The 57,671-nt window shown below is 38.3% G+C and carries 25 protein-coding genes (1 of these 25 running past the window's edge); 9 read left to right on the top strand and 16 right to left on the bottom strand.

What is annotated here, in order from left to right:
• From ACP6PL_RS20765 to ACP6PL_RS20755, 3 genes are all read left to right on the top strand, one after another.
• Positions 1-312 carry the 3' end of an FAD-binding oxidoreductase gene (locus ACP6PL_RS20765; RefSeq protein WP_426547177.1) on the top strand. Its footprint begins 1,023 nt before the window's first position, so the window shows 312 of its 1,335 coding nt (coding positions 1,024-1,335); the start codon falls outside the window, past its left edge; the stop codon is at positions 310-312.
• A 145-nt stretch (positions 313-457) separates the two neighbouring features.
• On the top strand, positions 458-2,332 hold the full coding sequence (locus tag ACP6PL_RS20760) for a bifunctional serine/threonine-protein kinase/formylglycine-generating enzyme family protein (RefSeq protein WP_426547176.1): 1,875 nt from the start codon (positions 458-460) through the stop codon (positions 2,330-2,332).
• Between the two features lie 201 nt (positions 2,333-2,533).
• Positions 2,534-2,683 carry a hypothetical protein gene (locus ACP6PL_RS20755; RefSeq protein ID WP_426547175.1) on the top strand — a complete coding sequence of 50 codons (150 nt, stop codon included), beginning with the start codon at positions 2,534-2,536 and terminating at the stop codon, positions 2,681-2,683.
• Positions 2,684-2,706: 23 nt separating this feature from the next.
• Here the strand turns inward: ACP6PL_RS20755 and ACP6PL_RS20750 are convergent, their stop codons facing one another.
• Both ACP6PL_RS20750 and ACP6PL_RS20745 read right to left on the bottom strand, forming a co-directional pair.
• Positions 2,707-2,910 (bottom strand): hypothetical protein, encoded by a 204-nt coding sequence (locus ACP6PL_RS20750; protein WP_426547174.1) that lies wholly within the window; start codon positions 2,908-2,910, stop codon positions 2,707-2,709.
• A 464-nt stretch (positions 2,911-3,374) separates the two neighbouring features.
• Positions 3,375-5,354 (bottom strand): CHRD domain-containing protein, encoded by a 1,980-nt coding sequence (locus tag ACP6PL_RS20745; RefSeq protein WP_426547173.1) that lies wholly within the window; start codon positions 5,352-5,354, stop codon positions 3,375-3,377.
• Between the two features lie 283 nt (positions 5,355-5,637).
• Here ACP6PL_RS20745 and ACP6PL_RS20740 point away from each other — a divergent pair, with 283 nt between their 5' ends.
• On the top strand, positions 5,638-7,050 hold the full coding sequence (locus ACP6PL_RS20740) for a (Fe-S)-binding protein (protein ID WP_426547172.1): 1,413 nt from the start codon (positions 5,638-5,640) through the stop codon (positions 7,048-7,050).
• Between the two features lie 136 nt (positions 7,051-7,186).
• On the opposite strand, the gene ACP6PL_RS20735 is transcribed toward ACP6PL_RS20740, so the two are convergent.
• Both ACP6PL_RS20735 and ACP6PL_RS20730 read right to left on the bottom strand, forming a co-directional pair.
• Complete coding sequence (locus tag ACP6PL_RS20735) at positions 7,187-7,840, bottom strand: PEP-CTERM sorting domain-containing protein (RefSeq protein WP_426547171.1); 654 nt, start codon at positions 7,838-7,840, stop codon at positions 7,187-7,189.
• Positions 7,841-9,312: 1,472 nt separating this feature from the next.
• Positions 9,313-9,726 (bottom strand): hypothetical protein, encoded by a 414-nt coding sequence (locus ACP6PL_RS20730; protein ID WP_426547170.1) that lies wholly within the window; start codon positions 9,724-9,726, stop codon positions 9,313-9,315.
• 634 nt (positions 9,727-10,360) lie between these two features.
• Between ACP6PL_RS20730 and ACP6PL_RS20725 the strand changes: the two genes are divergently transcribed.
• From ACP6PL_RS20725 to ACP6PL_RS20715, 3 genes are all read left to right on the top strand, one after another.
• On the top strand, positions 10,361-11,422 hold the full coding sequence (locus tag ACP6PL_RS20725; protein ID WP_426547169.1) for a WG repeat-containing protein: 1,062 nt from the start codon (positions 10,361-10,363) through the stop codon (positions 11,420-11,422).
• Positions 11,423-11,871: 449 nt separating this feature from the next.
• Positions 11,872-17,280 carry a trifunctional serine/threonine-protein kinase/ATP-binding protein/sensor histidine kinase gene (locus ACP6PL_RS20720; protein ID WP_426547168.1) on the top strand — a complete coding sequence of 1,803 codons (5,409 nt, stop codon included), beginning with the start codon at positions 11,872-11,874 and terminating at the stop codon, positions 17,278-17,280.
• Between the two features lie 533 nt (positions 17,281-17,813).
• Complete coding sequence (locus ACP6PL_RS20715; protein ID WP_426547167.1) at positions 17,814-19,175, top strand: NAD(P)/FAD-dependent oxidoreductase; 1,362 nt, start codon at positions 17,814-17,816, stop codon at positions 19,173-19,175.
• A gap of 745 nt (positions 19,176-19,920) precedes the next feature.
• Here ACP6PL_RS20715 and ACP6PL_RS20710 read toward each other — a convergent pair.
• The 7 genes from ACP6PL_RS20710 to ACP6PL_RS20680 form a co-directional block, all read right to left on the bottom strand.
• The gene (locus ACP6PL_RS20710) at positions 19,921-25,455 is read right to left on the bottom strand and encodes a trifunctional serine/threonine-protein kinase/ATP-binding protein/sensor histidine kinase (RefSeq protein WP_426547166.1); all 5,535 of its coding nucleotides are present in this window, start codon (positions 25,453-25,455) and stop codon (positions 19,921-19,923) included.
• A 621-nt stretch (positions 25,456-26,076) separates the two neighbouring features.
• Positions 26,077-31,488 (bottom strand): trifunctional serine/threonine-protein kinase/ATP-binding protein/sensor histidine kinase, encoded by a 5,412-nt coding sequence (locus tag ACP6PL_RS20705; protein WP_426547165.1) that lies wholly within the window; start codon positions 31,486-31,488, stop codon positions 26,077-26,079.
• 254 nt (positions 31,489-31,742) lie between these two features.
• Positions 31,743-37,289: a trifunctional serine/threonine-protein kinase/ATP-binding protein/sensor histidine kinase gene (locus ACP6PL_RS20700; RefSeq protein WP_426547164.1), complete on the bottom strand. Its 5,547-nt coding sequence runs from the start codon at positions 37,287-37,289 to the stop codon at positions 31,743-31,745.
• 295 nt (positions 37,290-37,584) lie between these two features.
• Positions 37,585-37,869: a hypothetical protein gene (locus ACP6PL_RS20695; protein WP_426547163.1), complete on the bottom strand. Its 285-nt coding sequence runs from the start codon at positions 37,867-37,869 to the stop codon at positions 37,585-37,587.
• 183 nt (positions 37,870-38,052) lie between these two features.
• Positions 38,053-40,773 carry an ATP-binding protein gene (locus ACP6PL_RS20690; RefSeq protein ID WP_426547162.1) on the bottom strand — a complete coding sequence of 907 codons (2,721 nt, stop codon included), beginning with the start codon at positions 40,771-40,773 and terminating at the stop codon, positions 38,053-38,055.
• An 84-nt stretch (positions 40,774-40,857) separates the two neighbouring features.
• Positions 40,858-42,312, bottom strand: a complete 1,455-nt coding sequence (locus ACP6PL_RS20685; RefSeq protein ID WP_426547161.1) for an extracellular solute-binding protein — start codon at positions 42,310-42,312, stop codon at positions 40,858-40,860.
• Between the two features lie 194 nt (positions 42,313-42,506).
• Positions 42,507-43,163 carry a response regulator gene (locus ACP6PL_RS20680; RefSeq protein ID WP_426547160.1) on the bottom strand — a complete coding sequence of 219 codons (657 nt, stop codon included), beginning with the start codon at positions 43,161-43,163 and terminating at the stop codon, positions 42,507-42,509.
• A gap of 356 nt (positions 43,164-43,519) precedes the next feature.
• On the opposite strand from ACP6PL_RS20680, the gene ACP6PL_RS20675 reads away from it, so the two are divergent.
• Positions 43,520-46,036, top strand: coding sequence for a calcium-binding protein (locus tag ACP6PL_RS20675; RefSeq protein ID WP_426547159.1), 2,517 nt, complete (start codon positions 43,520-43,522; stop codon positions 46,034-46,036).
• A gap of 1,079 nt (positions 46,037-47,115) precedes the next feature.
• On the top strand, positions 47,116-49,464 hold the full coding sequence (locus ACP6PL_RS20670; protein ID WP_426547158.1) for a calcium-binding protein: 2,349 nt from the start codon (positions 47,116-47,118) through the stop codon (positions 49,462-49,464).
• Between the two features lie 536 nt (positions 49,465-50,000).
• Here the strand turns inward: ACP6PL_RS20670 and purL are convergent.
• The 5 genes from purL to ACP6PL_RS20645 form a co-directional block, all read right to left on the bottom strand.
• Positions 50,001-52,328: a phosphoribosylformylglycinamidine synthase subunit PurL gene (gene purL, locus ACP6PL_RS20665; protein WP_426547157.1), complete on the bottom strand. Its 2,328-nt coding sequence runs from the start codon at positions 52,326-52,328 to the stop codon at positions 50,001-50,003.
• A gap of 397 nt (positions 52,329-52,725) precedes the next feature.
• Positions 52,726-52,923, bottom strand: coding sequence for a hypothetical protein (locus tag ACP6PL_RS20660; protein WP_426547156.1), 198 nt, complete (start codon positions 52,921-52,923; stop codon positions 52,726-52,728).
• Between the two features lie 120 nt (positions 52,924-53,043).
• Positions 53,044-53,694, bottom strand: coding sequence for a hypothetical protein (locus ACP6PL_RS20655; protein WP_426547155.1), 651 nt, complete (start codon positions 53,692-53,694; stop codon positions 53,044-53,046).
• 748 nt (positions 53,695-54,442) lie between these two features.
• A complete protein-coding gene (locus ACP6PL_RS20650) occupies positions 54,443-54,859 on the bottom strand; it encodes a secondary thiamine-phosphate synthase enzyme YjbQ (protein WP_426547154.1) in 417 nt (138 codons plus the stop codon).
• A 180-nt stretch (positions 54,860-55,039) separates the two neighbouring features.
• Positions 55,040-56,656 carry a mechanosensitive ion channel family protein gene (locus tag ACP6PL_RS20645; protein ID WP_426547153.1) on the bottom strand — a complete coding sequence of 539 codons (1,617 nt, stop codon included), beginning with the start codon at positions 56,654-56,656 and terminating at the stop codon, positions 55,040-55,042.
• Positions 56,657-57,671: the final 1,015 nt, after the last annotated feature.

Genomic DNA, 57,671 nt, shown 5'->3' with positions numbered 1-57,671 from the left:
GTAATGCCTAACAAAGCTGTAGAAATTTTCAATCAACCAGCTCTAGAAAAAGGTTTGGGATTAATTCATGCAGGTATTGGTTTAGGAGAATTACACTTTAATTCAGTTAGTCCTGAAAATATTTTAGAATTACGGCGGTGGTGTGAATCTGTAGGTGGGTTTCTAACAGTTTTAGCAGCGCCATTAGAGATGAAAGAAAAACTTGATGTTTGGGGTTATCATCAAAACGGTCTTGATTTAATGCGTGGAATTAAACAAAAATTTGACCCTCAAAATATTCTCAATCCTCATTCTTTTGTTGGTGGAATTTAAAAGAAGATCTCTCCCCCGACCCCTCTCCTGCAAGGAGAGGGGAGAATATTCCCCCCCTTCCCTTGCAGGGAAGGGGGTTGGGGGGTTAGGTCTTAGTTGAGATGCCCTACTACGATCTAATAACTGAAAAAGCTGATAACTGAAAATGACCCAATGTTTAAATCCTGACTGTTTAAAACTTAACCCACCAGAAACAATATTCTGTCAAAACTGTGGTGAAAAATTAGTTTTAGCCGAACGTTATTGTCCTATAAAAATTATCGGGCAAGGAGGTTTCGGCAGAACTTTTCAAGCAGTCGATAAATACAAACCTTCTAAGCCTTTTTGTGTAATTAAACAATTTTTTTCTCAAGCACAAGAAACTCAAACTTTATCAAAAGCTGCTGAATTATTTGCTCAAGAAGCTGAACGTTTGGATGGTTTAGGTAGACATCCACAAATTCCTGAACTTTTAGCATATTTTACTCAGGATAATCGACAGTATTTAGTACAAGAGTTTATCGACGGGCAAAATTTACAACAGGAATTAGAAGAGTCGGGAGCTTTTGATGAAGGTCAAATTTTGGAGTTATTAAAAAGTTTATTGCCTGTGTTGGAATTTATTCATTCTCAACAGGTAATTCATCGAGATATTAAACCAGAGAATATTATTAGGAGAAAGAATAATAATCAATATCCAGTGCGAGCTTCTAGCTCGCCAGAAAATATTATATTGGTAGATTTTGGGGCTGCAAAATATGCCACAATGACTGCTTTAGCTGTGACGGGAACTGTTATAGGTTCTGCCGGATATGTTGCACCAGAACAGGCAGTAGGAAAAGCAAGTTTTTCTAGCGATATTTATAGTTTGGGTGTGACTTGTATTCATTTATTAACTGGAGTGGAACCTTTTGATTTATTTGATGTGAGTGAAAGTGATTGGGTATGGCGAGATTATTTACAGTCGAGTGTGAGTGATGAACTTGGAAAAATATTGGATAAAATGATTGTCGGAGCGACTAAGAAAAGGTTTAAAAATGTAGGGGAAATTTTGTCTCTTATTCAGCCTCCTCGTAAAATGCAAATATCTCAACCACCAATTATTCAACCTACATTTCAACTACAAAAACAATTTACTTCTCCACCACAAATATCTCCACCATCAAAAGCAGAATCAGAAAAAGGAGAGCTATTTACTTTTGAAGTTGTGACTGTCGATAACTCTGGCTATATTATTAACCGCACTCAGAGAAGTGCTAGGCAAAAAATAGAAGATTTAGGTAATGGAATTAAGTTAGAAATGGTTTATATTCCTGGGGGAAGTTTTCTCATGGGTTCGCCAGACAATGAAGAGAGAAGAAATAAAAATGAAAGTCCTCAACATGAAGTTACTCTCCAACCTTTTTATATGAGTAAATATCCTATTACTCAAGAACAATATTTAGTTATTATGAGAAATAATCCTTCTAGGTTTAAAGGAGGAAACCGCCCAGTAGAAAATGTGAGCTGGCATAAAGCTAGAGAGTTTTGCCAAAACTTATCTTTGAAAACTAAGAAAACTTACACCTTGCCAAGTGAAAGTCAGTGGGAATATGCTTGTCGTGCAGGAACAACAACACCTTTTTATTTTGGAGAAACTATAACGTCTGAGTTAGTTAACTACAACGGCAACTATCCTTACGGCAATGCTCCTAAAGGAAGATATCGGCAAGAAACAACTGAAGTCGGAATTTTCCGACCCAATGCTTTTGGTTTATACGATATGCACGGCAATGTCTGGGAATGGTGTCAGGATACTTGGCATAGTAACTATAATGGAGCGCCTAATGATGGTAGTGCTTGGGAAACCCAAGAAAAGGGGTTTTTCAAACAGATAATTAGTGGAAGAGGACTCAAGGTGCTCCGTGGCGGTAGCTGGTACGGCTATTCTAGGCATAGCCGTTGCGCCAGGCGTAGCCTCTACCTTGCCGTCTACTTCTACGACGATAGGGGTTTTCGGATTGTCTCGTCTGTGTCGGTGGTTTCTGCTTTTGGTTCCTAGGATTCTTCCCCTTTATTCTTTTGCTCTTTTCCCCTTTACCCTTCTTTCCTCTTTCCTCTTTCCACTCGCGCTAAAGCTGGTCGAATTTTTTTTCAGATATAATATCAAATCCGAATAATTACTATACCCAGGTCATTGCAACGGTAACACCGTGGAAGGAAGCAATCTCAGGGTTCTAGGAGATTGCTTCCTATCGTCGCAATGACGAGTGTTCAATCAGACGCTGCTCTGGGAGAAGCGCGGGATTCCCATCCATCAATCGAACAGACTGTAGGGGCGATTCGCGAATCGCCCCTACACGGAATGACTCAGGGCGCTGCTAACCTTGCTTTTTCTGGATCGATAGGTTGATTCTTATTTTTTTCTATTTCCTCTCAATACTTTTTCACCTTTTCCTTTAATAACTTTTTGGCAGATTCAGTACCTTGAAAATAAGATGGTAATTTAATATCATCATCCTCTTCTGCTAATAACTGAAATGCTCTAGCGATCGCCACTTGAGCTGTGTTATATTTGCCAGTATTTAGTAACTTTTCTAACAACTTTTCTGGTGCGGGGGTTAAAGTAATTTGTTTCATAACTCAGTCTTCTTCTAGACAAACAATAATCATTTATAAATAATCTGATGTTCGGATAATCAGTGAGAAAAAAGTTTTTGTTTGTAGTAGGGCTTTAGCCATATCTAAAGTTCGGGCTAAAGCCCTACTACAAGCTTTAATTATAACTATTCAACCGGACATCATATAAATCATAGAACAAAGAAACCGAAACAATAACTGTTTATAGAATTAATTCCTGTTTCCGATTTATCATCAGCTACCGCAGCAGACACTAAAATATTTGTGTCAATAATAACCCAAAAACTACTTGTTCCTGTTCCATTGATATAGGGACTTAATCCTCATTCTTTTGTTGCTGGAATTTAAATGTAAGCCAGAACGAAGTGATACCAAATCCGGGTAAAAAAAGGTGTATATATGTATATGTAGGTTAACACCTTTTATTATATTCTGACCACTTCTTTAAATAGCGGTGTTAATTTCTACCTAACTTGAAAATCACTAGCTACTAAATCTGTACTACCACCTAAATTGACAAATTCACCCCCAATACCAAAACCATCTTCAGTACCGTTGGGATTATAATATAACGCTCCACTCACAGAGTTGTAAACAATCTCAGCTTCAGCAGTTGCAGCATCATCCTCACTGGAGACAATTTCAAAATCATCTTCAGATAAACCAATACCAGGAGAACTATCTAGAGCAGTAAAAGTATCCAAATCAAGTAAAATTAAATCTTGTCCACTATTAAAATCAGTAATTACGTCTGTACCTAGATCCTCAGAATCAAACTCTTCATTGGTGTTAAAGATAAATCGGTCTATACTTGCTCCACCAGTCAATTCATCGTCTCCAGAGCCACCATTGAGGCGATCGCGACCTTGACCACCGCTGAGAGTATCATTACCGCTTCCTCCAAGTAATATATCGAACCCTAGACGACCTTGTAAAACATCATTACCATTCTGACCTAATAAAGTATCATTTCCCCTACCACCAATCAGGTTATCATTACCATCACCACCAATCAGATTATCATTACCACCAGCACCAATAACCCGGTCATTACCTGCGAGTCCATTTAATTGATCGTCTCCAGCAAAACCAACTATTTCATCGTTACCAAAACCACCGAAAATATTGTTATCCCGGTTATCTCCGTTAAAAACTACATCTTCTTGAGGAATGACAGTATCAAAATTTTCCAACACAACCTGTCCGCGCAACTCACCACTCGGATTATTTTCTGTGTGCAGGTTAATATAAACTCCTCCTGATTCTACTGCGGCAACTTCAGTATCATCCAAAGTAAAATTACCAGTGAAGAAACCAGAACTATCATCAATTTCAACTACAGTCAAGTTGCGTAAAATATCACCATTCTCACCAAGTCCGCCTACATGAAGGTGAACGGAACTTTGAGGATTTCCTTCTGAGTCTTCTGGTCCAACATTAAATAAATCGCTCGACAGATCTAAAAAACCGCCAGATATATTGAGATTATTGCCAGAGAGAACTGCATAAAAAGTTCCGTCAGCGTCAGTATCTAGTACTGGATCGACTTCTTGAGCTTCTGATATTGGTAAGAATGTTACTAAAGTATCATCAGTTGGATCTGTCTCATTGAGGAGAACTTGGGTGCGCAACTCACCACTCGGATTATTTTCTGTGTGCAGGTTAACATAAAAATTACCTGACTCCGCAGCTACCACTTCATCATCACTCAAAGTAAAGCTGCCAATAAATCCCCCCGATCCATCACCATTATCAATGACGTTAAAGTTGCGAACAATTCCACCAGTAGAATTAGCTAATCCCTGATGCAGATGAACAGAACTTTGAGGATTTCCTTCTGAGTCTGTATCTCCCACCGAAAACAAATCGCTCGATAAATCTGAAAAAGTTCCTTGTATTGTTAGGTTATTACCAGTCAGAATCGCATTTACTATTCCTTCAGCAGGGGTATCTACTACTGGCGGTACTTCAAACAGTTCTGACATGGGCAACCCAATGCCAAGTGATGCTTGTACATCATCTAAAAAAATTACCTGTCCCCGTAGTTCTCCACTTTGATTATTTTCTGTGTGGAGGTTTATATACAACTCATCTGCTTCTGCTGCTTCTGTTTCTGCATCCGTGAGAGTAAAAGCACCATTAAATGTACCAGAATTATCGTCAATTTCAAATACACTTAAGTTACGAATAATGCCTCCATTTTCACCTGCTGGAGCTTGATGAATATGAATCGGACTTTGAGGATTTCCCTCTGAGTCTGCTTCTCCTAAAGGAATTAGAGGACTTGATAGTTGCTCAAAATCTCCTTCTACCAGTAATATATTACCAGGTAAAAAAGCATCGAAACTTCCTGTAGCTGGACCATCTGCTATAGGTGGAACTTCCTGTAATTCTGAGATTGGTAAAGAAAGTCCCAAGAAGTTATCAAATGAATAAGTAGCCATTATAAACCTCTGCAATTTCTGTATTAGTTCAATATTAGGCTAGCATAATTAAACTATAGCAAAAACTTATGTAAGTCCTGCTTAAGTTATGGAGCAAGATTATTTCAGGGAACTTTAAGTTATCAATTTATTAATCTTATTTTATTTATTAACTCTTTAGTATGACAATATGTCAAACTTTAGTGGTTGAGATTCTTTCCTACTTCAATTATTGATTGATAGAGAAATTAATGTATAATATTATCTATGAAATTTAGGTTTGAAAAATTTTCAATATAAAAATATGCAGCTCAAAGACATAAATTCCCAAAATAATCCCACAATTCCAGCCAAAGATAGCAACTTTTTACAGCAAAATCCACATTTAAACTCTTTGGTAGACAACCCTAGTTTTGACTCTCAAAATCCACCCGATCAAGAATTAATTGATACCTGTGTTCACTGTGGATTTTGTTTATCAACTTGTCCTAGTTATCGGGTAATAGGTAAAGAAATGGATTCTCCCAGGGGTAGAATTTATGCTATGGATGCTATTAAGAAAGGAGAAGCATCTTTAAATGAAACAACTTCTGAACATTTTGATACTTGCTTAGGTTGTCTTGCCTGTGTAACTACTTGCCCATCTGGAGTTCAATATGACAAATTAATCGCTGCAACTCGTCCGCAAGTAGAACGAAATATTGACCGTTCATTACCTGACAAATTGATTCGTAATCTCATATTTAATTTGTTTCCTTATCCTAATAGATTACGACCTTTACTTATTCCTCTATTCGTTTATCAAAAATTAGGATTTAACAAACTTATTCGTAGTAGTAAATTGCTCGAAAAAATCTCTCCTAGATTAGCAGCAATGGAGTCTATTCTTCCAGAAATTAATGTTGATTCTTTCGAGAGTAATTATCCAACAATTATTCCTGCTCAAGGAGAAAAACGTTATCGAGTAGGTTTAATTTTAGGTTGTGTTCAAAGAATATTTTTCTCCCCTGTTAATATGGCAACAATTCGAGTTTTAACCGCCAATGGTTGCGAAGTTGTGATTCCTCAAAGTCAAGGTTGTTGTGCTGCTTTGCCAGAACATCAAGGACAAACAGAACAAGCTCATACTTTAGCAAAACAAATGATAGATAGTTTTGCCAATACTGGGGTTGATGCAGTTATTATTAACGCTGCTGGTTGTGGTCATACTCTGAAAGAATACGGCCATATTCTCCAAGATGATTCTGAATATTGTGAGAAGGCAAAAGAATTTTCTAGTCAAGTTAAAGACGTGCAAGAATTCTTAGCAAATGTGGGATTAATAACTAAACTTTCTCCTTTAACTGAAGATGAAGAATTGACTATAGTTTATCAAGATGCTTGTCATTTATTGCACGGTCAAAAAATTAGTTTGGAACCAAGAAAATTATTACAACAAATTCCTGGAGTAAAGTTGCGCGAACCGATAGATGCAGCTTTATGTTGTGGAAGTGCGGGAATTTATAATATGTTGCAACCGGAAGTAGCTGAAGAATTAGGGCAACAAAAAGTAGAAAATTTATTGAATACAGGTGCAGAATTAATTGCTTCTGCTAATCCTGGATGCTCTTTGCAAATTAAAAAGCATTTAGAGTTGCAAGGTAAGAAAATGACTTTAATGCACCCAATGGAATTATTAGATTATTCTATTCGGGGAGTGAAGTTACAAAGAAAATAGCAGATTTTATCTAAGTATGAAGAGTAAGGAAAGCGATCGCTCTATTTCTTTTGAAAAATAAAGTAGCGGATATTATCGGATGTACTATCAGCTTATATCAATATTGCGATCGCTTTTCTTTGTTGTTGGATAAATTTTATTGACGTTTGAGAGAAAAAGCACCCAAACCGCTGATTGCAAATAAACCTAAAACTGTAGTAGGTTCAGGAACAGGTTGAGGATCAGCAATATATAGAATTGCTACAGATTTTAAGGGATCTTTTTTGTCAAAAAATCCCTTACCCTTAGTACCATTGCTTAACGTTACTCTGAAAGCAATATCTGCAATACCAAAATCACCTCCGTCATCAACTTTTCCACCTCCAGCAATTCCGTCTGTATCAACTCCAAACTTTAATACCTCACTGACAGAAAATGCTCCATCTTTAAACTTAACAGTTAATTGTTGTAGATCATCGCTAAGGAAGTAATTCTTAATATCATCATCAGTAATATCACTATTTTGACTGACTTGAAAAGGAAATCCCGATCCTCCAGGATTTCCATTGCTAAAGTCAAATATAGCATTGGGATCTGGTGACAAATCAAAAACAAATTTCTCAATATAAACGTTATCAGGACCTTCTTGATAGTTTAATTTAAAGAATTTGTTTCGTTCCTTTGCGTTTTCAATTCCTGAATCCTCTCCTTGTGCAGTAAATATAAGTTTAGCAGCTTCTGCTTTTCCTGGGGAAAAGACAACAAGAGCAGTTCCAACTGCAGTCATAAGTAATTTTTTTGCTGTTTTCATGGAAGTATTTCTCCTAAATTAAGGGGTTTTATAGGCGAGCAATACCAGTTCAATCAAAAAATGTTACAAATGAGTGCCTGTAAATCCTTGCCAGGTAAGGATTATGCTATAGCAGCCATTTTTCAAATTGGTATAATACTGTTGACGAAACTTAAAAACAAAGATCAATAAAATTCTTAGGTATCAACCTATTTCATTGTTTCAATGTTAAGTATACGGTTGTTTAAATAGCTATCAGCTTTTAGCAGCTAGGGCTAAAAATTCCCTACAACTATTGCGTAGGATGGTTTAGGAGGGGTTGAAATCCCCTTCTTGCAGGTTAAAAAAATAATCAGACTGATTGCTGATTGCTAATCGCTTTTAATTAAGCCACCAATAAGATGACAGAAGTTCAATGGGTTTGTCTAGAGGATTGAGGTCAACTTTACTGAATCTTCATAAATTACAACCGAATAAATACAGTTATAAAACGGTTGTATTGATTTTGTAGTAAGATTTACAACAAATTGTCAGCGATCGCCAGTTTATGAAGAATTAGTAAAGATTAAAGATAAAATATAAAGATTTTATAAAATTTTAAGACATATATTCAAGATTAATTCTTTCGATCTTTTTGTCATTCGACTGGTTAATAAAAACTTTTGGTAGACAATGCCCATCTGGAGTTATGTTGTGGTGAAGGGTGAGAATTCATAATACAATGCTTCCCGTTGCCCGTGATATTATGTCCGGTAGCATCGGTATTGTAAGCACGAAGTTCAAGAATTAAGAATTTAGAATTAAGAATTTAGAATTACCTCTCCTTGAAAAGAAGAGGATTGACGAAGAGGAAAATTTTTATTTATTATCCCCTATCCAAGGGGAGGCTTTAAACCACAATATTTCGGTAAGGAAGAAGGAAGAAGCTTTAAGAGAAGGAAAAACCTTAAAGATGGTAGATATTTCCCCAGCTTTTACACAAACGATACCAGCGGACATGATATCAGGAGTCAGGAGGGAAGAGAATTTAGAAACATTCGCTCTTGGATGAAGATGAAAATTTTTTTTATACCGAATTAACCGGACATGATATGAGGTACAGTAACAGCCCTGACAGTAGTAACTAATACCAATTGATTTTAAGGATGTCAAAAATAGTTTCAAACTTTAAATGTCAAAGAATTGCCTGAAACTGTTGTGCATGTCAAAGTTTTTAGCCTATCAAATATGGCATTCTAAATTCAGAATTCAGTGAAACGGTATAATGACTTTAATGCACCCAATGGAATTATCAGATTATTCTATTTGGGCAGTAAAGTTACAAAGAAAATAAAATAGTAGATGCTACCCAAGTATGAAGAGAAGGAGGGCGATCGCTTTCCTTTTTTTCAGATAAATCTTAACGATATACCTACCTACGAGAAAAAGTATTGAAACTACTTGTTATAAATTAGCCTAAACAGGGGATTTCAAAACCCACACACTTATTTGCATCAATTTGACCACTCTTGATCAACAATTAACAATACCTCCAACACACAAAGTGTTATCACTATCAAACAATTAAATACCAAAAAGCTATTAATAATTTTGTCTGTATCAATTCTAAAATTTAATATGTTATTGATACTCGATGGTTTTGAGGCTAAAGTAATAATTAATTGATTTATACTATTGTTAAAGACAAAATTGCTGTGATCAGGATCACTAATATTATAATTTTTACTTTGCTCAGGAAAAAATCCTAACCCTTCAGGCAATCCATTATTAAAGTCACAGAAAGTATAAGCTTCTGAATGAGTTTCAATAGGCTGAAATTTGGTTTGAGCTACTGTTGGTGTTCCTACAGATAAGGCAACAAGAGCAGTTCCAAAAGTGATTAAAAGTAGTTTGTTAACAATTTTCACGAAAGTATTTTTTTAATATCTAAGGGTTGGTATTAAATATTTATAAATTGACACAACTGTGATAGGTTTGTCTATAGATTTAGGTCAACTTTACCAAATCTTGATAATTTCCAACCGAATAAATACAATTGTAAACGTTTGTATCAATCTTCAGATAAGACTTACAAGAAATTGTCAGCGATTGCCGATTTATGAAGTTTTGATAAAAATCAAGAGTTAGAAATGTTAAAGACCAAAAAAGTTGGCTAGCTGTCATCTAGGAAGAAAATCAAGACTTTTGACTAATAAAGTCCAATTTTCCTGGAAGATTTGCTTATTCTCTGGCAATAGATATAAAGAATAATAAATGGCCCAAAGATGAGAAGATTTAACCTAGTCGAACTAATAAGACATGAGAAGACTCAGGCAATATAGTGCTACGAGCAAGTCAGAAGTATTCCCTCACTGGGTTTGAGCATTTATAAATGTCCGCCCCCTATTTGGGTAGTGCTATATAACATATTTCTGTTATTACGAGGGATAGTGTTTCCATAGCATTCCGTCAGGAAAGTAATCTCAAGCCAATTTTTTGGGTTTCTTATAGCTAAGTCCTGAGATAATTTGTTAGTTGGAAATTTGAGGAAAATTTTACAAAATGAAGCACTGTCTATTTTTATTGATAAGTCTAACTGTTTTAGGTACAACATCCTGTAACACTGTCAAGGAAATTCAGGAATTAATTGACCCACCCCCATCACCAACATCCACTGCATCTCCCGTCAAAAAAAAAGAACAAAGAAAATTATTTCCGATCAAGCAAAACGGAAAATATGGGTATATCAATAAGACGGGCAAAATCTTGATTCGACCAAGATTTGATCAGGTAAAAGATTTCTCAGAAGGATTAGCGGCGGTAAAAATTGGAGAAAGGTGGGGTTATATTAACGAAAAAGGAGAAATAGTTATCAAAGTAGAATTTGATTCTGTTACACCTTTTTCCCAAGGATTAGCATCAGCCAAAAAGGTAGGTCAGAGATGGGGTTATATTAACAAGAATGGAGAAATGGTAATTCAACCGCAGTTTGAAGATGCGGTCTATTTTTCCGAAGGGTTAGCACGAGTGACAATTGATGGTAAGTGGGGTTATATCGATCAAACTGGCAAAATAGTAATTAAGCCAGAATATGGCGGGCAAACTGGTCGTGGTTTCTTTGTTGACGGATTAGCTGCTGTAAGGATTGGTGCTGCTTATGAATATGGATATATAGATCGTAGTGGAGATGTAGTAATTGAGACCAAATATGATTTTGCTGGAGATTTTATTAATGGTTTAGCGAGAATTAAAATTGGCGATCGCTGGGGGTATATTGACAAAACTGGTAGGGAAGTTATTACAGCAAAGTTTGAATTTAGTCAAAATTTTTCTGAAGGTTTAGCAGCAGTTAAAATTGATGATAAGTATGGCTATATAGATGTTTCAGGCAAGAGAGTTATTCAACCGGAGTATGATTTTGCTGGCAACTTCTCTGAAGGTCTAGCAGAAGTTAGGATCGATGACAAATATGGCTATATTAATGCTGCCAATGAGATGATTATTGAGCCTGAGTTTGATAATGCTTTTGCCTTTTCTAATGGTATTGCAGAAGCGTGGGTAGAAGACAAAAAGGGTTACATAGATCAAATTGGTAGGTTTGTCTGGAACGGAAGTAAAAAGTAAAAAGTCAGATTATATGTACTGACAACTTTACTTTAAATAGGGGAAATAGGTTTGATTTACACATTATAAATTTACGAATTTCATAGCTAAAATCAACAACACCCTAATTTCTATTGCCTATTCCCTAAAGTTCTCAAACTTTGTACCTCATTAACTCTAACTTGCCCATATATAGAACCGATTTGGAATCTATTTAAAATATAGATGGGGAGTAGGGGAGATGACGAGATGGTGAATATGGGGGCATTTTTCTACTCTCGATCTCCTGAATTCTGACTCCTGACTCCTTTGCCAAAAACCCCCATCTTTGCAAAGATACCAAATTGGTTCTATATATTGATACTGCCTAAATCCTGATTGTTAATTTGAGCCAATACTTAACAATTGTTTCAGATTTTAGCCTTATAATGGAAAATAAAATTATTCCAAAGTGTTTGGAGCAACTGACCATGAGCTTAACTATAACATCCTTAAGCCATTACGAAATCGGCGAGCTGATCCATGAGAGCGAACGCACTGTTGTCTATTGCGGACAAACTCAAGCAGATGCTCAACCAGTCATCATTAAACTGATGCGCAATAAGCTTCCTTCCTTTCACGAATTAGTCCAGTTTCGTAATCAATATACCATTGCCAGAAATCTCCAGCTCGAAGGTATTGTCAGACCATTAGCTCTAGAACGTTATCAGAATGGTTATGCCTTGATTATGGAAGACTTTGGTGGCATTTCTTTAGGTGAATATTATCAACATAACCAACCTCAGACAAAAGACATTCCCCAATTTCTTGATATCGCCATTCAAATCACCGAAATTCTCTACCAATTGCACCAGCATCAAATTATTCATAAAGATATTAAACCCGCAAATATACTGATTAATCCTGAAACTCAAGAAGTCAAACTGATTGATTTCAGTATTTCTACCCTATTACCGAAAGAAATGGCAAGCATTCAAACTCCGAATGTTTTGGAAGGGACTCTCGCTTATTTATCCCCCGAACAAACCGGAAGGATGAATCGAGGGATAGACTATCGCAGCGATTTTTATTCCCTCGGAGTCACATTTTACGAACTTCTCACGAGAGAACTGCCGTTTACCAGTGACGATCCTTTAGAACTGGTTCACTGTCACCTGACAAAAGCCCCTTCCTTCCCACCCCCTTCCCAACTCCCGACTCCTCTGGTCGATATTGTTATGAAACTGATGGCAAAAAATGCGGAAGACCGCTACCAGAGTGCTTTGGGTCTAAAACGTGACTTAGAAAAATGCCTCGCGCAATGGCAAGAAACCGGAAAGATTAAGCCGTTCGCGTTGGGAGAGCAGGATTTGTGCAATCGCTTCCTGATCCCCGAAAAACTCTACGGCAGAGAAGCAGAAGTGCAACAGTTATTAGCAGCATTTCTTCGCGTAGCGTCTCCGCAGGAGAAACGAGTGGTAGAGGGTAAAACTGAGCTAATGTTGGTAGCAGGTTTCTCTGGGATTGGAAAAACCGCCATTGTCAACGAAGTTCACAAACCCATTGTGAGGCAAAGGGGTTATTTCATCAAAGGGAAATTTGACCAGTTTAATCGCAACATCCCTTTTTCTGCATTAGTGCAATCTCTGCGGGATTTAATGCGGCAAATATTAACTGAAAGCGATACTCAGCTACAGCAATGGAAAAGTAAAATACTTGATGCAGTGGGAGAAAATGGACAAGTCATTATTGAAGTCATTCCAGAATTAGAGAAAATCATTGGCAAGCAAGCTTCTGTAGCAGAATTATCAGGGAGTGCTGCCCAAAATCGTTTTAATTTGCTGTTTGGCAAGTTTATTCAAGTTTTCACCACAAAAGACCATCCTTTAGTAATTTTCCTTGATGATTTACAGTGGGCAGATTCGGCTTCTCTAAATTTGATGAAACTGTTGATGAGTGAAGCCTCCAATTCCTATTTGCTGATGATTGGGGCATATCGGGATAATGAGGTATTTCCTGCCCATCCGTTAATGTTAACCCTTGATGAAATGGCGAAAGCACAAGCCACGATTAACACTATTACTTTAGTGCCTTTGTCTGAGAGAAATATTAATCGTTTAGTGGCGGATACCCTGAGCTGTAATAGAGAAGTGGCTCAACCGTTAACAGAGTTGGTGTATCAGAAGACCAAGGGAAATCCCTTTTTCACTACTCAGTTTCTGCTGGGTTTGTATGGGGATGAATTGATTCAGTTTAATTTTGAAATTGGGCATTGGGAGTGTGATATTTCCCAAGTGAGGCAACGGGCGCTTACAGATGATGTGGTGGAGTTTATGGCCGGGCGGTTGCAAAAGTTACCTCAAGAGACTCAACAGGTGTTGAAACTGGCTGCTTGTATTGGTAATCAGTTTGATTTACAAACTTTGGCAGTAGTTTATGAGCAGTCGGAAGAAGATACAGCAGATAGTTTGTGGAAAGCTTTACACTCAGGATTAATTTTGCCACAAAATGAGATTTATAAATTCTATCTGAGCCTGGACAAAGTAAGCGATAATACTAAAGTTAATAAAAATGTACAATATCGTTTTTTACATGACCGAGTTCAACAAGCTGCCTATTCATTGATTCCAGAAAATCAAAAGCAATTAACACACTTGAAAATTGGGCAATTGTTATTACAAGAATTATCACCTCATCAACAATCAGAGCGAATTTTTGCCTTAGTCAACCAGTTGAATCTTGGGAAAGCAGTCATATCTAGTCCAGAAGAAAAACAACAATTGGCTTATTTAAATCTGCAAGCGGGAAAAAAGGCAAAGCTCTCCGCAGCTTACCAAGTAGCTCAAGATTATTGTACTATTGGTATTGATTTATTATCCACAACCGCTTGGGACAGTTACTATGAATTAATTTACAGTTTGCACCGTTATGGCTCAGAGGCGGCATATCTTTGTGGAAATTTTGCTCAAGCTGAAATCCTCTATGCCGAAGCACTAAACCATGCTCAAACTGCTTTGGATAAAGCGGTAATTTATCGGGTACAAATGACTCAGTATCAGCTTCAGGGGAGAAATGCTGAAGCGATCGCTATTCAACGCCAAAGTCTACTCCTACTTGGCTGGAAAATTCCGACAGATCAAAAACTAATTCAAGCTAGTCTAGATGCGGAAATTGCTAAAGTTACCAGATTTCTAGAGCAGCAGACAGTGGAATCCATTCTCAATCTTCTTAAAATGGAAGATGAAAACATCGCAGAAATGCTGCGGATTTTACAAATTCTCTTATACGCTGCATGGTTTGATGGTCAAACTACCTTAGCATTTCTAGCCATGGCGAAGATGACAACTTTGTCTTTAGAACATGGTAACAGTGATATGTCTCCCTTTGGTTATGTGGGTTATGGTTTAATTGCCAATGCCATGCTCAAAGATGCTACTACAGCTTATCAATTTGGAGATATGGCTGTACAACTGTGCGAACAATTTGATAGTGCTGATGTGCGGGGTATGACTAATTTTCTGTTTGCTGCGGATGTCCATAGCTGGAGTCGCCCGATTCGAGAAGCAGATGCTTACTACGAAAATGCCTATAAGTATAGTATGGAAGCAGGAAACTGGCTCACAGTAGGCTTTATGATGATGTTAAGTGGTTCAGATCGCCTTACCTATGGTAAAAATTTAAGTGATTTGTATGCTATCGTTCAAACCCATGCAGATTTTCTTCGTTACATTAAAAGCTTAGAAAATTTGGATGCTTTAATTGTTGGAGTTGTTCAACCAATTCGTAATCTTCTGGGTTTAACCAAAACAATTTTCACCTTTGATGACGATGATTTCAGCGAATCTGAGTATTTACAGAAATATAGCAATACTCCTTACCATCTCGCTTGGTTTTATTCTGTTAAAATTCGCCATGCTTACTTATTTAATGATACAGTTTCTTATCCTAACTTAACTACTAAACTAGACATAATTGAAAATACTATTTCTAGCCATGCAAAAGTTCCTTCCAGTGTGTTTTATGTAGCATTAATGCATATAAGTTTAGCTGAAATGAGCAAGGAGGAAAAAGACTATCAATTCCATTTAGAAAAACTTATTCCTCTGGAAGAAAAGTTAAATACTTGGCAAAATTATTGTCCTGAAAATATTCTCCATAAATGTCTAATCATACAAGCAGAAAAAGCGCGATTAAACGGACAAAAAATTGAAGCAATTGATTTATATGAACAAGCCATAACTACAGCTCAAACTAACCAGTATGAATATGAAGAAGCCCTCGCTAACGAACTAGCTGCTAAATTCTACCTTGACTGGGGCAAACCCAAAATCGCTTGCACCTATATGCAGGAAGCCTATTACGGTTATGCTCACTGGGGAGCCAAAGCCAAAATTGACGACCTGGAAAAACGCTATCCCCAACTCCTGAAACCCAGTTGGGAACGACATCAAATCAGTCTCAGTTCCAGTACCACCATGACAAGTCTGAGTAGGGGGACGCTCACCAACACCACCACTGGTTCAGGAGAAATGTTAGATTTAGCCTCTTTAATGAAAGCCTCGCGCACTCTCTCACAAGAAATCGACCTTGACTGCGCCATTGCTAATTTAATCCAAACAGTCATGGAAAACGCCGGAGCTGAAACCGTAGCTTTGATGCTCTTGCATGAGCAAACATTAATGTTAGAAGCGAAAATGACTCAGGGAGAGCTGGAAACGATGAAGACAATTTCTGTGGAAGAAAGCCCAGATATTCCTCTCACCATCATTAACACAGTTCAACGGACTTATCAATCTTTAGTTCTCGATCACGCCAGTAACAATCCTACTTATGCAGGGGATGCTTATATCCAACAACACCAACCACAGTCAATTTGGTGCGCTCCACTTATAGATCGCGGTCAACTCATCGGCATACTATACCTCGAAAACAATCAAGTAGCGGGAGCCTTTACCAGTTATCGCCTGGAAATCCTCAACTTCCTCTGTTCTCAAGCTGCCATTTCCCTGGAAAATGCTCGCTTGTATCAACAGGCACAACGAGCACTCACAGAACTACAACAAGCACAATTGCAATTGGTGCAAACAGAAAAAATGGCGACATTAGGAAATCTGATGGCGGGAGTCGCTCACGAAATTAATAACCCCCTCGGTTTTATGGGTGGCAATGTCAATATGCTCCAAGAGTATCTAGGGGATATCTTTGCCATTATCGAGCGGTATCAGGCCGAACTGCCGCACCCCAGTCGCGAACTCACTGAGGAAATAGAGGAACTAGAACTTGATTTTCTAAGGGAGGATTTACCCAAAACTATTGTCTCCATGAAAGAAGGAGTCAAGCGCATCGGTGAGATTAGTATCTCCTTGCGCACCTTTTCCCGCACCGATACCGAGACTAAAACTGAATTTAACTTGCAGGATGGTATTGATAGCACTCTCTTAATCTTGAAATATCGCCTCAAAGCCAACGAACACCGCCCTGGGATTGACGTGATTAAAGAGTATGGGGACTTACCCAAGATAAAGTGTTATCCAGGACAGTTAAACCAAGTCTTGATGAATATTTTGGCGAATGCAATAGATGTCTTAGATGAAACCAGTGAAGGAAAAACCTATGCGGAAATAGAAGCCAATAACAATCGCATTAATATTAGTACGGAATTCAACCCTGAGCAAAACATTGCCTTTGTGGGAATTACTGACAATGGTAAGGGAATGAGTCCCGAGGTGAGTTCTCGAATATTCGAGCAGGGATTTACAACTAAAGTAGTTGGTAAAGGAACAGGTTTGGGGATGGCAATCTCCCAGCAAATTATCGAAGAAAAACACCAAGGCAAAATCAATTGTATCTCCGAATTAGGCAAAGGCACAAAATTTCTCATTTCTTTACCCTTAAGTTAAGGCTGAGAACTTGCTCCCCATCTCCCCCTCTCTTTTTCAATAGATCTCAAATGAGTTCTATAGTTGTGCTAACCGCGCCCCAAATAATCATAGATCCCAAATGGGTTCTATAAGCGTAGTTAGTACAACAACGAGACTGAATATACTTAGTATTTTTTTCTACCATAGGAGCAAAAACTCAAGACTAGAGTTATTGTATATTTAACTTGCAAGTTATCAACAGAATAAACCTTGATTAGTAACAACTTTTGAAAACTTTATCTAGCAATAAGAGGGTTTTAAAAGAAAAAACATATCTCAATTTCCAATCAATTTAATTTGATTTTATGTTTATAATTATATATAAATCATTAATTTCTATCAATAGTTTATTAGCTTTATTTTTAATTAACAACTGGTAACAGTTGATACTAAAACCCTTTTAAAAATTGTGATACCTTAAAAACTAAGGTCGAAAAATTACGGCCATTAATGGCTCAAAAAAGCCACTATATTAGCAATAGCAATTACTCAGTTGAAAGGGGGAAATAACTATGAGTCTAAACCAAGAAAAGCATCAATTTCCTCATCATGTTGTCATCGTTGGAGGTGGATTTGCAGGACTGGAGGCTGCCAAGCAGCTTGGAAAAGCACCTGTAAAAGTAACCTTGGTTGACAAAAGAAATTTCCATCTATTTCAGCCATTACTTTATCAGGTAGCTACAGGAAGTCTTTCTCCTGGAGATATTGCTTCTCCTCTTCGCGGTGTAGTTGCCGAACAGAAAAATACCCATGTTATTATGGGAGAAGTCGTGGATGTCGATCCCGAACAGAAAAAACTCATTTTACGCGACCAAGAATTAGATTACGATACATTAGTTCTAGCTACTGGTGTAAGCCATAACTATTTCGGAAATGATTGGTCAGAAAAAGCTCCCGGACTAAAAACAGTAGAAGACGCATTAGAAATGCGTCGGAGAATATTCGCCTCCTTTGAAGCTGCAGAAAAAGAACCAGACTCAGAAAAACGGAAAGCACTCTTAACCTTTGCGATTATTGGCGCAGGTCCAACAGGTGTTGAATTAGCAGGTGCTCTAGCAGAATTAGCTCACACGAAATTAAAAGAAGAATACCGTTCCATTAATACTACCGAAGCTCAAATTCATCTGATCCAAAGTGGAGAGAGAATTTTACCTTCTTTCAAACCTGCTTTGTCAGAGAAAGCAAGAATAGAGCTGGAGAAGTTGGGAGTCACAGTGATGACCAAAACACGGGTGACTAATATCGAAAACGATATAGTTACTGTTAGTTCTGGAGAGACAACAAAAGATATTCCAGCTCATACCATATTGTGGGGAGCAGGAGTCAAAGCATCAGCAGTGTCTGAAGCAATATCTAATCGCACAGGTGCAGAATTAGACCGTGCAGGTCGTGTTTTTGTCAATGAAGACCTAACAATACCTGGTCATCCTGATATTTTTGTGATTGGAGACTTAGCTAACTTCTCTCATCAGGGAGACTCTCCAGTGCCTGGAGTTGCTCCAGCAGCAATGCAGGAAGGAGTTTATGTCGCCAAGCTAATTAGAAAGCGGTTGAAAGGTCAGACCTTAAAACCATTCCACTATATTGACTACGGTAGTTTGGCTGTTATCGGTCGTCACCAAGCGGTTGTACAGTATAAAGCCATTCGTTTCTCTGGACCTCTAGCTTGGTTTTCTTGGTTATTTATTCATATCTACTATATGATTGAATTTGATAACCAACTAATTGTTATGATTCAGTGGGCCTGGAGCTACTTTACTGGTCAAGGTGGCGCTCGTCTAATTACTGAAAAGGCAACAAAAACACCTACCTATGAAGAATGCCAGGCTCGCTATACTCCATTAGTGACAAGTGAATCATCTGTTGAAGCTTAATTAACAGGTTGATATAATTGAGCGATCGCCCTTCTCCTAATATGGGAAAGTGGCGATCGCTTTTGATATAATAATTAGGGCTTAGGCATCAATAAATCAGGACTTACGCATGAGGTAGGAAAAACTAGGGTTTGAGATTGCTTATCTATTGGTCGCAATGACGAAAATGCCTTGTATTGCCTAAGTCCTAATTATTATTGTGACTTACATAATATAAGGTTTTTCCGTCACTATATTCCCGTAGCTTGTCTGTTAGGACAAATAAAAGCAAAGTTATTTCAAGATAATTTTTGCCTTTCTTATGAATATACTGAGAGCTAACTAGATTATGATTTATATTATGTTCGGTTAAATAGTTATATATAATTAAAGTTCGTAGTAGGGCTTCAGCCCGAACTGTAGATAGGGCTGAAGCCCTACTACAAACTACTGGACATGATCAAGGTTAAGGCAACAGGCAAGAACGGTAGAGAGGATTTGGAAAAAGTTCCTCAGATTCGGGATCAAATAGGTTCTATAGAACCCATTTGAGATCTATATAATTATGCAAGTTAAGTCTTTTCGTGCATCAAGAATGAGGAAAAATTATCTCAAGGAGTGTTGAATTTTTTTTATTATTTCTCCCCACATCTTCCCTCTTTCCTCTTACCTCCTATCTCCTAACTCCTAGCTAACGCGCATATTTATAAAGATACGCTTAGGGGAAAGCAACAGTATTAAAATAATTAGACAAAGTTTAACACAATTAGATATTTATTGTGATATACTCTATAGGAATATCTATAATAAACTCCGTGCCTTTTCCTAGTTGAGAAATACAATATAACTCTCCATGATGTTGCTCAGTAATAATTTGATAACTTGTTGATAACCCTAGTCCTGTTCCTTGACCAACTGGTTTAGTAGTAAAAAAGGGATCGAATATTTTTTGGCGCACTTGTTCACTCATTCCTGGGCCATTGTCTGCAATAAAAATTCTTACGGTTTTGTCGTTCTGTGTCTGAGTAGTTATCCTGATTTCAGGAATATCAGCAATTTCTGCACTTGTTAAAACATCAATTGCATTGGTAATAATCTGCAAAAATACTTGATTGAGTTGACTAGGGTAGCAGTGAACTAGGGGAAGTTTTCCGTAGTTTTTAACAATAGCAATCTCTCGACGATTTCCTTTTCCTTTAAAACGATGTTGCAAAATCATCAAGGTATTATCCAATCCTTCGTGAATATCTACCTGCTTACTCTCTGATTCGTCAAGGCGAGAGAAGTTACGCAAACCCAGAATAATCTTATGAATCCGATCGCTCCCGTTTTTCATCGAAGCCAGCATTTTAGGCAAGTCATTACACAAGAATTCTAGGTCAATCTCTGCCAATTTGTCTTGTATTGCTGGAGTTGACTGGGGAAAGTTCTGTTTGTAAAGCTCTATCAGATCAATTAAATCTTGGAAATCTTGTTGAGCATGAGTAATATTCCCAGCAATAAAAGTGATGGGGTTGTTAATTTCGTGAGCAATTCCCGCCACCATTTGCCCCAAAGAAGACATTTTTTCAGTTTGAATTAATTGAGCTTGAGTTTGCTGCAATTGTTGGAGGGTGCTTTGTAATTGTTGGTTATTTTCTTGGAGTTCCTGAGTTCTGATTTCTACTTGGGTTTCCAGATTACGACTGTAGTCTTCTAAACGACGATACAGTAAAGCATTTTGAATGGAAATTGCTGCTTTTGAACTCAGAAGATTCAAAACTTCTATCCGCTCTGGGGTAAAAGCTCCTGTACTTAGATGATTTTCCAGGTAAAGAATACCAATTAGTTTTCCTTGGTTCACCATTGGGGTGCAGCAGAGACTTTGGGGTGTTTGTTTGAAAAAATAAGGATCGCTAATGTTGATATTCTCTTTGTCAAAATAATTAATCAATATCCTTTGTCGAGTTCGTTTGACTCTGTTGATGATACTCTTCGGTAGGGTATGGGTTTGCTGTAGAGGGGTATTCAATAAACGACAATTATCGCGATCGCAGTAGGCAGCAATTTCCCAGCTATCAAAGTTGTTTAAAATGAGAGCGCCTCCGCCAGCCCCAGCATTTTCAATAATTATCTGCATCAATTTAGATAGCAAGGCATCAAGTTCTATTTCCTCAGAAAGAGCCTGGGAAGCTTTGAGGGCGGATGTGAGGTCGAGTAAGGAAGTTGTGGTGCTAACTGTAACAAGATTTGTCTGGGAGATACTGCGAGTAGTGGTAATATGGGAACTACTAGGTTCTACTTGTTGCAGGATAGGGGTAAGCAGTTGAGGATAGCTTTGTTCCAGTTGCTCTGTTTTAGCTTTGCTACCCCAACGAGCATAAGCATAATAAGCTTCTTGCATATAACCAGTAGCAATTTTCTCTTTGCCCCAATTAAGATAGAACTTAGCTGCCAGTTCGTTGGCTAAAGCTTCTTCTTGGACATATTCATTTTGTCTAGCTCCAGCAATAGCGCGGTCGTAAAAATCTCCTGCTTCATACTTTTTACCCACAACCCGATACTTTTCAGCTTCTACCAATTGCCATTTATGCAAATAATTCATCGGTGCATATTCTGACCACAGGTGTAAATTATTCTGATTTTCTTCTACTTGCTGCAGTTGACTCCCAATATCTGAGACATACTCCGGAACAGTAGCTAAGGCAATTAAAGAATCATAAAAATAAAAGCCAGCTTCACAAACCGTTGCAAATCCTCCATTTACATACTTTTTAGCTGCTAAAATATCAGCTTTTGCTAAAGTGAGATTCCCTAAGATAAATCTTAAAATTCCGCGATGTAGATAATAATGGAAAATCTGAGTCGCGTCATGGGATTTCAACATTTTAGTCATCCAAGGTCTTCCATCGTCACTCTCCTCAAGTTGCAGATGAATATTGTCTGGGTTCCCTAACAGCAATACTGTCACTTCCCAAAAAATCAAACAATATTTTTCCAGGATCGACAGCTTGAATTTAACTGTTACCTCAAGATATGCTCGAATTTGCACTACTAATTCTTTCAAGGGTTGACCACACCAGAAAGAATTGAGACAAAATCCATAACTATGATGACCGAGATATTCAACTTTACCTGTTTCGAGAGCAGCTTGATAACCTGCTTGAATAATTGGTACTGTTTCCCGGAGATGATTTTGGTGATGATGCAAAAATAATCCAACGGGGACAAAGGTGACAGCGGGAATATTTTTATCCTTTGCGCCAGAAGCTAAATGATAAGCTAATTGACCAAATTGATTACTCGTGGGAATATCTTTCTTAAAGTGCAGCATAAACATTCCATAATCTGCATATCCAGTTGATGAAAAGATACCATTACCATACTGAATTGATAACTTAGTTTGTAGACTACCCAACAAAGGAAACAGAGGAGAACCTGCCATATAACAAGCCGGAATCATTCTGGCAGCTATTTTTAGAATCGCCAATTTTTCAGGATTTACCATAACTGGCAGGTGCAATAAATCTTCTATAGAGCGATCGCCTATCAAAGTTTGAATTTCTTCTATTTCTTGCTGCAATTCAACAGGGGTAACAGGATTGGGAAATTTGACACCCAATTTTTCTAAAATCGACTGACCACAAGCGATAGCATCTACAAGATTATTTTGGGTGGTCAAAGCTTGCATTTTAATCATATAACTTTCTACTTTATCCAAGAAAGTTTCCCCATTTTCCATAACTGCTTCTATCCATCGATCTATCGCTTCAATATCGCCTGAGATTGCTGATGCTTCTGCTGCCAGTTCATGCAATTGTAACGTTGTCTTATATTTTCTTTGCCAAGCTTCACTACCAAGTAAGTCGATGCCAATTTTTGCATATTCCCTAGCAGCTTTGTAGGCAGATCCTCCTCTAGCTTTACAACAAGCAACTAGATTGAGTTCTGCCAGTTCATCCCGTGCAATTTGTTTGGTAATTAAATTAACTCCATAATTGAGTTGATTCACAATTTCAAAAATGCGCCGCTCTCTGATTTCTGGAGATATCTGTTCTAGGAGTAGTTGCCCAATGTGATAATGATTCGCCTGCTTTTGATGATCAGGAATTAGAGAATAGGCAGCTTGTTGGACGCGATCGTGTAAAAAGCGATACCCCAGATTTTCCAGAGACTCAAAATCTGCCTCTGTTTCATCATTGCTGATATAGAATTTATATACTTTACCTTGTACCAGAATTAACCCTTCCTCTAAAGCTTTCCACAGAGCAGTCACAACATCTGATTTTAATTTTTCTGCTACAATTGCTAATGTTTCCAAGTCAAACTGGTTGCCAATACAAGCGGCCAATTTGAGTACCTGTTGGGTTTCCTTGGGTAACTTCAGCAACTTTTGGGACATAAACTCTACCACATCATCGGTGAGAGAAAGGTCATTAATTTGGATAATATCGCATTGCCAATACCCTTGGTTTTGATTAAAAGTAATGTATCCATCCTCATGTAATCCTTTGAGAAACTGAGTTGTAAAAAAAGGATTCCCTTTAGTTTTCCGATTAATCAATTCAGTAAGTGGTTCCGATCGCTCAGTCGCACAATGTAAAGTATCAGCTACTAATTGATTCATGTCTGGAAAAGCGAGAGGCTTCAGGGTAATAGTATTAACTGTTTTGCCCAATTGTTTCAACTCTTCCACCGCAACAATAAATGGGTGTACTGGTGAAACTTCATTATCTCGATAAGCTCCCAACAGTAGCAGATAACTCTTATCCTCCATCAACACCTTAATCAGCTTGAGAGAAGCTGCATCTGCCCACTGTAGATCGTCCAAGAAAATTACTAGGGGATGTGTTTGATCGGTAAAGACTTCAATAAATTTTTGGAATAATAAGTTAAAACGATTTTGTACTGCCATTCCTGAGAGTTCTGGTGCAGTAGGTTGTTTACCAATTACCTGCTCTAGTTCTGGAATTACCTCAATTAATACTTGTCCGTTCTCTCCAACGGCTGCCAAAATCTTGGTTCTCCATGTAGCAAGTTGGGCATCAGATTCAGACAAGAGTTGTTCCATTAAATCTCGCAGTGCTTGCACAAATGCCGAAAAGGGAAGGTTGCGATTAAATTGGTCAAATTTACCTTTGATAAAGTAACCATGTTGATGAGTAATTGGTTTGTGAACTTCATTAACAACAGCAGTTTTACCAATCCCGGAAAAGCCTGCCACTAGCATCATTTCTGCGTTAAAATTCTTTTCCTCTCCTGCTTGAGAGACTCGCTCAAAAGCAGCTAACAACTGTTCAACTTCCTTTCCCCGTCCGTATAGCTTTTCCGGGATGAGGAAGCGATCACTCAAATCTCGTTCTCCCAATTCAAACTGAGCAATTTCCCCTTTGGTTTCCCATTGTTCCAGACATTTTTCTAGATCGTGCTTTAAACCTAATGCACTTTGATAACGCTCTTCTGCATTTTTCGCCATCAACTTCATTACAATATCGATTAGCATCTGAGGTATTTGTCTTCCAGAAACCCCATTCCTTGGTCCACTATTCCCTGTTACCTGTTGCCTGTTGCCTATTCCCTGTTCCCTACTCCCTACTCCCCGCTCCCTACTCTCTAAAATTGGCATTTTAGCAATATGACAATGCACTAACTCCATTGCATCATCGGTGGTAAAGGGCAGCTCACCTATCAGTAGTTCAAAAAATGTCACTCCCAAAGAATAAAAGTCGCTACGATAATCAATTCCCCGGTTCATCCTTCCTGTTTGTTCTGGGGAGATATAGGCCAGAGTTCCCTCCAGCACATTGGGGTTGGTAAGTTCCTGTTGTTCTTTTGGCAACAAACTAGCGATGCTAAAATCAATTAATTGAACTTGTTTAGTTTCCGTATTAATCAGGATATTGGCTGGTTTAATATCTTTGTGGATGATACGCTTTTGGTTGAGATAATGCAGAGATTCTGCTAGTTGAATGGCAATTTTGAGAAATTTGCTGAGGCTTTGCTCTGAGTCTGATTCCAGAATTTTCACCCCCCTATACCAATAATCCGGGAGGGCGATAGCTCCATCATCGGGCATGACTAAGGCATACGCATTACCATAACGTTCCAGAGCCAGAGGTTGCACAATAGTGGGGTGTTCTAGATGGCGAGTTAGTATATATTGGTTATGAAATTGTAGCAGTTCATTAAATTTGGGGGATTGATTGCGCAAGACTTTGATAATTACAGGTTGGTTGTCACTGTTGCGTATCCCTCGGTACACTTCAGTTCTTGTCCCTTGGTAGAGTATTTCAGTTATGTAGTAGCCGCTTAGAGTTATCATAATCGTTTTTGTTATAATTATAATTTATAGTTTAATATTGTGTGTTTAGTTTTTAACTCTCCATGCTACCGGACATAATATAAACCCCTAATATCAAATCCGCTTGCTTCGGAGTAATAAGAAACCGGGTTTGTGTAAGGTAAATGTTAATATTGTAGGGCATTTGATACAAACCCTGTTTCTCTACTTTTTTAACCGATACTACCGGATTTGATATAATCTAGCAACACGGGAATTTCAATCGCGAACTCGGTACTTTTTCCTGGTTGAGAAATACAATATAACTTTCCATGATGTTGCTCAGTAATATCATATCCGGTTGAACAGTGATAATTAAAGCTCGTAGTAGGGCTTTAGCCCTAAGATAGGTATTTATCGGGTTAAAGCCCTACTACAAACAAAAACTTTTTTATCACTAATTATCCGGACATTATATAATAATTTAATAACCCTAGTGCAGGATGACGGAAATAAGTGACCAGTGGCAAAATACTCAAAGCCTTACCAATCAAAACTTCTGACTTCCCCTCCTGGGAGGGGCAGGGGTGGGTTTAATTCTGAATTCTGACTTCCGCGTAGCGTTACTAGTCCTGTTCCTTAACCAACTGGTAATAAGGTTGTTCAAGTAATTATTGGCAATTGGATATAAAAGGACGTACCTTTACCCAACTCCGACTCTACTTCTAGGCAACCTTCATGTTTTTCTTCAATAATTTGTTTAGCGATCGCTAATCCCAAACCAGTACCTTTACCGACTTCTTTAGTAGTAAATAAATGGTCAAAAATTCGTGTTTTCACCTCTGGACTAATCCCTTTTCCATTATCACTAATTGATATTTTCACTTGCTCATTTTCAGTTATTGTTTTAATAATAATTTTATTGGGATTTGCTTTAATCTCCTGGAAGCTACGCCCGTCATTAGAATCATCTAAAGCATCAATGGCATTTGCTAAAATATTCATAAATACTTGATTTAACTGACCAGGAAAACAATCAACTTGTGGTAAATCACCATAATCAGTGATAACTTCAATTGCTGGACGTTGTGTGTTAGCTTTAAGACGATGTTTAAGAATTAAAATAGTACTATCTAGCCCATTATGAATGTTGAACTTGACTTTATGATATTTATCAGCACGGGAGAAAGTTCTTAAACTGACACTAATATTTTTCAATCTGTTGGCAGCCATGATCATTGAATCTATCATCTTAGGTAAATCTTCTAGGTTATAATCCAACTCGATTTCTTCTGCGTGTGTAATAATTTCTTTACTGGGTTGGGATAAAGTTTTTTGATATAGTTGTAGGTGTTCGATAATGTCTATAAGGGCGGGTTTAGTTTGCTCGAGAGTAGCTAAAATGAAGCCGAGAGGATTATTCATTTCATGTGCTACACCAGCAACTAAATTACCCAATGCTGACATTTTTTCGCTTTGAACAATTTTTAATTGTGCTTGTTGTAAATCTTTTAATGCTTGTTGAGCTTGTTGATAAAGTCGAGCATTTTCTAGAGAGATTGCCGCTTGGGAAGAAAGTAGATTGATAACTTGTAGGCGTTGTTTGGTAAATACACCGCTTGTGAGTTGATTTTCTAAATAGAAAATAGCTACTAAATGGCCTTGATTAATAATTGGCGTACATAAAATACTCTGGGGTTGATATTCGAGCATATATTTCCCAATCATTCCAGGAATATCTGTTTGACAATTATCTATGACTATTCTTTCTTGGGTATTCTTGACGTAGTTAATAATTTTTATCGGAATATCTTCGCAAGTATCTATTGATTGTGATGTAAGGATCGTTTGTATTTGTTCTGGGGAAGTTTCTTGATGATTAATAAAAGTAATTGCTTTAACTTGCCAAGTTTCATTTTCAGGAAGAATTAGTGCACATTTTTTTGCACCAGAGTTTTCCAGAATAATTTTGGTCAGACTGGTAATGAGTCGATCTAATTCGATGTTACTGGAAATAGTTTGAGCAGCTTTAAGAATAGAAGCAAAATCTAAGGCATCGGAAATACTGGTAGTGGTAGTAGAACTGTGAAGAGATGCAAATGTATCAAGAAAAGTGTTTTCTTCTATAGTTTCTAAGGGATTGAGAGTAAATTGTTGCTGTTGCAGAATGGGTTTGAGTAATTGAGGATAGCATTTTTCTAAGTCCGAATTTTTAGCTTTGGCTCCCCAATGGGCGTAGCAGTAGTAAGCTTCCTGCATATAACCAGCAGCAACTTTTTCTTTGCCCCAGTTAAGATAGAATTTGCCTGCTAGTTCATTAGCAATAGCTTCTTCTTGAATATAGTCATTTTCCTTAGCTTTACCTATGGCAAGGTCGTAAAAATCTCCTGCTTCATAATTATTACCTAAAACCCGACATTTTTCCGCTTCTACTAAATAGTAGAGGTGTAAAACATTCATGGGACAATGTTGTGCCCATTTTTGCATTTTTTCTTGGTTATCTGTAACTTGATTGAGAAGTTGTGTTTGTCTTTCTTTATCCACCTCTAAAAATATACCAAGGTTTACCAGAGACTTGTAAAAATTGCATTGTCGAGAAATCACCATTGATAGACCACCAGAAGCGTAACGATCTACTTGGCCTGCGTATTCCTGAGCCAGTTCATATTTGCCAAACAAATAATTGAGTTGAAGCTTAGTAAAATAAAATTCGATCAGTGCAAATCCATCATTAATAATTAGGGGTAGTAAGGTCTCTTCATCACAGGCTTCACCTTTCAAGCAACAGACATCATCAACTTCTCCCAATAAATTTAAAGCTCTCTGCATTTGAATTTGATTGTGTTGAACATACCTGTATTGCTTGATTTGCTCAAATGCTTGGGTATGGGTGGCCATCTCTGCTACTAAGCTCTTCAGATCTCGACCTAAGAAATATAGATGAGTACTGTAGTAACGGAGGTTCATACCTGCAAATTCTAAATCTCCTGTTTCTAACCCAATTGAATAAGACTTCCACAGCGATTCTACAGTTTCTTGAGTATGTTTCTTCCAATGCCGAACGAGACAGTCAAATCCGTTCATCACTTTTGAAGTCATTTCTTGGCTGTCAAATTGACTTAAAACCTCAAGGGCTAATTGACCGAATCTATAGCCAGAATCAATATCTTCCACTAATGCGCCGAGAATAATTCCATAGCCCATATAACCAAATGGTGACTGCTCAGAATTACCATATTTAATCGACAGACTCACTTGCGTCGGTGGCAGTAAAATGTATAGGTTGGGATCTGCTTGAAATGCAAAAGTCGTAATGTTCGATAAAATTTTCATTGCTGCCAAAACTTTTTGATCCGTCATCACAGGCAGATTCACTAAACCTTCAATAGATCTATCTATATAAAGAGAGGCAGTTTGCTCTAGTTCAGCCTGTATATCAGAATTGCTAACATTTTCAGGGAATTCGATCCCCAATAATTTCAAAACTTCTCTTCCCAGTTTAACTGCCTCTAATGCTTGATTTTGTGAACCATAGGCTTGAATTTGTACTTCATAAACTTTGATTTTATCCAAGGGATTTTCCACCCTATCTAATACTTTTTGAATAAATTCCCCCATCAATTCAAAATTTCCACCCAAATAAGCTGCTTCTGCTCCCAGGTTGTGCAATTCTACTACCAACTGATACTGACTCTGCCAACAATCTGCTTTTAATAATTGAATTCCAATAGCCACATATTCGGTTGCAGCAGTGTAAGCATTAGATAATCTTGCTTTTGAGCCTGCAGATAAATTCAACCTAGCAAGTTCTTCCCGTTCTGTAGATTCTGTAATTAGTTGAATACCATAATTTAATTGGTTAACAATATCAAAGATTTTTTGTTCTTGCTCTGTTGCTGGTATTTTCTGGAGTAATAGTTGACCTATTTTCAGATGAGTTGCTTGTTTTTGGTTATCAGGAATCAGAGAATAGGCGGCTTGTTGGACGCGATCGTGCAGAAACCGATAGCCGACATTTTTTCCCTTGCTAGTATTTCTATCTTGGTCTATATAAAATTTATACACTTGAGTTTGTGGCAGAATTAATCCTTCCTGTAAAGCTGACCACAAAGCTGTCGCCGTATCTATTTGTGATTGTTCTGAAACTATGGCCAGAGTACCTAAATCAAATTGGTTACCAATACAAGCCGCTAATTTTAAAACCCCTTGCGTCTCCAACGACAGTTTCTGCAACTGCAATGCCATGAATTCTACCACATCATCTGTCAGAGCTAACTGCTGCACTGCTCCCAGATCGCATTGCCAGTAACCTTGTTCTGGCTGAAACTCAATCCAACCATCCTCATGTAAGGCTTTGAAAAACTGGGTAGTAAAAAAGGGATTACCTTTAGTTTTTTGATACACTAACCTAGTCAGAGGTTGAGCTAGTTCCTTGCTACAATTCAAGGTATCTGCCAGTAAGTGATTCACCGTTACTTGCTCCAAAGGTTTCAAAGTAATTGTATAGAATACTGCTCCTATTTTGTGAATCTGTTCCAAGGTCAACATTAATGGATGTGCTGGAAATACCTCATTGTCTCTATATGCTCCCAAAATCAGTAAATATTTAGAACCCACTTCACTCATCAATAATTGCAGCAAGTTCAAGGAAGCTGAATCTGCCCATTGTAAGTCATCTAGAAATATCACCAAGGGGTGTTCTTTTGTGGTGAACACTTGGATGAATTTTTCAAATAGTAATTTAAAGCGATTTTGGGCTGCACTTCCAGACAGTTCCGGCACTGGCGGTTGTTGTCCAATGATTTGCTCTAGTTCCGGTATCACCTCCACCATTACTTGCCCGTTTTCCCCCACTGCAGCCATAATTTTGGTTCGCCATCTTTCTAGTTGGACATCGCTTTCACTCAGCAATTGTCCCATCAAATCCCGAAAAGCTTGCACAAAAGCAGACAGGGGAATATTGCGATTAAACTGGTCAAATTTGCCTTTGATGAAATATCCTTGCTGACGAGTAATTGGCTTGTGGACTTCATTTACTATCGCTGTTTTCCCAATTCCTGAAAAACCTGCCACTAACATCATTTCTGATGTGCCATTGGCGACACAATCAAAAGCTGCTAGCAATGTGGCAACTTCTGTTTCTCGTCCATAGAGTTTTTCGGGTATCAGGAAGCGATCGCTCACATCTCTCTCTCCTAACGAGAAGTTAGCTATTTCTCCTGAATTTTCCCATTTTTGTAAACATTTTTCTAAATCATGCTTCAAACCCAATGCACTTTGATAACGCTCTTCTGCATTTTTCGCCATCAACTTCATTATAATATCAATTACTATCTGGGGTATTTGTGTTCCCTGCTCCCTATTTCCTAACATTGGCATTTTGGCAATATGACAATGCACTAACTCCATTGGATCATCGGTGGTAAAGGGTAACTCACCTGTGAGTAGTTCAAAAAAGGTCACACCCAGAGAATAAAAGTCGGTGCGATAATCAATTCCCCTATTCATCCTTCCTGTTTGTTCTGGAGAGATGTAGGCCAGAGTTCCCTCCAGCACATTGGGGTTGAGCAATGCCTGTTGTTCTTTTGGCAATAAACTAGCGATACTAAAATCAATTAATTGAACTTGTTTAGTTTCCGTATTAATCAGGATATTGGCTGGTTTAATATCTTTGTGGATAATACGCTTTTGGTTAAGATAATGGAGAGATTCTGCTAGTTGAATGGCAATTTTGATCAATTGACTGAGATTTTGCTCTGAATGGGATTCCAGAATTTTCACACCCCCATGCCAATAATCCGGGAGGGCGATCGCTCCATCATCGGGCATGACTAAAGCATAACCATTACCGTAACGTTCCAGAGCCAGAGGTGGCACAATAGTGGGGTGTTCTAAATGGCGAGTTAGTATATATTGGTTATGAAATTGTACCAATTCATTAAATTTCGGGGATTGATTGCGCAAGACTTTGATAATTACAGGTTGGTTGTCACTGTTGCGTGTCCCTCGGTACACTTCAGTTCTTGCCCCTTGGTAGAGTATTTCAGTTATGTAATAGCCACTTAGAGTTATCATAATCGTGTTTGTTATAATTATAATTTATAGTTTAATATTGTGTGTTTAGTTTTTAAATTTCCATGCTACAGGATATACAGCAGTTTTGGAGTTGATGAGGTACAAAATTTTAGGACTTTAGGCAACAGGCAACAAACAACAGGCAACAAGCAACAAGTAACAGGCAACAGGCAACAAGTAACAAGCAACAGGCAACAGGCAACAGAGAATTAATAAACTGTACCTCACCATCCTAAAAAGTGCTGTAATATAGACTAATCTAGCAAAACGGGAATTTCAATCGCGAACTCGGTACTTTTTCCTAGTTGAGAAATACAATATAACTTTCCATGATGTTGTTTAGTAATAATTTGATAACTTGTTGATAACCCTAGTCCTGTTCCTTCACCAACTGGTTTAGTAGTGAAAAAGGGATCAAATATTTTTTGGCGCACTTGTTCGCTCATTCCTGGCCCGTTATCAGCAATAGAAATCCTCACGGTTTTGTCGTTTTGTGTCTCACTAATTATCCTGATTTCAGGATTGGCGGAACTTTCTGGGGTTCTTAAAGCATCGATTGCATTAGTAATAATCTGCCAAAAGACTTGATTTAGTTGACTAGGGTAACAGTGAACTAGGGGAAGTTTTCCGTAGTTTTTAACAATGCTAATCTCTCGACAATTTCCTTTTGCTTGAAAGCGATGTTGCACGATCATTAAAGTATTATCTAAACCTTCGTGAATATCTACCTCCTTACTCTCTGATTCGTCTAGGCGAGAGAAGTTGCGCAAACCCAAAATAATCTTACTAATGCGGTCACTTCCATTTTGCATTGAACTGAACAAGTGTTTTAAATCTTCATACAAGAATTCTAGGTCAATCTCTGCCAATTTTTCTTGTATTGCTGGATTTGACTGAGGAAAGTTCTCTGTGTAAAGGTCTATCAGATCAACTAAATCTTGGAAATATTCTTGAGCGTGAGTAATATTCCCAGCGATAAAAGTGATTGGGTTGTTAATTTCGTGAGTAATTCCCGCCACCATTTGCCCCAAAGAAGACATTTTTTCAGTTTGAATTAATTGAGCTTGGGTATGCTGCAATTGTTGGACGGTACTCTGTAATTGTTCGAGAGTTTGTTGTAATTGTTGGTTATTTTCTTGGAGTTCTTGGGTTCTGATTTCAACTTGGGCTTCAAGGTTATGACTGTAGTCTTCTAAACGACGATAAAGTAGTGCATTTTGGATAGAAATGGCTGCTTTAGCACTCAGAAGATTTAGCACTTCAATGCGATCTGGGGTGAAAGCTCCCGTACTTAGATGGTTTTCCAAGTAAAGAATACCAATTAGTTTTCCTTGGTTGAGCATTGGGGTGCAGTAGAGACTTTTTGGTGTTTGTTTGATAAAATATGGATCGCTAAGGTTGATATTAGAGTTGTTGAAATGATTAATCAATACCTTTTGTCGAGTTCGTTTGACCTTATTAATCATGCTTTTTGGTAGGATCTTGGTTTGGTCTAGGGGGATATTCAATAGACGACAATTATCGCCCTCGCAAAAGGCAGCAATTTCCCAAGTACCAGAGTTGTTTAAAATTAGAGCGCTTGTGTCAGCTCCAGCATTTTCAATAATTATCTGCATCAATTTAGAGAGCAAGGCATCAAGTTCGATTTCCTCGGAAATAGCTTGGGAGGCTTTGATAGCAGATGTGAAGTCTAGCAAGGAAGTTGTCGTGCTAACTGTAAGAAGGTTTCTCTGGGAGATGTTGTGGATAGTGGTAGTATTAAAACTACTGGATTCAACTTGTTGGAGAATGGGGCTCAGAAGTTGAGGATAGGTTTGTTCAAGTTGCTTAACTTTAGCTTTGGCTCCCCAACGGGCGTAGCAGTAGTAAGCTTCCTGGATGTACCCTGCAGCTACTTTTTCCTTACCCCAATTCAGATAAAATTTCCCTGCTAGTTCGTTGGCAAGAGCTTCTTCTTGGATGTAGTTATTTTCCTGAGCTTTGGCTATGGCGCGATCATAGTATTCTAGTGCTTCTGCCTTATTCCCCAATATCTGGTGACGTTCTGCCTCCACCAGCTCAAATTTGTGCAAATAGTTACTGCGAGCATGAGCTGCCCATTCTTCCATTTTTTCTTGATTCACTATCACTCGCTCAAGAATACCTTCTTGTTCAGATTCATCAATCTTAAGAAATACCGATAGTCTCACCAGAGAATCATAAAAATGGTATAAGGGAACATCCACATAACCAACAACTGCACTTAAATACGGCTCTACTAATTTAGTAGCCTCCATTGCTGCTAGCTCATCACCAAACAAATAGGAGAGAATCAACTTTTGAATATAGTATTTACATATTACAGTGTGATTGTTGTCTTCTTGAGCCTGTGGCAGCATGATTTGGTCATCATAGGCACTTCCACGCAATTCCACAGGGCGATCGCTCATGCCCATCAAGTTTAAAGCTGCCTGACGGCAAATGTTATTAACTTGTTTTACAGATTCTTGTCGAATTTGACCCAATTGTTCGCTATGGCTTGCCATTTCTTGCTCCAATTCTGACAATTCTCTGCCAATAAAATAAGAATGGTAGCCGTACATATAAATTGCCCAAGCAGTGTGAAATAAATCTCCACTTTCTAGAGCGTAAGTATAACAGTCCAACAGAGATTTTAAGGTTGAACCAATATACTCCTGCCAATGAGTGATGATGGCGCTGACAGCATAGAAAGACTTAGCTTTTAGTTCTTTGGCTGGGAATTTTTCTAATAAGGTTAAACTCAGTTGGCCAAAATCAAACCCTTCCTCAATTTCTCCTGTCATACTGCACAAAATGCAGCCATAACACGCATAAGCATAAGTAGATAGGTCAGTATTACCATATTGCACTGATAAATCTACTTGTTTCAAAACACTCAGAACAAACAAGGGAGGAGAAATTTGATAGGCAATAGGGATAATACTCGATAAAATTTGCATAGCTGCTTGGGATTCAGGCATCTCCATTTCTGGTAAAGCCATTAATTCACTAGGCCCTTTGTCAGTCAACAAAGTTTTGGTTTTTTCTAATGCTTGCTGAATATCTGACTGAATGGGGGATTCTGGCAAAGGGAATCCTAGGTCTTTGAGGACTGTGAGAGCATTAGATACAGCTCTCATAAATTTGTTCTGGGTTCCATAACCCTGAATTTTCACATCATAGACTTTGATCCGATCTAGCAATGTTGGAGTTTGTTGTAATACTACTTCAATTAATTGCTCCATCTCCTCAAAATTATTGCTTAGATAAGCAGCCTCAGCAGCAGACTCATACAAAGCTAGAGTGAGATGGTATGAATGAACCCAACTATCAGATGCTAACAGCTTTATCCCCACCCTGAAATACTCGAAAGATGCAGCATAAGCATTAGCAACCTTGGCTTTGCGTCCAGCAATTAGGTTTAACTGAGCCAGTTCACTTCTCTGCTCTGGTTCGGCAATCAGATCCATCCCCATATTTAATTGGTTGACAATCTCAAAAATTCGCTCCTCCCTTTCAGTTTTTGAGGTGTTGTGTAACAACAATTGACCAATCTGCAAGTGGGTTATCTGCTTTTGATCTTCAGGAATTAAAGAATAAGCTGCTTGCTGAACGCGGTCGTGCAAAAACTTGTAAGTCGCTGTCTGGCAAATGCCATCAGCCATTGGAGTTATTTGTTCGATATACAATTTATACACTTGACCTTGGGGCAGAATCAATCCTTCTTGTAAAGCTTTCCACAAAGCAGGGGCTATATCTGCCAGTGATTGTTCTGAAACTATGGCCAGAGTCCCTAAATCAAATTTGTTGCCAATACAAGCTGCTAATTTCAACACCTCCTGGATCTCTAGCGAGAGTTTTTGTAACTGTAATGCCATGAACTCCACCACATCATCTGTCAACGCCAACTGCTGTACAACTGCCATATTGCATTGCCAGTAACCTATTTGTGTCTGGAACTCAATCCAACCATCTTCGTAGAGTGCTTTGAGAAACTGGGTGGTAAAAAAGGGATTACCTTGGGTTTTTTGATACACTAACCTTGTCAGGGGTTGAGCAAGTTGCTCACGACAACTCAAAGTATCTGCCACCAAATGATTCACCGTCATTTCCCCTAAAGGTTCTAGGGTAATGGTATTGACTACTGCTCCTGCTTTATGAATCTGTTCCAGGGTCAGCATTAACGGATGTGCTGGAAATACCTCATTGTCTCTATATGCTCCCAGAATTAGTAAGTATTTAGAACTCACTTTACTCATTAATAATTGCAGCAAGTTCAGGGAAGCTGAATCGGCCCATTGCAAGTCATCTAGAAACATTACCAAGGGATGTTTTTTGGTGGTGAAGACTTGGATAAATTTGGGAAATAGTAAGTTGAAGCGATTTTGGGCTGCACTTCCAGACAGTTGAGAAACTGGTGGTTGTTGTCCAATAATTTGCTCTAGTTCGGGTATCACCTCCACTATTACTTGCCCGTTTTCCCCCACTGCAGCTAGAATTTTGGTTCCCCATCTTTCTAGTTGGGCATCACTTTCACTCAGCAACTGTCCCATCAAGTCACGAAATGCTTGCACAAATGCCGAAAAGGGAAGGTTGCGATTAAACTGGTCAAATTTACCTTTGATGAAATATCCCTGCTGACGGGTAATTGGTTTGTGAACTTCATTCACTATTGCTGTTTTCCCAATCCCCGAAAATCCTGCCACTAACATCATTTCTGATCTGCCATTGCCGATGCGCTCAAAAGCTGCTAGCAATATTGCAACTTCCTTTTCCCGTCCGTAGAGCTTTTCCGGCATCAGAAAGCGATCGCTTAAATCCCTTTCTCCTAATGCAAACTGAGATATTTCTCCTGTACTTTCCCATTGTTCCAGACATTTTTGTAAATCGTATTTCAAACCCAATGCACTTTGATAACGCTCTTCTGCATTTTTCGCCATCAACTTCATGACAATTTCGATTACCATCTGGGGGATTGGTGGCACACAAACCTCTTTTTTTTCTTCCCCGTCCCCTTGCATCTTACTCCGAAGTTGGATCTGACCCCCTGCATCTGTCGCCGACGTGGGGTCGCACCACTGTTCCCTACTCCCTAAAATTGGCATTTTAGCAATATGACAATGTACTAACTCCATTGCATCATCGGTGGTAAAGGGCAGCTCACCTATCAGTAGTTCAAAAAATGTCACTCCCAAAGAATAAAAGTCGCTACGATAATCAATTCCCCGGTTCATCCTTCCTGTTTGTTCTGGGGAGATATAGGCCAGAGTTCCCTCCAGCACATTGGGGTTGGTAAGTTCCTGTTGTTCTTTTGGCAACAAACTAGCGATGCTAAAATCAATTAATTGAACTTGTTTAGTTTCCGTATTAATCAGGATATTGGCTGGTTTAATATCTTTGTGGATGATACGCTTTTGGTTGAGATAATGCAGAGATTCTGCTAGTTGAATGGCAATTTTGAGAAATTCGCTGAGGCTTTGCTCTGATTCTGATTCCAGCATTTTCACCCCCCTATACCAATAATCTGGGAGGGCAATAGCTCCATCATCGGGCATGACTAAGGCATAACCATTACCATAACGTTCTAGAGCCAGAGGTTGCACAATAGTGGGGTGTTCTAAATGGCGAGTTAGTACATATTGGTTATGAAATTGTACCAATTCATTAAATTTGGGGGATTGATTACGCAAGACTTTAATAATCACAGGTTGATTGTCACTGTTGCGTGTCCCACGATAAACTTCAGTTCTTGTACCTTGGTAGAGTATTTCAGTTATGTAGTAGCCATTTAGAGTTATCATAATCGTATTGTTATAATTGGGAATTTAATATTATCCTTACACTGCACTTGTTTTTACCCTGACTCATAATATTGCTTTAAATTCATTATGTCATATCCGAGACAATATGTATATATTTATGTAAAGCTTGTAGTAGTTATGTAAAGCTTGTAGTAGGGCTAAAGCCCTACTACGAGCTTTCACTGATTATCCGGACACGATATTATTTCAAATCCTTGGATTTAATCAGCAAGCCCTAGGTAATAGTTTTGACTCTAGCTAAATGCCGATCATCTATTCTACTTGCAACTTCAAGCTAAAAACTCAAACGTCTCTCAATAGCATTTTGAAAGCGATCGCTCATTTCTCCCATATCTACATTAATCAAAGACACACCCTTTTTTAGTAAAATTTGCAAATTATTTTCAGCATTACCCACCAGACCAATTTTCTGCCAAAAATCAGTCAAATTTTCCTGAAGATATGATTCCCAAATCATCTGATTTTCTGGCGCAACAGAAACCAAAATTCGGCAACCACCCTCGCCAAACAAAAACTCATCCCACCTGACAAAGCAAATTTCTAAATTCTGAATTCTCAATTCTCAATTCTTACCCTTTTACAATACCGATGCTACCGGACATGATACCAATGGCTGTAACTTTAAAAAACACCCTTTTACTAAGGCTGATTTAATATCACATACTATTCAGTTATTGCAAAAAAGGGAAATAGATTTCAGTCACCATAGCCCTATCTATCATGGCTGGATCAACGATTCCATCTACACATACTGGACCAGTATTGTCTTAATTTCGTTGGTTTTGAGTTTTTTTGCTAATGTCAACAGCGGTGACACAAATCCTTCATATTCCGGTTCATCTGCCATTAACCTTTCCAACTCTCGCCGAACGCGACGAAAGTCTCCTGCTTCAGCAGCTTCATACACTGCTCGCAGTTGTTTTATAGGTGGTATTGTTATCCCTATCTCTGCCTCAGAGGTAGTTCCCTCAAGCAAATCATCCTCAGCATATTCCCACTCCAACTCTAACTCGTCGGCTAAAAGCTGGAATAGTTTTTCAGCATTAATGGGTTTGGGTAGGAACGCATTCGCTCCGGCCTTCAGAGCCAGTTCTTGGTCTGGCTTCGACACATAAGCAGAAGAGACAATAATTTTTTGAGGTTGCAGCTTTGGGCACTGCTGCACCTGCCGTAGTAGTTCGAACCCATCCATCACCGGCATAGCTAAATCGGTAATCGCTAAATCAAAGGGCTGCTGTTGCAGCTTTTCCAGTGCTTGTTGACCATCCTCCGTTTCCACCATTTCAAAGCCAATAGGGGCTAATAGATTTACTAAAACGCTGCGATTTTCCCAACGGTCATCTACTAACAACAGTCGCCGTCTCTCTCCAGTATAGCCAACAATGGTGTGGTTCTGTAGCTTAGTTGGGGGCATCTCCCACTCAGTGGCTAAGGGCACGACGATCTCAAAGCTAAATTGACTGCCTTTACCAACTTCACTTTGTACTTCAATGTCCGACCCCATCAATTGCACAATCCGATAACTGATGGCCAAGCCTAACCCTGTGCCTTCCGACTGCTTTCGGCGATCGCCTACTTGCATAAAAGCCTCAAACAGCCGTTTCAGATTTGCTGGGGCAATGCCCACTCCAGTGTCCCTCACCACAAATCCCAGGCAATGACGATCTGAATCAAGGGCAGCAGCAGCCCATACTTGCAAGGTTACGGTGCCGTGGTTAGTAAATTTAATGGCATTGCCTAATAAATTGAATAACACCTGCCGCAGTCGCTTTTCATCCACTTCAACTCCCTCGGGTAATCCTGATTCAACCTGATAGACAAATTCTAAACCTTTTTGGGCTGCACGGACTCTGGAGGCTTCCACTACCCCCTGTAAACAGGAGGCTAGATGAACTGATTTCGGAATCAGGTCGAGTTTGCCCGCTTCAATCTTGGCTAAATCTAAGATGTCATTAATCATGCCCAGCAAATGGTTGCCACATTTGTGCATAATTTGGACTTGCTCTTTTTCTTTTTCGGGTAAAGCTGGCGATCGCTTCAATACCTGTGCATAGCCGAGAATGCCATTGAGGGGGGTGCGTAACTCGTGACTCATATTGGCAAGGAATTCGCTCTTAGCTTGGTTAGCCACTTCTGCTTTTTCTTTAGCACATCTAAGCTCGACAGTTCGTTCTTCTAGTTCGGCCGTTCGCTCTTGTACTCGTTGTTCCAGTAATTCTATAGATTCCTTAAGTTGGTGTGTCATGGTATTAAAAGTACCAGCCAGTTCGCCAATTTCATTCCCATATCCGATGTCTGCACGAGCGTTTAAATTACCATCAGCAACTTGTCTGGCAATCGCTGTCAAACTCCCAATGGGAGAAGAAATAACATTTGCCATACCAAATCCCACACCAATTGCTGCAATTGTTGTCCCAAAAGCTAGGAGGAGGTTATTTCGGGTTTGAATCTTGATTGGTTCGAGAAAAACAGATTTCGGTCGTAAATAAGCAACCTTCCAAGATATGGTTTGACTACGTTCTAGCGCTCCAGCATATCTTATTTTCTTTTCTTCAGAAAGAATAGTATCAAAGTAAGGGCGATCAGGGCTAAAATTCCCAGCAAATTCATCAAATTGGGTAAGTTTAGTTGCGTTATTAGTAGAAATGGAAGCAGGCAAGCGATAAATTGCCTGTAACTCCTGAATAGTTTTGGGTTCTGGAGGAGCAAGAAATTGGAAGAGAAGTTCTTCCGGTAGGTTGCCATCATCTCTATATCCTTGCGCCAACCGTAAATTTCGATCGTCTAGCAGAATGGGAAAGGAAAAAGAACCAGCTAAATTATTATTTTCCAAGACGATATGTTGGAGTTTGGTTGCGCTATACTGACTGCGTAACACTCCAACTACTCTTCCAGTTTCGCGATCGCGAACTGACTGACTGAAATACAAGTAAGGCTGGCCATCAAGTTCAGAAAATTCTACGTTGGATACAAAAGGTTCTCCTGTTGCTAGAGTAACTTGGAAATAGTCGCGCTCTGATTCATCTTGTCCGATTTGAGAAAAGTGGGTATCAAGCAAATTCTGCCCATTGGTATCAAGAAGAGCCGAAGACACTAAAAAGATTTTATCTTTGGCAATCAAGGTATTTAGGGTGTTGAGTGCTGGATATTTCAGGTCAGGAGAAGTGTTAGGTGCAGCTTTCAAATAGGAGGCAAGGGTTTCTTGTTGCGCTTCGGTAATAATTGCCATTAAATTGGCACGAACGAACGCATCAATGGTTGCTACAGTTTGAGAAGCAGCAGCATTGAGGGATTGATTACCCGATTTGATCAAAGCCGTTCGCGTGGTTTGGTGATTCCACCAAACAAAGCCGGCAAGAGGAGTCAGAGAAATAAAGCAAAATAAGCCTAACAATTGATAGCGTAAGCTGTAATGCTTCAAGAAGTATTTGAGAGGACGAATATTTCGAGGGATAAGTTTCATTAGTCAGGGAATAGGGAATAGGGGAAAAAAATTGTTTATTTTATGTCTTACATTGATTTAATTAAAACTTTTGTAAGAGCTCGATTATAGGGTCTCTGCTGCTTGGGCTGCCGCTTGCGCCATATTGTCCAAAGTAGTTTTAATGCTCTGTTGATTGGTCATTAATTTTCCAAGTTCCACGGGAAATAGATTGAAACCAAGTTCGATCCAATTAGGAAGGTGGGGTTCGACTCCCATACGATTTTCAATAGCATCTAGAGTCACATCGAAATACTTAACAACATTAGGTTGCGCTCCAAACCCAACTCTCAATCGAGAATCTCTATAGGTGCTGCGACGAACGCCGTTGGTGTTGCTCAATATGGCTACCCTGGTCGTCGTGTCTGCGCTTGTGAGCCATTGCAGAAACACCCATGCTGCTTCTTGTTGCTTGCTATAGCGAGAGAGTAACAAACTGCTTCCCCCACAATGACTGATGCCCGGAACTTCCCCAAAAGCACATTCGCTGGGAGAACGCAGAGCAATTTCTTGGGGACATGGGACGGTTGCGACTCGTCCTGACACTTGAGACATCGGCGATGCTTCAAACCATGGAAACCACTCTCCCCAAGAGATCAACATAGCTACCCGACCTTGGCGAAAGGCTTCTGCTTCCCCATACCAGTCCCAGGTTAATGCTTCGGGAGGAGAATATTGTCGTTGAGCTAATAAATATTCCATTCCCGCGATCGCCTGTTCATCGTTAATGGCTGGCGTTCCATCCGCATGATAAAACGACCCGCCATGAGACCATAGCCAAGCAGTCATATTGCAAAGCAAGCTATTATGCCCTACCTTCCACTGTCCTGCTGTTCCATAAACTTGAGGTTTTTTTGCTTCGTTAATGACTTGTGCTGTTGCCAAGTATTCTGTCATTGTTCTCGGGACGGACAAGCCCAATTCTTCAAAAATATCTCGGCGGTAGAACATGATAAAGATAGGGATGTCATAGGGGATTGCTACCAACTGTCCTTTATAAGAAGCCATATTAGCAACCAAAGAGTGGAAAAAATCCTCAAAATTGTAGTTGGGATATTGTAGCTCACTGTTCTCTAGCAACGATTTGGGTTTGACCGCAACATTAGCAAAACGACCGACCCAATCTCGATCGCAATACATGATGTCGTAGATTCCGGTTTCTCTAGCAATGTCTTGCTCGATCCGTCCCAAAACACGTTCGAGGGGTAATAGCTCCCATTGCACTTTGATTCCCGTTAGGGGCATAAATTCTTCTTGAACTAATTCCCAAGCGACTTGGGCACTGGGTACATCTTCTGTAATTAATCGTAGAGTCCTGCCGGAAAATGTTTTACCTACATCTTTGAGAAAGTGGTAAGCATCCGTTCCGATAACGCTTGCTGATTCTAAACCGCGAGTATTTTCAAAGGATAATTTAACAGATGAAGAAGAGGAAAACCTACTACAGGCTTTGAGTGCATAAGTTGCACTCCATCCCAATGCTGCTGATCTTCCTAAACGTAGTACATCTCGTCTTTTCATTGTTAAGTCTAATTTTTAAGTGGTTAAGTAAAATTAATTGTATATCTAGTAGTTAAGTTAAGTAAATAGTAAATAGGTTATTTCAGTTATCAGTTATCAGTACCTCCGACTAAAGTCTCTGGCTTAAAATTCTGACATAAGGAGAAAAAAAAATTTCCTGAGGTAATTATTAATTATTAATTGTTAATTATTAATTATTTTGAATAGCCCCAAATTTGCAATTGATGTCTAATCCGAGCCATCAATTCAAGTATTTCAATGGGTTTAGCCACATAATCACTACCACCTACAGAAAACGCTTTCACTTTATCCCAGGCTTCATCCATAGCACTCACGAAAATCACGGGGATAAGTTTGGTCTTGGTATCTGCCTTCAGTTGTTGACAAACATCGTAGCCGTTTATATCTGGCATCTTAATATCTAGCAAAATCAGATCTGGCAATATCATATCAGCAATTCTTAATGCCTCCGAGCCACTATCTGCTTGCCATACTTCATACCCTTCTTCTTCCAATAGATCGGTCAATAAAGCTAAATTTTTCAGTTCATCATCCACCATTAGAATTTGCTTTGGCTCTGAGGCAATAGTCTGGTCACGAGTTGCCTGACTTTGCTCCTTGAGTCCAAGCATTTTCTCTTGTATCTGGCGAATTTGCAGTTGATTCTCAATACGAATGATCGCTTCTAATGTATTGAAGGGTTTAGTGATGTAGTCACTCCCACCCACAGAAAAACCTTTGACTCGATCCCAAGATCCATCTAAGGCAGTGATAAAAATAATCGGAATGCTTGTAGTTTCTCGATCCGCTTTAAGGTGCTGACAGACACTATAACCATCCATATCTGGCATATTGATATCGAACTGAACTTTTATGAATAAAATTCTATGACATTTGTTGTATATCTACACCAAAATACTTAGGTCATAAATACTTATATAAATCAATTTTTAGTTGCCAAATAATCTGTATATATCAGGGATAGACTGGATTATAAACAGATTTACATTTTGGTAATACTAGATTTATTGTCCAAATTAATCTCAGAAAAGTTCAGTTTTATTCAGGTAGAAAATTACTAACTAAAAATAACTTTTTCTGTATTGTGTTTTCCGGAGATTTCAGTGATAGTTATTTCATAAAGGGAAAGAGAACAACCTCTTCTTCATTCAAAACACAACTAACTAAATTCTAGGAGAATAGAAAAATGGGATTTTTTAAAAAAATAGGAAGCTGGTTCAAAGGAGCTGGAGAGACTATTGGTGACGGTTTTGTAGACCTTGGGAATAGTTTTAAAGACTTAGGGGAATCAGTAATTCCCCCAAAGATACCAAATGGTACCATACAAGAATCCTTTGTAAATAATAATATGAATAGAAACTTTGCCGGTTATGACATAGGTGTAAAGAATATGAACACCACATACTTTGATAACAAATATCAATTGTATAGTCAAAAAGGCAATGTCTTCGGAGAGAATTTCACCTACTACGGAGAAGTTAATGGTACTAATCAAGGTGACCAAATTCTGGGAAATGATCGACTCCTGGTCGCCGGGCAGGAAGGTAAAAATAATGCAGCATATCTGAATGCTAGCCCAGAAAAACTTAATGGTGGAGGCGGTCGCGATACCATCAGTGGTCATTCTGGAAATGACACTATCTCTGGTGGTAGCGAAGGTGACTTCCTTTTCGGTGGTGCAGGTGACGATAGCATCTCTGGTGGTAGTGGGCCTGACCTATTATCTTCAGGAGTAATAGATGCAGAATCAAACGATAAGCTAAATGGTGGTTCTGGAGCCGATACCTTCATTCTGGGCGAGGTTGCTACTGGCAGCGCCGGAGATATTAACATGAATTGGAATCAACTAGGCAAAAATATAGTTGGAGATGTCAGTGACTTATTCTTTTCATTTGCTTTGCCACAACTCAAGCTGACTAAAGAAATTGTACCGATGTTAATCAAAGCAGTCAAGGGAGTTGAGTCCACATCAGCAGAAGAACCAGATGTTGGGGCACGAGTTCGGGTAGAAGATTTTAATTTCAAAGAAGATGTTGTTATTATACCTCTGGGTAGTAGCGATGCGAGCAATATATTTGTGGACAATAAATCCAATGGTGGTAGCAACCTCACTCTAGAGAAAGACACTACTGGTAATGGTTCAGATATTTTTGCCACCATCACCTTTGACGATCCATCTAACCTTTTTAACGACTCTTCCACATCAATTGACGATAACGTTGAACAGGGTATAGAGGAAATGCTGATGCAAAATGCAATCCTCATTGATGCTAATGGTGCAACTATAGGGGCTGGAAATAATACTCAAAATCTGCAGCTCGATCCTGGTGTGCAGCAGTCTCTCCAAGACTTGGGAGGCAATAGTTTTTTGATTTTAGGTGCTTATTCAGGAACACAAGTGTTTGGAACAGGGAATTCTGACTATTTTCATGGTACCAATCATGGCGATATACTTACTGGATACCAATTAGATAATGTAGGAGGACAAAAATTTCAGCCCGAGAACGCCAAGGCAGATCAACTGTTTGGGTATGATGGTAATGATTATTTTTATGGTGGTGGTGGCAGCAATAAAATCTATGGAGGTAACGGCTCAGATACTGTATTATATGTCCATTCTCGATCAGGTATTAATGCTGATTTAAGGCCACAAAATGGCTTTATTTATGGTCAGGTAACTCATCAATTTGGTAGCGCCGCTACATCGGCTAGAACTGATGAACTGTATGATATTGAAAACATTGTTGGTAGCGATTACGATGATGTTATTGTCGGAAACGACGGTCCTAATATTTTGGCAAGTGCCAAAGGAAACGATCGGATGACTGGTAATGGTGGTGCTGATACTTTTTTATTCAGTACCGGTGATGAAAATTTCGTCAATCTGCTTAATGAAAAAAGAGATCAAAACAACCAGCTTCAGAGTTTTGACTTTGGAACAAAAATCGTTACAGACTTGAATACTGCTGAAGGAGATAAGATTCAGATAGATGCTAAAGCATATTCTGACTATTACAACACATCTGTAGGATTTGAGGCGACTCATTCTCCAACTAATAATACCCTTACTATTTCTCTTGCCGATCACAATGTTGCTATTCTAGAAAATATCTCTGAAAATCAAGTGGCAGATGCTTTAGAAAAAATTGAGTTTATTGGAGAAGAAAGCAGCACAATTGTACTTGACACCTCTATTGTTGGTACTGCCAATAATGACACTCTCAATGGTACGAATAATGACGATGAGATTGAGGGTCTTGAGGGAGATGATATTTTAACGGGTGGTGCTGGTCACGATATCATCTATGGCCAAATAGGAAATGATACTCTCAATGGCGGCGGAGGCAAGGACTCCCTGTTTGGCGAGCAGGGAGATGACCTTCTAAATGGTGGCGGAGGCAACGACTCCCTTACAGGTGGAATTGGAGCTGATACCTTTATCTTATCTGGAGGACAAGACATTATTGCCGACTTTAGTCGCGCTGAAGGAGACACGATTGAAATTGACGCGTCTGCTCACGGGATATCTAGTCCCTCGCAACTAGATTATAATGGTTCTACTAATACGCTGAGCAAGCGGGTTTTGAAACTACAGGGAGCGAATCCAGGTTGGGTCTGGGAAAGAATTGCAACTTTTGAAAACCCTGATAGCCCACTTTCTGTTGGTCTTTTTAGTAACGATCCTAATGTTTCACTGGTTTAGCTTGGTGAATAAGGGTGATTGAGCTTTCATCTCAAGTCATTACTCACAGTTCCAGGAGCTGAGTCTAAACTCTACAGTCATGTTTCTCTGTTCTAAGTTCTAACTCAAACTTTATATTAGTCAGAATTATGAAGCTTAATAACAGGTGAATCTAACAACTAGATTCATCTGCTTTCGAGTGCAGCAATATAGTGCTACGGGCAAAGCAAAAGTCTCTTTTTAGTATCTTGGGCGTGATGTGGGAGATGGGGATGGGGAGTTCTAGAAATATTTGGTAATGGCGCTCAGATAGAATATTTTCGATGCTGGTTCATAGTAATGGTATGGGAAGTATGGGGAGTGTGGGAAAAAAATGTATATTCTCACCATAGTACTTATACCAATTCACGATACTTTTAAACCATTCAAATCTGACTTTTGATATTAAATCCTTTAGCATCAATACAATTCAATAGTGTAGGAGTTTGGTCACCAAACCCTGAGTCTCGATCATACAGCGGTTTTCATTTGAATAGTAGGGACGTTGCATGCAACCTCCCTACAGGGTTATCATTTTTTTAGCGTGGTTCATTGACCTGAAAAGCTCTATATAGCTTATATTACTCAGAAACCAACGGATTTGATATGACTGCTGGTGTCGTTGGGTAAGTCTTGGAATTTACACTTAATCAAAGCAAAGATGAGAATAGTCTGTGTAGGAAGATTACCTGAATAAAACTGAACTTTACCTTACCAAAACTGAATAAAACTGAACTTTTCTGAATAAAATTCTATGACATTTGTCGTATATCTACGCCAAAATACTTAATTCATCAACACTTATATAAATCAAATTTTAGTTGCCAAATAATCTTTGTATATCAGGTATAGACTGGATTGTAAACAGATTTGCATTTTGGTAATACCAGATTTATTGTCCAAATTAATCTCAGAAAAGTTCAGTTTTATTCAGGTAGAAAATTACTAACCAAATATAACTTTTTCTGTATTGTGCTTTCCGAGAGTTTGAGTGATTATTGATATTAACAACGGAAAAAGAACAACTTCATTTTAATCTCAAGAACAAGGAGTAAAGAAAAATGGCTTATAAAGCAAAAGATGCATATTATACAAAAGTAGCTGATGAAGATGTGTATTACTACTTTCAAGATGACACTCTTCACATGAACAGTACTTTTCATGATAATAAAAACACGGAATTTGAGAGAAACAGACGTCCGGATAGTAGTGAAACCGTAAAATATAGAACCTACAGATTTGTACATGGCACAGAAAGTGGTGATACGATTTTGGGTAATGGATCAGAGCAAACAAGCTGGGGGCTTAATGTTCCTGCAAAAAAAGCCTACTATAATGGCCATGGAGGTAACGATATAATACGAAGCCGTGATGCAGCTGACACTATGGTTGGTGGTGCTGGCAACGATCGAATCTATGGTAACGCGGCTAACGACCATCTAGAGGGTAACGAGGGCAATGATTTTATCGATGGCGGTACCGGAAGCGATACCATAAGAGGCGGTGCAGGTAATGATTTCTTATTAAGTGGACGTATAGAACCTGGTGATAGTGACATACTTACGGGAGGAACAGGTAGCAACACTTTCTTATTAGGTAGCGCTGAACCACCAACAGTGAACAAGCCAAACCCTTTTGATATTGATGGTAAGGATCTAGCTCTGAGTATGGCTGGGGATATTAGCGATCTGGCTTTTACTGTATTTGGGTTGAACAAAGTGGCCAAAGAAATCGTCCCTGTCGTATTCGATATAGTCAAGTCCTTTACAAAGGCTGGCCAAGAGAAAATAGAAGCACCTGCAACAGGAGCTGCATATGCACAAATCACGGACTTTAATCCTCGAAAAGATGTTGTTATTATTCCCATAGCTGCTGAAGGACCATCCAATGTTTTTATCTCCAAGGACACCAACGGCAGCAGTGTATTGAGCTTCAAGTATGACTCAGTAGATATAGGCAGTGATATCTTTGCAACTCTTGATTTTGCCCCCGAAGAAGAGATATTTGGAGAAGGAACACAGGTACTCAATCATCAAACTGTAAAAAGTATTCAAGAGTCTTTGCAACGAAATGCCTTGTTTATTGATTCTAATGGTGTATCCATAGGACATAGTAATCTCAACAGTCTGAGTAATCCTCAGGAGCCACTGGAAAAGTTAAATATTGATACTAGCGCTCTGGAAAACTTGGGAACTAACAGATTCATGGTTCTCGGTGCTTACTCTGGTCAAGTATTCGACAATACTGATAGACTCTACCAATACGGAACTGACTTTGGTGATGTGCTTTCTGGATATAGCTTGTCTTCTAGGGGTACAATAAAACCAGATCCAGCCCAGAATTTTAATGATCAGTTGTACGGATATAATGGCGATGATATCTTCTATGGCGGTGCTGGATCTGACTTTCTTTCTGGAGGTCAAGGTTCAGATACTTCTTCTTACATACACTCTAAAGCTGCCATTAAAGTTGACTTAACTAATATTAAAGAAGAGAGAGACTTAGTGACCAACGAACTAGTTGATTCCTATGCTGAAGTAGAAAACGACGGATTCGGTGGCCAAGACAAACTCTACGATATTGAAAATATCATTGGTAGTGAATTTAATGATGAGATCGCAGGAGATGGTAAGGCTAACGTCCTCAACGGTGGCCCAGGAACTGATACTTTAACAGGTCGTGGAGGTGCTGATACCTTTTGGGTTGGTGAAGGTGATATTATCACGGATTTTGCTCTGGAAGATAAGCTAATAATCCCTGAAGAGCTTTCAAACAATGTGTCTTTTGACTATTCAAATAATAATCTCACGTTATTAAATTCCAATGGGAATGTGGATACAACTGTTGCGGTTTTGGAAAATATCTCCAGTAATCAATATCAGAATGTTCTCAATTATCTTCAATTCGATATCAATGGCCAAGGTGGAAATGACACTATGAATGGAGGAGGTAACAGTGATAGCCTCTATGGGTTCGCAGGAAATGACACTCTGAATGGACGAGGTAGCAGTGATAACCTCTATGGTGGGGTGGGAGATGACCTTCTAAATGGAGGACTTGGCAGCGATCGCCTCTATGGTGAGGAGGGAAATGACACTCTGAATGGAGGAGGTGACCGTGATAGCCTCTATGGTGGAAGTGGAGCTGATAACTTCATATTATCTGATGGAAGAGATATTATTGCCGACTTTAGTCCGATTGAAGGAGATCAGATTATAATTGACAAGGATGCTTTCGGGATTAGTAGTCTTGATGACCTCAGATACAATCGTGTGACTAAGAACCTTAGTCGGCGTCAAGGTCGTTTTATTAAAACTTGGCAACCAATTGCAAAGATTGAAGGTTTTGGCTTCTTTGGAGATAACGACGGTGGGTTTGAAATTAACAACGATAATATTTCACTGGTTTAGCTTGGTGAATAAGGGTGATTGAGCTTTCATCTCAAGTCATTACTCACAGTTCCTGGATCTTAGTCTACACTCTACAGTCATGTTTTTCTGTTCTAAGTTCTAACTCAAACTTTATATTAGTCATAATTATTAAGCTTGATAGCAGGTGAGTCTAAAAACTAGATTCATCTGCTTTTGAGTGCAGCAATATACCGCTACGGGCAAAGCAAAAGTCACTTTTGAGTATCTTGGGCGTGATGTGAGAGATGGGGAGTTCTAGAAATACTGGGAAACAGCACTCATATGGAACATTTTTTTATACCTAATTAAACGGAGGCGCTAGGCTTTATTACATGAATAGGCGATCGTAAAGTAGGGGCGGGTTCAGCCAGAAACATTGACAAAACTACAGAAATTCAATAAACCCGCCCCGAAATTGGTGTGGGTAATCATAATGTAATGGGGCGGGTTTAGCAAAATGTTTGATATCAGCACGATATTCTCCTAAAAAACCGCCCCTACACGCTGGTTAAATAAACTCGCCCCAAAAACCAGCGCTAAAAACCCAGACGTCTCTCAATAGCATTTTGAAAACGATCGCTCATTTCTCCCATCTCTAAATTAATCAAAGACACACCCTCATTCACTAAAATTTGCAAACCACTTTCAGCATTACCCACGAGACCAATTTTCTGCCAAAAATCTGCCAAATTTTCCTCAAGATACGATTCCCAAATCATCTGATTTTCCGGCGCAACAGAAACCAAAATTCGGCAACCACCCTCGCCAAACAAAAACTCATCCCATCGCAAATCAGAAACATCGGACAATTCCCAAATAATCTCAGAGCCTAACTTTCCACTAATACAACATTCCGCCAGAGCGATCGCTAAACCACCCTCAGCACTATCATGGGCAGAACGTACCCAAGCTTCTCGGATACCATAACGACAAACTGCCTGTACTCGCTTTTCCAAATCAAAATCTACTTCGCTTGGTTTACCAGCAACTACACCATGAACAGTTGCCAAATATTCAGAAGCAGCTAAAGTGCTACCCTTTAAATTCCCTATTAAATAGATAACATCACCCTCAGTTTGCCAACCTTGCCCACAAATACGAGTAATATCCGGAATTAACCCCACCATTCCCACCACTGGAGTCGGATAAATTGCTTGAGGATGACCGTCAGCATCCAAAGTCTCGTTATACAAAGACACATTTCCCCCAGTAACAGGCGTTCCTAATTCCTGACAACCTTCAGCGAGACCGCGACAACTCTCAGCCAGTTGCCAATATCCAATAGGTTTTTCAGGACTGCCAAAATTGAGATTATCTGTAACTGCCACAGGTTCAGCACCTACACAACTGAGATTTCTTGCTGCTTCTGCAACTACTGCTTTTGCACCATTATATGGATCGAGATAAACCAAACGGGAATTACAGTCTACCGTTGCAGCAACACCTGAATTTGTGATTGGGTTGTTAATATCAGAAATTTGGGGGCGTAACCGAATTACCGCAGCATCAGCACCACCAGGCAAAATTACAGTATTATTCTGTACTTGATAGTCGTATTGCTGATACACCCAATGCTTAGAAGCAATAGTTGGAGTATCCAATAAAGTCAGTAAAATATCATTCCAGGTTTGGAAGTTTCCCTCAATTTCAATACCCTGTTCCGTAGACGCTGGCAACGATGCCACATTCCACTCCCAAGCTTTTTTAGCATATTCTGGCGGTTCGCTCAATAACTCCCGATGATAAATAGGAGTATTATCTGCCAAAGCAGTAGCAGGTATTTCAGCAGCAACCTTGCCTTCAAATAAAATTCGGACAATAGGTTCCTCAATGACTGTACCTGCCACCACTGCATGAAGTTCCCAACGTTCAAAAATATCAATCAATTCTTGTTCGCGACCTTTTTCAGCAACAAATAACATCCGTTCCTGAGATTCCGAAAGCAAATATTCATAAGGAACCATCCCAGTTTCCCGATCTGGTACTTTGTCCAAGTCAAATTCAATGCCAACACCTCCATTTGCTGCCATTTCTGAAGTAGAACAGGTAATACCAGCAGCTCCCATATCTTGAGCTGCCACTACTGCTCCTGTTTTGAACGCTTCTAGACAAGCTTCGACTAGACATTTTTCCAGGAATGGATCGCCTACTTGCACGGCGGGGCGATCATCTATTGACTGGTCGCTGAGTTCGGCGCTGGCGAAACTTGCTCCACCCATACCGTCTCGACCTGTGGTGGAGCCGACGTATAAGACTGGGTTGCCGATACCGGATGCACCAGATTTAACAATTTCGGGGGTTTCCATTAATCCCAATGCCATGACGTTGACTAGGGGGTTGCCCGTGTAAGCAGGATCAAAATAAATTTCTCCACCTACGGTAGGTACTCCGAAACAGTTACCATAGTGAGAAATGCCGGAAATTACTCCGGTAAAAATGCGTTTGGTTTTGGCATCTTCTAGGGAACCGAAACGGAGGGAGTTAAGTACGGCGATGGGACGGGCACCCATTGTGAAAATGTCTCGGAGGATACCACCGACTCCGGTAGCAGCACCTTGGAATGGTTCGACAGCCGATGGGTGGTTATGGGATTCGATTTTGAAAGCGAGTTGGAGTCCGTTATCTAGGTCTACAACTCCGGCGTTTTCTCCTGGTCCGACGAGGATGCGTTTACCTGTGGTGGGAAATTGTTTGAGGAGAGGGCGAGAGTTTTTGTAGCAGCAGTGTTCTGACCACATGACCCCGAACATTCCGAGTTCTGCTTTATTGGGGTGGCGACTAAGGCGGTTGATAATTTCTTGATATTCTTCTGGTTTGATGCCTTCGGATGCTATTTCTTCTGGAGAAAAAGGAGTTTGTGACATAATTTATAATTGGAAAATTGAGTTAATTTTTTGGCAGTTTTATTATCTCATAAATTCTGTCAAACTTAGATCGATTTCATCAAATCTTGCTACAGCAAGGAAATAGGAAACCTTTTAGCATTCGGTATTTTGTTTCCCTTTTTATCACTGTAAACTACAAAATTCATTTTTATATCATGTTCGGGTAATCACTTATAATAAAGTTTTTGTTTGTAGTAGGGCTTCAGCCAAATCTACAGTTAGGGCTTCAGCCCTACTACGAGCTTTAATTAAAATAACTATTTAACCGAACATGATATTACAGCACTTTTTAGGATGGTGAGGTACACTTTAATTAATTATCTGTTGCCTGTAGCAATAGTGCCTGTTGCCTAAAGCCCTAAAAATCTTTACCTCACTAACTCCGAAACTGCTGTAATATCATGTCCGGTAGCATCGGTATTGTATAGAACCCATTTGGAGAATCAGGTACTTTTTCTTGAGCCCCTACTATTAAATAAGCTTGAGTATCAATAGCGATTTGAGATAATTTTTTGAATAGCTCTGTACCTTGATCGACATATTCAAATAGTGAATATTCTGGCCAGACTATCAATTTTACTTTGCCTGATAGTTCCTGAGATAATTGTCGATTTTCTAGGAAGTTACTTGCTTCTGTTTGAATTGCTCCTACTGGAATTTTACCTACAGTTTGAGCAGGAATTTGAGCAAAACCTCAACCATGAATTATGCCAATTATTACCATGGAAAATGCTACTGGTAATAAACGTTTATTTAGTTGAGTTTTACCGAGAAGCAAATAACAAATACAACAGTTAACCGCGATAATTAAAGCTGAAATTCCGTAAACTCCTAAAATGGAACTAAACTGTAAAAAAGGTAAATTTTTTGCCTGGGAAAAACCAGGAGTTATCCAAGCAAATTTAAGAAACCAACATTCAGAACGAAAATATTCTATGCCTATCCAAATAAAAGGAGCGGTGGTGAGAGAAGTTACTATTCCCAATCTCTGTTTAAGCAGGAATAAAGTCCATGTAAAAATAGCAGGAAATAAAGCTAAGATTGCCCAGAGAATAATTGTAAACCAGGGAAAAATATTCCACATCCAGTGCAATGTGAAACTATAAACTAAACAGCCAAAGACAAATCCGACTGTTCTAGCTTGCCAAGAGTTTTTAGCTGTTAAAGTTGCAAATAATAGAGGTATGAAAGCGACAAATGCTAGAGGGTAAATATTATAGGGAGGAAAACAAAAAGCAAATATTGCTGCGGATATTATCGGTGCTATTAGCTGTACTTGCCAATGTGAAGCTTTAATTTTTCTAGAGCTATACTCAATGAAATTTGTCGTAAATTTATTAGTCATAATCACTATTTGTAAATTAGTTATTATACCAATTACCAAAAACAAAAATAATTCTCTAGTTTGCCAATATTTCAGTTATTAACTAATAATAATGGTTTTGTAATTTTTTTAACGATTGGTTTGTATTAAACCCAGATATCTTATTTCTAAAAAACCTAATCCATACGGACGTTAATATGCAACTTCCCTACTGATATGAAGATGATATTATACCACTTTTAAAAAAGAATGCTAGAAAAAGATAGCTCTTGATCGGATATGCTGAAAAATAGCTGCTCCAATTCATTTTACATAGCTATATATATCATTTATCCCTTTTTTTCAATATTTACCCCTTATACCTTCTTTATTACTTATACCATTTGTAACAAACATTTATTAAATTTGTATTAGTTAGAATTCTAGTTTATTTTTTTGACTAAATATTTATGAGAGGGCTTGCTGATTGACTTTCAAAAGCTTTATCTGTAAATATTTTAGGCTTTTGGGAGTCAAAAAAGGTGTAATATTTTCGGTCTAAAAAGCTAAAAAAGTTAGCCTTTTAAGTAGATTAAGGATAGAAAAATAAAGGTATATTTCTTCCTCAATCTCGATACTTAAACAAAATAGAACTAAAAAATAGGCTCAAATATAGACGGAAAGATGCTTTAAGGTTAAAAAAGTATCAATCCTTAAACTGATTTTGAACCATTCTTTCTAGCAGAAAATGTCTAAGTACCACTAACTCCTCTCAATTCTCAATTCTCAATCATTCCCCACTAATATGAATTACTAATTCTCGGCAATGACTACGTTGGCGATGTTCCCAAACATAAATTCCTTGCCAAGTACCTAATACTAATCTCCCATTATTAATAGGAATTTGTTCGGAAGTATGGGTTAAAACACTGCGAATATGGGCAGGCATATCATCAGGTCCTTCTGCACTATGAATATAATGATAACCTTCTGGTACTAATTTAGAAATAAAGTTTTCTAAATCAACTAATACATCTGGGTCGGCATTTTCTTGAATTATTAAACTGGCGGAAGTATGGCGTAAAAATAGATTGCATAAACCTGTTTTTACCCCTGACTTAGCTACAGCTTCTTGCACTTTAGAAGTAATTCTGGATAAAGATTTACCAGAAGTATTAATTTGCAGTAATTGTTGATAGTGAGTCATCTTATTTTTAGTTGGCAGTATCGTAAGTCTTCAGAAATAAAACTCCGCTCTTAAGAAGTTTAAATAAATATATACTTTAAGGTCAAGGGAGTAGACTTTTGTCGTAATATTGAATTTAGCTTAATAGCTTTTATCGCACTAAAAACAATAGCTGATAGCTGATAGCTAATAGCTGAATGCTTAAACATTATCTTTATTAAGGTTCATATTTGTTGTACCCTGATTAGTCATTGTTAAATGATGGATTACAGGAATTTCAATTCCTTCTTCTTGGAAAGCTTGTTTAATCATTGTACCAAGAATTCTCTTCATATCAATGTGTCTTCCTGGTTTAACTTCTGTAGTTATATGAATTAACATTTGATAGTCATAAAATTCTTCTATTCCATCTACTACTGTGCCTTTCATTATTTCTTCTGGATACTTTTCTTGAAGCTCCTTTCCTACTCTATCTATAATTTCATAGATTTGATTAATATCACTTTGATAAGGAATTTTCAGAGTAACAACTGAATTACTATGGTGTGAGTGATTAACTACATCCTTAACATCACGATTATGGATAATGTGATGTTTATCTTCATAATTAATTCTAGTAGTTCTTAATTCTATTCCTGTCACAAAACCATAAACACCATTTATCTCTACAAAGTCTCCTACTAAGTAATAATTTTCAAACAAAATAAAGAAACCTGCAACTATATCTTCAATCAAACTTTTAGCACCCATCCCCACTGTTAAACCGAGAATACCTACACCTGCTAAAATTGGAGTCGGGTCGATATTGACAATATAAAGAATAGCAATACCTGCACCAAAGTAAAGAAAGTATTTGATAAAGCTTTGAAATAAAGGTAGAAAGGTTTGACGTCTTTGTTGAGATAAATTGCTTGAATCATTATTATCAAGTAGTAATTTTTCTAGTACAAGTTTAGCAATCTCTTCAACAACACGAGTAATAAAGATAATTCCTATTATTTGAATTAATAGCGGTCCATAAGTAGCTAATTTGGCAATAAAATCAAGTTGCTGAATTACTAAAGTAGCTGTAACAATATAGATTGCATATTCAATACATCGCTTTGCAAGAGGAATTAAATGACTGAAATTATCATAAATACGCAAGATAAAAATATTATTTTGCTCGGAATATTTATTGCTTAGAGCATCAATAGTATCAATCACGGCTGTACTTGCTTTAACAAATATTAATCCAGCTATTATAATCATATAAATTCGCAAACCTATATACAAATATTGGATTATTACTATTGGTAATTGCATAAATTGGGCAGATATAGCAATGGAAAGTAACCAGATAATCTTGTTTAAGTTATCTTTGAAAAACTTAAATAAATTTTCAATAGTTTTATCATTAGCAGTAAGTTTTTCAAAATTTTTTGCTCGCTCATTCAACCAATTTATAAACTTATCTATATATGGGATAATCCAGCTAGTTAATATTAATAAGCTCAGACTTTTGATAACTCCAATTCCTATTTCTATCCAGTAATCTGGAGAAATATTTTGAATGAGGGACTGTTTGTATTCTATTAAGTCTTTTCCTTGATAGATAAGCCATCCGTTAAATGCTGCCACTACTAAACATAATAATAGAGAACTTATAGTTATTAATATCTGCAAATTTTGGTAGATAACTTGAACATTTTGTTCTTTTGCTTTGATTGAGGAAACTTTAAGTAACTGTTTATATATCCTACTAACAAAAAATCTCATTGCCACAAAGATACATATTATGAATCCGATTTCAGCTCCAGTTACGATGAAGTCGTTCATATTCATATTCATATTCATTTTATATTTCGGGATATATTGCAATTGGAGGATTATTATCTAATTGTATAGTTAAAACTGATTAAATAGGTAGGTGCAAATAAACTTAACTATGTAACAGAATGTAAATCATTCTAAACCCTTGAAATTAATTCTTTATACTAGATTTTAGTCCCTTCCAACATATTGAAATTTAAGTATATTAATTATATTTGGTTACTTATTGTAAATAATTTACAACCGTTTGAGCGATCGCTTTACTACGATTTTTATCTAATTTTTCAGATTTATCAGGAGGTTTGAGGGGCTGAAATTAATTAAATTAGGAAATTATAGAATATTAGTATCAAATATAACAAATTACTAGTCAGGAAAAAAAGATATATTTTAATCAGGAATTTCGGCTAAAACCAAACCACCAAAAGTAAGTAAAACTATTTTTTATTTGTTTGTCTAAATGCCAAACTTTGCTTTAATTTCCTCTTGTTGATAAGGTGGAGTTCTGACAGTTAAACTAATATCTAATTTACTGGGAATATCAATTATAGTTGTCTGAAAAATTTATAGGGGTGAGAATAGGTAATATCAAATCCGCTTAATTCGGTATAAAAAAATGTTCCATCTTCAGCTATTGCTAAATCTTTCTAGATATCCTCATCTCCCCACACCCCCCACACTCCCCACACTCTTTAATCTAATTACATCGATGCTACCGGATTTGATATAATAGGCAATGGTCAATATTTTTACTGTTAATTTTTCTGCATTTTCTCGTCACATTTCTAGAAAAATACCTGTTTTTATATTTATTTAGCCATTTTATTGGAGTTTTTGATAATTTAGCAACACTTAAACCTCTGATATTGCAAAAAAAGAATTAGTTAAGAAATAGACTGATGATGAATATTAGACGGTGGAGTGTTTCTCCCACTGTTGCTTGTTGCCTTCTATATATATAGGCTGTAAATTTACCGAATTATTAATTATTAATTGTTAATTAAATAATTGTGGTTTAAAG

The sequence above is a fragment of the Dapis purpurea BLCC-M126 genome, assembly GCF_050015975.1.
Taxonomy (GTDB): Bacteria; Cyanobacteriota; Cyanobacteriia; order Cyanobacteriales; family Microcoleaceae; genus Trichodesmium.
The sequence above is the reverse complement of the archived record's forward strand: the minus strand, read 5'-3'. Positions and strand labels throughout refer to the sequence as shown.

Excerpts from the sequence above, each read along its gene's own strand:
- ACP6PL_RS20760 (WP_426547176.1), top strand. The coding sequence starts at position 458 with ATGACCCAATGTTTAAATCCTGACTGTTTAAAACTTAACCCACCAGAA.
- ACP6PL_RS20755 (WP_426547175.1), top strand. The coding sequence starts at position 2,534 with ATGACGAGTGTTCAATCAGACGCTGCTCTGGGAGAAGCGCGGGATTCC.
- ACP6PL_RS20750 (WP_426547174.1), bottom strand. The coding sequence starts at position 2,910 with ATGAAACAAATTACTTTAACCCCCGCACCAGAAAAGTTGTTAGAAAAG.
- ACP6PL_RS20745 (WP_426547173.1), bottom strand. The coding sequence starts at position 5,354 with ATGGCTACTTATTCATTTGATAACTTCTTGGGACTTTCTTTACCAATC.
- ACP6PL_RS20740 (WP_426547172.1), top strand. The coding sequence starts at position 5,638 with ATGCAGCTCAAAGACATAAATTCCCAAAATAATCCCACAATTCCAGCC.
- ACP6PL_RS20735 (WP_426547171.1), bottom strand. The coding sequence starts at position 7,840 with ATGAAAACAGCAAAAAAATTACTTATGACTGCAGTTGGAACTGCTCTT.
- ACP6PL_RS20725 (WP_426547169.1), top strand. The coding sequence starts at position 10,361 with ATGAAGCACTGTCTATTTTTATTGATAAGTCTAACTGTTTTAGGTACA.
- ACP6PL_RS20720 (WP_426547168.1), top strand. The coding sequence starts at position 11,872 with ATGAGCTTAACTATAACATCCTTAAGCCATTACGAAATCGGCGAGCTG.
- ACP6PL_RS20715 (WP_426547167.1), top strand. The coding sequence starts at position 17,814 with ATGAGTCTAAACCAAGAAAAGCATCAATTTCCTCATCATGTTGTCATC.
- ACP6PL_RS20710 (WP_426547166.1), bottom strand. The coding sequence starts at position 25,455 with ATGATAACTCTAAGCGGCTACTACATAACTGAAATACTCTACCAAGGG.
- ACP6PL_RS20705 (WP_426547165.1), bottom strand. The coding sequence starts at position 31,488 with ATGATAACTCTAAGTGGCTATTACATAACTGAAATACTCTACCAAGGG.
- ACP6PL_RS20700 (WP_426547164.1), bottom strand. The coding sequence starts at position 37,289 with ATGATAACTCTAAATGGCTACTACATAACTGAAATACTCTACCAAGGT.
- ACP6PL_RS20690 (WP_426547162.1), bottom strand. The coding sequence starts at position 40,773 with ATGAAACTTATCCCTCGAAATATTCGTCCTCTCAAATACTTCTTGAAG.
- ACP6PL_RS20685 (WP_426547161.1), bottom strand. The coding sequence starts at position 42,312 with ATGAAAAGACGAGATGTACTACGTTTAGGAAGATCAGCAGCATTGGGA.
- ACP6PL_RS20680 (WP_426547160.1), bottom strand. The coding sequence starts at position 43,163 with ATGCCAGATATGGATGGTTATAGTGTCTGTCAGCACCTTAAAGCGGAT.
- ACP6PL_RS20675 (WP_426547159.1), top strand. The coding sequence starts at position 43,520 with ATGGGATTTTTTAAAAAAATAGGAAGCTGGTTCAAAGGAGCTGGAGAG.
- ACP6PL_RS20670 (WP_426547158.1), top strand. The coding sequence starts at position 47,116 with ATGGCTTATAAAGCAAAAGATGCATATTATACAAAAGTAGCTGATGAA.
- purL (WP_426547157.1), bottom strand. The coding sequence starts at position 52,328 with ATGTCACAAACTCCTTTTTCTCCAGAAGAAATAGCATCCGAAGGCATC.
- ACP6PL_RS20655 (WP_426547155.1), bottom strand. The coding sequence starts at position 53,694 with ATGACTAATAAATTTACGACAAATTTCATTGAGTATAGCTCTAGAAAA.
- ACP6PL_RS20650 (WP_426547154.1), bottom strand. The coding sequence starts at position 54,859 with ATGACTCACTATCAACAATTACTGCAAATTAATACTTCTGGTAAATCT.
- ACP6PL_RS20645 (WP_426547153.1), bottom strand. The coding sequence starts at position 56,656 with ATGAACGACTTCATCGTAACTGGAGCTGAAATCGGATTCATAATATGT.